The organism is Pseudomonas sp. AD21, from assembly GCF_002878485.1.
In the GTDB taxonomy this organism is placed as follows: Bacteria; Pseudomonadota; Gammaproteobacteria; order Pseudomonadales; family Pseudomonadaceae; genus Aquipseudomonas.
Window position 1 is genome coordinate 1 of record NZ_NQYG01000036.1, and the last position, 42737, is coordinate 42737.

Consider the following 42737-nt stretch of genomic DNA (forward strand, 5'->3'; position numbering starts at 1 on the left):
CCCCTTCGCGAGCAAGCCCGCTCCCACATTTTGAAATGCGTTCCCCTGTGGGAGCGGGCTTGCTCGCGAAGGCGCCAGTCGCAACCTCAAATCAGAGACCAGACTTCAACCGGCTGAACGCCCGAATCAAAGCCCGATTGAACGCCTTGCCATTGTCATTCTTGCTGTACAGCGAAGCCCGCACCGCCTCTGACGGGTACGTCCCCGGATCATTGCGGATCGACGCATCCACCAAGCCGTCAGCCGCCGTGATCGCGTTGGCGTAGTGGATGGTGTCGGTGATCGGCGCGATCACCTCCGGGGTCATCAGGTAATCCATCAACGCCAGCCCGGCCTGCGGATGCGGTGCATCCTTGGGAATGACCATGGCATCAAACCAGATCAGCGTGCCCTCTTTCGGGATGCGATAACTGAGCTTGAACGGCTTGTTCGCCGCCTGCGCCTGCCCTGCCGCAATCGCCACGTTGCCGTTCCACGACATCGCCACACAGGTGTTGCCATTGGCCAGGTCGCTGATGTTCAGGTCATTGTCGAAGTAGCGAATGTACGGGCGGATCTTCGCCAGTTGCTGCTCGGCGAGTTTCAGGTCGTCGAGGTTTTGCCGGTTGATGTCCAGGTCCATGTACTTCATGACCGCCGCAAAAACCTCGTTCGGATCATTGAGCAGGCTCACCCCGCAATCAGCGAATTTCGACACCACCGCCGGATCGAACAGCATCGCCCAGCTGTCCTTTGGCGCATCGGGCAAACGCTTTTTGACAGCCTCCTCCTGATAGCCCACGCCCGTGGTGCCCCAGGCATAGATCCCGGCGTAACGGTTGCCCGGATCGAACACCGCCATGTGCTGACGAAACTCCTCGCCAACCCCGGCAAAGTGCGGCACCCGTGCCTTGTCCAGTGGCTGGATCGCACCGCTTTCAATGGCCCGTGACAGATGCTGGCCGGCGGTCAGCACCAGGTCATAACCACTGCGCCCGGTGAGCAGTTTGGTCTCCACGGTTTCCAGCGAATCGAAGTGATCGGCAACCACGTGAATGCCGGTTTTCGCTTCGAAATTCTTCAGCGTATCCGGGGCCAGGTACTCGCCCCAGATGTACAGGTTGACCACCGGTTTGGCAGTGTCGGCGGCCTGCACACACAGGGGTGCAAGCACCAGCAATAACGCTTGAGTCAGTTTGTGCAGGCCCATCATCACACCCCCTTCTTGTATGGCGTGCCGGCGTACTGCGGCATGGTGATACACGCGACGTTGCCGCCACCAAGGAGGATTTCCCGGGAGTTATCAATGCCGACGATCTTGTGCTGCGGGAACAGCTCGGCGAGGGTCGCCAGTGCCACCTGATCGTTGCGATCACCGAACAGCGGCACCACGATCGAGCTGTTGCCGGCGTAGTAGTTGATGTACGACGCGCAGATTTTGGTGCCGGCCTGACGGGTGTGGGTGCTGTCCTGCTGATCGAGGCCTTCGGCTTCTTCGGCGGTCCACTCCAGCACGTCCGGTTGCGGCAGCTTGTGCACGATCAACTCGCGGCCGCGACTGTCACGGGTGCTGCGCAGAATGTCGTAGGCCTCCTGATAGATTTCCCACTGCGGGTCGTCGCGGTTGTCGGTCCATTGCAGCACCACTTCGCCGGGGCGCACGAAGCACGCGAGGTCATCGACGTGGCCGTCGGTTTCATCGAACTTGCAGCCCCGTGGCAGCCAGATCACCTGCTCGGCGCCGAGGTAATCGGTCAGGCGTCGGGTGACTTCGTCCTTGCCCAGATGCTGATTGCGATTGCGGTTGAGCAGGCATTGTTCGGTGGTGAGGATGCTGCCCTGGCCGTCGCTCTGGATGCCGCCCAGTTCGGCAATCAGCGGTGCACGGTAACGGTCGAAACGTTCGATTTCGAGGATCTTGCTGGCGATCTGATCGTCCTTGTCCCACGGGTAATACAAGCCACCGTCGAGACCACCGTAGGCGTTGAACTCGAAATCGACGCCGCGCACTTCGCCGCTTTCATCGTTGACCACAAAGCACGGGCCGCTGTCGCGGAACCAGGTGTCGTTGCAGGTCATCTCGACCACGCGCACTTGCGGCGGCAACTGGCGGCGGGCGGTGGCGAATTGCGCGGCGGAGGCGCAGACGGTGACCAGTTCGCTGTGGGAAATGGCGGTGACGATCTGCACCCAGACTTTCTGTGCCGGTTTCGCGCCGTTGCGCCACACGTCGGTGCGCTCCGGCCAGCCGAGCCAGCAGCCGGACTTGCGTTCGAATTCGCCGGGCAGACGGAAACCGTCGTGTTTGGGGGTGGAGTCGAGCAAACGTGCCATGATCAAACCTCGTCTTGGGGTTGGGAATGACCACAGGCTACGGTCGCGGACGGCTAGCCCGCCAACGATGATTATTGCGGAACCATTGAATTCAATTCATCAATCGGTCAGCTGATCGTTGAACCATTCGAGCATCTGCGCCACCGCCGGACGCTCCAGGCGCAGCCGTTCGCAAACCAGCGCGTACTGGCCGAGCGCGGTCATGCTGGAGGTGAACGGTCGCACCAGTCGCCCGCTCTGCAAGTCCTCCTGCGCGGTCAGGTTGTCGCCCATCGCCACACCCTGCCCTTGCGCCGCCGCCTCCAGCGCCAGCCCGGCGTGGGCGAAATACAACTGGCGCTGCGGGCGCAGATCGCCGGCGTGGCTGGTGAGCCATGCGGTCCAGGTCTTGCCGTCCTGGTCATCGTGCAGCAGGCAGTGGCGCGCGAGGTCCTTGGGGGCTTTCAGGTTGCCCTGGTTGAACAGCCCGGGGCTGCACACCGGGAAGAACTGCAGCGCCGGCAACGGCCGCACGAAGTAGGCGCTGCTGTCCACCGGGCCGGTGCCGTAGGTGATCGCCAGGTCGATGTCTTCACCCGGCGCGCTGGCGTCGATCGGCTGTTCGTAGAGATGCAGGGTGATGTGCGGATAACGCGCATAGAAATCGGTGAGGCGGTTCATCAGCCACTTTTGCGCCAGCTCTGCGGTGACCGCGAGGCGCAACACCGCCAGCGAGGATGGATCGCGCAGTTCATCGCAGGCCTCGCCGATCAGTTCGAAGGCCTGCTGCAGGCTCTGCATCAGCCGTCCGGCGGCGATGGTTGGACGGATCTGCCGGCCTTCGCGGATGAACAGCGAGACACCCAGTTGTTCTTCGAGCTGACGGATCTGGTGGCTGACCGCGCTGTCGGTGACGCACAGCTCGGCGGCGGCCCGGCCGAAATGCGCGTGGCGGGCGGCGCATTCGAAAGTTCGCAGGGCGGCCAGTGAGGGGAGTTTTCGCATGGGGTGGGTGCCTTTTTTGTGGGACATGCTGACCGGGCTGGCGGTGGGCGTCCAGTGGCTGCGCGTTATCGTTCATCGCGAGCAGGCTCACTCCTACAGGGGCATGCGTTCCCTTGTAGGAGCGAGCCTGCTCGCGAAGGCGTCAGCATGATCGCCACAAACCTTCTAGGCTGAACCGCACCACTTCAGCCCACCGGAGGCCCCTCATGCACCTCGAAGGCTCCTGCCACTGCGGCGCCGTCACCTTCAGCCTGACCAGCGCCCACCCCTACCCTTATCAACGCTGCTACTGCTCGATCTGCCGCAAGACCCAGGGCGGTGGTGGCTATGCGATCAACCTCGGCGGCGACTCGGCCAGCCTCAAGGTTCAGGGGCGCAAACACATCTCGATCTACCACGCGAAGATGAAGGACGAAGGCGACAAACGTGCACACCGCAGCACCGCCGAACGGCATTTCTGCTCACTGTGCGGCAGCGGTTTATGGCTGTTCAGCCCGCAATGGCCGGAGCTGATCCACCCCTTCGCCTCGGCCATCGACACGCCGTTGCCGGTGCCGCCGGAGCACACGCACTTGATGCTCGGTTCGAAGGCGCCGTGGGTTGAGGTGAACGCAAAGCCCGGAGACAAGCAGTTTGAGGTTTATCCCCAAGAGTCAATTGCGCGGTGGCATGAGCGGTTGGGGTTGGTTAAATGAGCAGGGGTTTGTGGTGTGATTGATGGCCTCTTCGCGAGCAGGCTCCCTCCCACATCTGGAATGCATTCAACCTGTGGGAACGAGCCTGCTCGCGAAGAAGCCGGGACTGGCAACGCAAATCAATCCAGATGCGCCCAAGTCATCCGAAACGACGCCCCACCCCAAACCGATTCCCCGACCTCAACCTGCCCGCCATGGGATTGCGACACTCGCCGCACCAGCGCCAGCCCCAAGCCAAAACCGCCCGTGCGCCGATCACGGCTGGCATCCAGCCGCGAGAACGGCTCGAAGATCTTCTCCCGACCGTCCACCGGCACACCCGGGCCGTCGTCGTTGACCCGCACCTCGTAATAATCGCCGCTGCGCACCAGCGTCACTTCAACGCGCTGTTCGGCATAACGAATGGCATTGCGCAGCAGATTGATCACCGCTCGTGCCATGAAACGCGGCTCGATGCGCACGGTGTCGATCCGACAATCACCGATCAGCAACTGCACCCCCGCCGCTTCCGCCTCCAGCGCGACGCTGCCGACCACGCTGTCGAGCCAGTTGGCAGCCTGGATGTTTTCGCGCTTGATCACCGTCGCGCCGCGTTCGAGGCTGGCGTAGGTCAGCAGTTCGGAGACCATTTCCTCCAGCTCGCCAAGGTCGGCGTACATGTCGGCGATCAGTTCGCGGTTCTGGCTGGCGTCCGGTTGCTGCTTGAGCTGATCGAGCTCGAACGACAGCCGCGCAATCGGCGTACGCAGTTCATGGGACACCGCGTTGGTCAGCTCACGCTGATTGGCGATCAGGCTCTCGATGCGCGCCGCCATCAGATTGAAGTGCTCGGCCAGGTCGCGGATGTTCGAGCGCTTGGACAGTTGAATGCGCACCGACAGGTCGTTATCGCCAAAACGCTCGGCGGCCAGGCGCAGTTTCTCCAGATCGCGCCAGTGTGGGCGCACCCAGAAAAACAGCACGATGCCGATCAGCACCGCGAGCATCGCGTAAGCCACCGCGATGTAGAACGGCATCAGGCTTGGTTCCGGCGGCAGCTTGATGCTGAGCAACTGCGAACCACCGTCGATGTTGCTGATGAACTCGGTGTAGTTGTCGCGAATCACCAGCAGATTCTGCGCCAGTTCGGACTTTTCCTCAGGGCTGAGGGCCAGTTGATCGGCTTCCGCCAGCTTCAGCGACAAGCCGTAGTGCGGGCGCAACGCCTCCAGTTGTTGCTCGCGCGCCGCACCTTGTTGATCGCGCATGTGCTCGACCAGCGACCACGCCTGCCCGCGCACCGCTTCACGGTTGTAGGCCTGCATCTGATTGTCGAGCAACGCGTTGAAGGTGTGCTCGACGGTTTGCAGGGCCAATACCAGCCCCACCGTCATCACCAGAAACAGCCCGAGGAATAACCGCAGCATCTACAGCTCCCACGCGAACGGATTGAACAGATAGCCCTTGCCCCACACGGTCTTGATGCAGACTGGCTCACGGGGGTTGTCCTTGAGTTTGTTGCGCAACTTGCTGATATACACGTCGACGCTGCGATTGAGCCCGTCGAAGGCGATGCCGCGCATGCGGTTGAGGATGTCATCGCGCGACAGGGTCTTGCCGGCGGCGCTGGCCAGCAGCCACAGCAGTTCGAACTCCATGGTGGTCATTTCGATGATTTCGCCGGCCAGGCGTACTTCGCGACAGCTGCGATCGATGCTCAACCGGCCGAACTCCAGCGAGCTGACCACCCCGCTTTCCGGTACCTGGCGCCGCTGCAACGCGCGCAGCCGCGCCAGCAGCACCGGCGGTTTGATCGGTTTGATCACGTAGTCATCGGCGCCGGATTCCAGGCCGAGAATGTGGTCGAGGTCGTCTTCCTTGGCGGTGAGGATGACAATCGGCGTGTCCGACACGCTGCGGATTTCCCGGCACACGTGCAGCCCGCTCTGCCCTGGCAGCATCAGGTCGAGCACCACCACTTTGGGCTGGAACTCGAGAAACGCGGCTATCGCCAGATCACCGCGATGCACCGCGCGCACCTCGTAGCCATGCTGTTCGAGAAAGTGCGCAATCAGCGTGGCCAGACGCTCATCGTCCTCGACCACCAGGACCTTGCCAAAACCCAGGTTATCCATAACGACCGTCTGCCAACCCATGTGTGAAGTGGTCGACATTATGGCGGCAATCGCCGGTGTGGCGTTGTTGCAGGCAGCAAAAACCGGCCACTGGGGCCGGTTTTCGGTGATATTTCATACTCTTAAGAGTTTTTAACAGTTTGTGTGTCAGGCAGCGACCGGCACACCGCTGTGGAAGCGAAACTCTTCATCCGGCGATTCGATCAGTTCCTGCTCGGCAGCGCGGACCTTTTCGATCACCTGGGCGATGTCCTTCGCGTCGCCGTACTGGTAAGCCAGCTTCAGGTAACCCTGGAAATGCCGCGCTTCGCTTTTCAGCAGGCCGAAATAGAACTTGCCGAGTTCTTCGTCCAGATGCGGCACCAGCGCCTCGAATCGCTCGCAACTGCGTGCTTCGATGAACGCGCCGACCACCAGGGTATCGACCAGTTTTACCGGTTCGTGACTGCGCACCACTTTGCGCAGGCCCGAGGCATAGCGGCCGGCATGCAGTTGGCGCAACTCGATCTTGCGGCGCTTCATGATGCGCATGACTTGCTCGTGGTGCACCAGCTCTTCCCGGGCCAGACGCGACATCATGTTGATCAGGTCGACGTGGGAATGGTACTTGGCAATCAGGCTCAGCGCGGTGCTGGCAGCCTTGAACTCGCAGTTCTTGTGATCGATCAGCAGGGTTTCCTGATCGGCCAGTGCAGCCTGGACCCAGGCGTCGGGCGTGCGGCAGCCAAGGAATTCGTGGATTTCGGGCAGGATCATGGGGCTCACGGTAAAGGTATTGGCGCGAAGGGCGCCGATTATACCGGCCTGCCCGCAGACCACCAGTCGCAGGCGTTGATATGCATCAAGTCGCAGGCCGATGAGCAGCAACTATAGTTGTGCAACGCCGTGCCTTTTCTTTGCTGGAGACTCCGCTCATGCAAGCCATTCGCAGCATTCTGGTGGTCATCGAACCCGAACATTCGGAAAGCCTGGCGCTCAAGCGCGCCAAGTTGATCGCCGGCGTGACCCAGGCTCATCTGCACCTGCTGGTGTGTGACCGCAAGCACGACCACGCTGGCATGCTCGGCGTGCTCAAAGCCGCGCTGATCGCCGACGGCTACAGCGTGACCACCGAACAGGCGTGGAACGAGAGCCTGCACGAAACCATCATCGATGTGCAGCAGGCCGAAGGCTGCGGGCTGGTGATCAAACAGCACTTTCCTGACAGCGCGCTGAAAAAAGCCTTGCTGACCCCGGCTGACTGGAAACTGCTGCGCCACTGCCCAACCCCGGTGCTGCTGGTGAAAACCGGCACGCCGTGGAAGGACCGGGTGATTCTGGCGGCAGTTGACGTGGGCAACGCCGATGGCGAACACCGGCATTTGCACACCACCATCATTGATCATGGCTATGACATCGCCAGTCTGGCCAAGGGGCATCTGCATGTGATCAGTGCGCATCCGTCGCCGATGCTCTCGGCAGCCGACCCGACCTTACAGCTCAGCGAAACCATCGAGGCGCGTTATCGCGAGCAGTGCAAGGCGTTTCAGACGGAATTCGATGTCGATGAAGCCCATCTGCACATCGAGGAAGGCCCGGCGGATGTGCTGATTCCGTTCATGGCGCACAAGCTGCAGGCGGCGGTGACCGTGATCGGCACCGTGGCGCGGACCGGGTTGTCAGGGGCGCTGATCGGCAATACCGCCGAAGTGGTGCTGGATGCGCTGGAAAGCGACGTACTGGTGCTCAAGCCGCAGGAGGTTGAGGATCATCTGGTGGAGCTGGCGGTGAAGCATTAGGAACTGCGGCGTTTGAAAGTCTGTCTTCGCGAGCAAGCCCGCTCCCACATTTGGAGTGCATTCCCCTGTGGGAGCGGGCTTGCTCGCGAAGCTTTTGATCTTCAGGCGCCGAAGGCGTCTTTCAGGAAGACCGGGGCGATGTAGCGCTGGTAATGCGCTTCCGACAGCAGGAAGAATTCCCGATCAATGGCATCGCGCAACTCCGGCAGGTTCCAGTCGCGGAACTCCGGCAGCAACACCATCCCGTAGGCTTCCAGATTAATGATCACCCGCGCCCCGCGCGCAATCAGCTGATAGGCCCAGCAATATTCCGACTGATGCGGTACGAAGCGGATCTTGCGCTGTTCCAGTTGCTGGCGCAGACGCGCCGAATCGAAGATCTCGACCTTGCCCGCCATCACTTGTGACAGCAATTGTTCCAGCCGCAACCACACCGCGCGTTTCTCTTCCTCGCCGTAACCATTCCAGTTGATCACTTCATGGTGGAAACGCTTGCAGCCGCGGCACACCAGATCTCCGTAAACAGTGGAGCAGAGGCCGACGCAGGGGGTCTTGATGGTCTGATTGGGCATAAATTGGCAAAACACTGAAACGCGGAACAGGCCGGCATGTTAGCCCTTTGTCGGGCATTGATCACCCCTCAAATGTCAGGGACAAGCGCTGGATCGCGGTTTGACCCGCCCGCGCACAACGCCACCAAAGTCCAATAGAGTCCGACTTACCTTTAAATTTTTTTTGCCGTAGAATCAGCCAGCCTTTTAAGGCGCCAATGTCCGTTAGAAGCTGTTTTCAAAGCGTCACGAGCACAGTCGTTCCTTCAGAGCGGTGTTGGCGAAGGGTTTTTCCAGCGGGGAAAAGCCCAACGCCAACCCTCATCAGCTCCCCGTTCTGCAGGCGTAAAACTTTGAAAGCAGCTTCTGTAAGGAATTGCCGGTAATTCTGGCCAGACGACCCACAACGTCGTGAGGTGCATGAGTACGGCAATTTCGGGATGAGCGTCCCGGACACCCATTTGGGACCACTGATGAGGGTAATAACTGTGCTTGAAGCCTACCGCAAACATATCGAAGAGCGTGCAGCCCTGGGTATCGTTCCCCAGCCGCTTAACGCCGAACAAACTGCAGGCCTGGTCGAGCTGCTGAAGAATCCTCCGGCTGGCGAAGAAGCTTTCCTCGTTGACCTGATCACCAATCGCGTACCACCTGGAGTGGACGAAGCCGCTTACGTCAAAGCCGGTTTCCTGTCGGCTCTGGCCAAAGGCGAAGTCTCCTCCCCTCTGCTGGACAAGAAGCGCGCTGTAGAACTGCTCGGCACCATGCAGGGCGGCTACAACATCGTGACCCTGGTTGAACTGCTGGACAACGCCGAGCTGGCGCCAGTGGCTGCCGAAGAACTCAAGCACACCCTGCTGATGTTCGATGCCTTCCACGACGTGGCTGAAAAAGCCAAGAACGGCAACGCTCACGCCAAGGCCGTGCTGCAATCCTGGGCTGACGGCGAGTGGTTCAAGAAGCGCCCGGTGCTGGCCGACAAGATCAGCCTGCGCGTGTTCAAGGTCACCGGCGAAACCAACACCGACGACCTGTCCCCGGCGCCAGACGCCTGGTCGCGTCCTGACATCCCGCTGCACGCCCTGGCCATGCTGAAAATGGCCCGCGACGGCATCGTTCCGGACGAGCAAGGCAAGACCGGCCCGATGAAGCAGATCGAAGAAATGCGCGGTCAAGGCTTCCCGATCGCCTACGTCGGTGACGTGGTCGGTACCGGCTCCTCGCGTAAATCCGCTACCAACTCGGTACTGTGGTTCTTCGGCGACGACATCCCTTACGTGCCGAACAAGCGCGCTGGCGGTTTCTGCTTCGGCAGCAAAATCGCTCCGATCTTCTACAACACCATGGAAGATGCCGGCGCACTGCCAATCGAGTTCGACGTTACCAACATGAACATGGGCGACGTGATCGACCTGTACCCACATGCTGGCAAAGTCTGCAAACACGGCACTGACGAAGTCCTGACCACCTTCGAAATGAAGACCCCGGTGCTGCTGGACGAAGTTCGTGCTGGCGGTCGTATCCCGCTGATCATCGGCCGTGGCCTGACCGAGAAGGCTCGCGCCGAACTGGGTCTGCCTGCGTTCGACCTGTTCAAGAAGCCTGATGCACCGATCGAAAGCACCAAGGGTTACACCCTGGCGCAGAAAATGGTCGGCAAGGCTTGTGGTCTGGCAGAAGGCAAAGGCATTCGTCCTGGCACCTATTGCGAACCGAAGATGACCACCGTAGGTTCTCAGGACACCACCGGTCCAATGACCCGTGACGAACTGAAAGACCTGGCGTGCCTGGGCTTCTCGGCTGACCTGGTGATGCAGTCCTTCTGCCACACCGCGGCGTATCCGAAGCCGATCGACGTAACCACCCACCACACCCTGCCTGACTTCATCATGACCCGCGGCGGCGTTTCCCTGCGTCCGGGCGACGGCATCATCCACTCGTGGCTGAACCGCATGCTGCTGCCAGACACCGTCGGTACCGGTGGTGACTCGCACACCCGTTTCCCGATGGGCATCTCGTTCCCGGCCGGTTCCGGTCTGGTTGCGTTCGCCGCTGCCACCGGCGTCATGCCGCTGGACATGCCGGAATCGATCCTGGTGCGCTTCAAAGGCAAGATGAAACCTGGCATCACCCTGCGTGACCTGGTTCATGCCATTCCTTACTTCGCCATCCAGAACGGTCTGCTGACCGTGGAGAAGAAAGGCAAGAAAAACGCCTTCTCCGGCCGCATCCTGGAAATCGAAGGCCTGGAAGGTCTGACCCTGGAACAGGCGTTCGAACTGTCCGACGCCTCGGCCGAACGTTCGGCTGCCGGTTGCACCATCAAGCTGTCGAAAGAGTCGATCACCGAGTACCTGAACTCCAACATCACCCTGCTGCGCTGGATGATCGGCGAAGGCTACGGCGATGCACGTACCCTGGAACGTCGTGCTCAAGCGATGGAAGCCTGGGTTGCCAACCCGGAACTGATGGAAGCCGATGCCGACGCCGAATACGCCGAAGTCATCGAAATCGATCTGGCCGACATCAGCGAGCCTGTACTGTGCGCGCCGAACGACCCGGACGACGCCCGTCTGCTGTCCAGCGTTGCTGGCGAGAAGATCGACGAAGTGTTCATCGGTTCGTGCATGACCAACATCGGTCACTTCCGCGCTGCCGGTAAACTGCTGGATCAGGTCAAGGGTCAGTTGCCAACCCGTCTGTGGCTGTCGCCACCGACCAAGATGGACGCTCACCAACTGACCGAAGAAGGCTACTACGGCATCTACGGCAAGGCTGGCGCGCGCATGGAAATGCCAGGCTGCTCGCTGTGCATGGGTAACCAGGCACGCGTTGAGCCGAACAGCACTGTGGTCTCGACTTCCACCCGTAACTTCCCGAACCGTCTGGGCGACGGCGCGAACGTCTACCTGGCTTCGGCTGAGCTGGCGTCCGTTGCTTCGATCCTGGGTCGCCTGCCGACCGTCGAGGAGTACATGGAATACGCTGGCAAGATCGACAGCATGGCGGCCGATGTCTACCGCTACCTGTCCTTCGACCAGATCGCCGAGTTCCGTGAAGCTGCTGCGAACGCCAAGATCCCGGTCGTTCAAGCCTAACGTTGCAACGCAATGAAAAATGCCGCCCATCGTGAGATGAGCGGCGTTTTTTTATGCCTTGAATACCGATCCCTTGTAGGAGTGAGCCTGCTCGCGATAGCGGTGTGTCAGCTACATTTTTATCGACTGACACAACGCTATCGCGAGCAGGCTCACTCCTACAGGGGATTATGGGTTGAGCTTGCGGGCCTGCTGCACCGCGCCATCCACGCTCAACCCACTGAGGATCACCCCGTTGGCCGTCACCTCCGGCAACGCCTCCAACACCGCCAGCGCTTCATGCTTGAGCCGCGCCAGAATCAGCCGCTTGCCTTCCTGATGCACCCGCAGAAAAAACTCCTGCATCGCCTCGATACTGGTGCCATCCAGATCCGGGGTTTCTTCAAGACTGAGGATCACCGTGTGCACCGGCGCGTCCGAATGCCGAATCAGACGCAATGCCGCGCCGAGAATCCGCTCCACATTGGCAAAGAACAACGCTTCACTGGGCCGCACAATCAACACCCCCGGCTCAGAGACAGCCGTCGGATGCCGCTGCAGATCGACAAAGTCATGCCCGCCGTCGATCCGCCCGAGTACCTGAATATCCGCCGCCGACATCTGCTTTAGCATCAGCAACACGCTGATGGCCACCGACACCAGCAACCCGTCGAGAATCCCCAGCACCAGCACCGCTCCCACCGCGCACAACACCAGCACCCGGTCCCGCCGCCAGACGAAGTAACGCCCCAGCGGTTGCAGACTCAAGCCACGGCCCAGCGCATGCATGACGATGGCGGCCAGAATCGGTTCCGGTGTCAGGGCAATCCACGGCAATACAGTCAACACGATCACCAGCACCACCAGCGCCGCCACGCCCCCGGCCCAGCGTGAAGTTGCCCCGGCCGCCTCGTTCGCCGACGTCGCCGAATACCCTGCCCCCGCCGGCATGCCATGAAACAGCCCGGACAACAGGTTCGATGCACCCAACGCCAGCAGGTCACGGTTGGAGGTCACACGATCACCGTGCTTGAGCGCGAACGAACTGATCGAGCCGTATGACTCGGCATACAGAATCATCACCAGCGCAAACCCTACTTCGCCCAGCCGTAGCCAATCGGCGAACGGCAGCACCGGCAGGTTCGGCACCTCCAGGCTCAGGTCGATCAAGCCGATCAGCGGCACACCATGTGCCGGCAGATTCAGCCATTGCCCGGCAACGATGCCGATTACCACCACCAGCAAACCACCGGGCACCCGTGGAAAGCGGGCAAACAACCCCAACAGTACCAACGCAACGGCTGCCACAGCGGCGGCCGGCCAGTTCCATTGCGGCAATTGTTCAAGCAGTTGCGGGGCGAAACGCACCAGATTGGCATCAGTCAGGTGCACGCCGACCACACTGGCGACCTGCTTGAGAATGATGGTCAGCGCCAGGCCGAAGGCGAATCCGCGCAACACCGGTTTGGCGATAAACGAGGTGACGCTGCCGAAACGAAAGATACCCGCCAGCAGGAACAGGCCGCCAGTGACCAGCACCAGCCCGACCGCCAGCGTCGCGCGCAACTGCGGGTCGCCATTGGCCATGGTCGCGGTGGCCGCCGCCAGCACCGCCGCCGATGAAGACGTGGCGGAAACAATGGCAAAGCGGCTGGTGCCAAATAGCCCGTAGCAGAGCAACCCGGCAAACAGGGCAATCACCCCGGCCTGGGGCGCCAGCGCGGCGATGGTCGAATACGCGACCGCTTCGGGCAACAGCAGACCGGCAATCGACAGGCCGGCGAGGATGTCCTGCCAGCGATTGGGTGGTTCTACAGGTTGGGGCGCGCTCGACAATCCACTGTCTCCAGACGAAAAAAAGCCGCTGTGCGCATCACGCACAGCGGCCACTGTAGCTGAGTCTCTAACGCTTTGGCTTACGCCGTCAGCGAATAAATCACCGCCGAAATAGCCACCAGACCTACTGCGGTGACAAACACGTTCGAGGCCTGACCGCGATAGCGCGCCATCGCTGGCACTTTACGAATCGCGTACATCGGCATCAGGAACAGGATCGCAGCGATCACTGGACCACCGACGGCCTCGATCATCCCGAGAATGCTCGGGTTCAGGGTCGCAACGATCCAGCACACGACCAGCATGAACGCCGCCACGATACGGTCCAGCGCCTTGGCGCCCGGACGCTTGCCGGTCTTGACGATCAGGCCCTTGAGGCCTTCGCTGGCCCCGATATAGTGGCCGAGGAACGACTTGGAGATCGCCACGAATGCAATCAACGGCGCCGCAAACGCGATGGCCGGGTTGCTGAAGTGGTTGGCCAGGTACGACAGGATCGACAGGTTCTGCGCCTTGGCTTCGGCCAGTTGTTCCGGCGACAGGGTCAGCACGCAGCTGAAGACGAAGAACAGCACCATCACCACCATCAACAGGTGGGCGCGGCAGAGGATCTGCGAACTGCGTTGTTCTGCGTTAGCACCGTAGCGACGCTTCTGATCCACCGCGAACGCCGAGATGATCGGCGAGTGGTTGAACGAGAACACCATCACCGGAATCGCCAGCCACATTGTGTGCAACAGCGCCGACGGCGCCGGTACTTGCGAAGCAGTAGTCAGGATGCCGCCGTTCCAGTGCGGAATCAGGTACACCGCCAGGAACAGTAGCGCGACGATGAACGGATACACCATCAGGCTCATCGCCTTGACGATCGCCTGTTCGCCACAACGCACCACCGCCAGCAGGCCGAGGATCAGCACGAACGACAGCAGCGCGCGCGGTGGCGGCGTGATGTGCAGTTGGTGCTCGAGGAAACTGGCGACCGTGTTGGTCAGGCCGACGCTGTAGATCAGCAGGATCGGGAAGATGGCGAAGAAGTACAGCAGAGTAATCAGTGCACCGGCCTTGATGCCGAAATGCTGCTCGACCACCTCGGTGATGTCAGCGCCTTCGCGACCGGAAAGCACGAAGCGGGTCAAACCGCGGTGAGCGAAGAATGTCATCGGGAAGGCCAGCAGCGCGAGGATCACCAGCGGCCAGAAGCCCCCCAGACCCGCGTTGATCGGCAAAAACAGGGTACCGGCGCCAATGGCCGTCCCGAACAGTCCCAACATCCACGTGGTGTCATGGCGATTCCAGCTCGACAGTTCAGCTGGTGCTGCCGCTACATAGCGTTCGTCGACGCTATTGGCCTGATCATTCATCCGGTCGGATCTCCGCATTCCGGTCACTTGCCACTCGGTCAGGACGCGTCGGAAAAAACCGACAGACATGCTCCGGCCGAAACAGGGGCGCGATTCTCCGCGATAAATGAGCAGAAGCAAAGACTTAGCTGAGGAATGGTTGTACGGAGCAGATCAGCGGGTTGTCGCTTTCGGGAAAATGGTTGTCGGCAACAGGTATGCGCCATGTCGCTTTCTGGCAAGCTTCAGTGCAATGTGCGATCGGGAAGACTTGGTCAGATCGATCGGGCCAGGAGGAATCCGAGTGACATGCAAAAAAGGCCGAAACCTAACAGTCCCAAGATTGGAACCATTTCGCCTTTGTGTTTGATGCGCATTTTTTCAACGCATTCATCGTACTCTCGATCCGCTCGCTCAATCATGGCCTGACGGTCAAATGTGTTCATAGTGATTTCCTTATTGGGGACATGGCTCTGAATAGTGAGAAACGCGAACACTCAAAACTTAAGTGAAAGGCCTACTACTGCCGCTGTCGCGGTTAACACCCCAGTGACTACCGCGAGTGGATAAAAATACGTCTCCCACCTCAGCTTTTTTTCTTCTGCCATGAGCTTTTTCCGTTCAGCCGCAAGCTTGCGTGTTTCGCTCAGTAGCCGTTCGAGTTCCAGATGTTCTCGATTGTTTTGAAGCATTCGCCTTCCTTGGCTGTTGGCAGTGACTGCCCGGGCTGCTCTGTGCCCACATGATTTCGTGTTCATCGCCGTTCCGATAGCAGATGCATCCGCCAACTTCGCAGGCAGAATCCGCAAGTTTCGTAGGTAGCCTCCGACGCTTTCGCAAGCTGGCTCATACCCACAGGTGATCACCTTCCAAAGGTGGGAGCGAGCCTGCTCGCGAATGCATCGGTTCACCCACCCGATACTTTCAATTTCGCCCAGATCATCTAGCGTGAATGAGTCCCCTGCCCCAAGGAGTCTCTGCCCATGCCCCTCGTCCGCGTCGAAATCAAAAAACACGCCGATCCCACGTTCGCCAAACGCATTGGCGAGCAGATCTACGCCGCCATGCGTCACACCATTAACGTGCCGGAACACGACAACTTCCAGATTCTCAACGAACATGATGCCGAGCATTTCATCTTCGACCCGCAGTACCTGGGCATCCAGCGCAGCGATCAGTTGGTGATCATCCAGATCACCCTCAACGAAGGCCGGACGCTGGAGCAGAAAAAGGCCCTGTACCAGACCATTGCGCAAAGCCTGAACACACAACTGGGCATTCGCCTGGAAGACGTGTTCATCAATCTGGTGGAAGTCAAAAAGGAGAATTGGTCGTTCGGCAACGGCATCGCTCAATACGCCAGTTGACAGCCCTTCGCCGCCGCCAGCATGATCGGCGCATGAACATTCGCCCGCTGCACCACACCCGTACCACCACGACCGCCACTGGCGGGTCGTGGTGTGGCTGCCTGAGGTGAATCCAGCGCAGTGAACCCAAGGCCCCGCCAGCAATGGACGGGGCCTTGTTGTTTCTCCCGTCCGTGCGGCACTTGCAGCCCTCAAGGAGAAACACCATGTCCGCAGCACTGTTGATCATCGATATGCAGGTCGGTCTGTTCCATGGCCCGGAAAAACCCCACGACGGCGAACGTGTGCTCGCCAACATCCAGCACCTGATCCACCAGGCACGCCAGCAACACGTGCCGATCTATGCCGTACGCCACACCGGCCCGGCGGGCTCGCCGATTGCTGCTGGCAGCGCCTTCTGGCAATTGCTGCCGGAACTCGAACTCAAGGCTGACGCCGACCACCTGTTTGATAAATCCCGGCCCAACGCTTTCCACGGCACGGATGTGGCGCCGCAGCTCAATGCTGCACAGATCGACGACCTGTACCTCGTCGGCATGAAGACTCAGTTCTGCATCGATGCCACCTGCCGCGCCGCTGCCGATCTGGGCTTCAAGGCGCTGCTGGTGGCCGACGCGCACACCTGCATGGACACCCCGGCGCTGCCTGCCCAAGCCATCATCGAGCACCACAACGCCACCCTCGGTGGCACGTTCGTGCGGCTGATCAACAGTGCCGACGTGACTTTCTGAATCGAATCTGAGCCGCCGCACCAAAGTGCGGCGGCGTCAATGCGCAATCTGCAACTGCATTTGTTTTCCTACAAGCCTGTTTAAGCCCTTACTGTTACCAATGATGTTTATCAACAGCAACAGCCGACTCATCGCGCAAAAAACAACGCTTTAACACCCAAACAAGCCCGACACCTCAGATTAATCCTACAACTTAAAACAACTCAAAAAACAGCAACAAAACATTACCCAGATCCAAACACAACCATTATATTACAAGCAACTACCTTGCCATTGTAAACCGCTGCCAGTCGGGCCTATATTTTTCACGGCTGGACGTTAGAACACTTGATCAGTCCATAAACTGAAAACTTTCATAAAGAGGATACCGTATGCAAAAAAGTGCTCTGACCTGCCTGTTGCTTGCAGGATTGCTGTTTCCTTTCGCCAGCGTGGCCCAGCAGGCCCCGGCGAGTATCGACGTTCGCGAACTAGCCTCCTCACCTCGATGGCTGACCACCCGGGTCTATATCGAAGGCGCTGCCGAAACCGACGTAAAAGACAATTATCCCGGCGTCGTTGGCATATCGACCTGGGATCCCGAACGCAATCGTTATGAGTTCTTTTACACCGACACTGGAAATTCAAAATACAACAATGGCGGCGGTGGTTATTTCTTTGTCACCGGCGATCACAACGAACATGTTCTTGTCCCGGATATCGGCACCACCAAAACGATTGTCCGACGTTTGGAAGCACTGAATAAAAATGAGTTCACTTACTCCCGGGAAGTGCCACGCGACATGGTGGAAAGCAACCCGCTTGTACGCATCTACGTCGTTCACGCGCCTTACACCGGAACAGTAGAAACGACATCAGCCTTCATACAATAAAAAAGGAAGTTCACCATGCAAAAAACACTTAAAACATTTCTGGTTTCGTCACTGTTGATCTCTTCACTCCACTACACGGCTGCCAATGCGCAAGCCACTACTCCACTGGCAAAAAATGCCGTCGCCACTCCGGACAACGCGATGATGCTCACCGTATTCCTGAAACACGACCAGTCGCGCCCCTTGAGTGAAATCAAAGCCCAGCTCACCCGGCAAGGTTTCTATAAAACCTTTCCGCCGGCCGGCGTTGAAGTGGTGAGCTGGAAAATCATGATGGGCATCGGCCAGGTGGTCACCGTGCGGTTTCCGGCTTCGCGTCTGGCGGAAGTCAACCTTGCCCTGGAAAATACCGCGTGGGGCAGTTACCGGACCGAGTTCTATCCGACCTATGATTTCAAACCGATTGCCCTGGCCGAGCAAACCAGAGCCCAGGCAGCCCCATGATCAGGTCGGCACACTGGATGGCCGGTGTGCCGGCGCCCTTGCTTCTTGAGCGAAGCCGTCCAGAATCAAATCAGCACCGCGCGAATGACAACGATTGCCAAGCCGCTCCGCAATCAGCACTCTGCAACAACTTTCGCGAAGCAACCCCGCCGACGATCACAGGAGCCGCGTAATGCCCGCCACCGTTCTGGTACTGGTTGAAACCATCAATGACTATCTGCCGATTCTCGAGCATCAGGGTTTTCATCTGATCCTCGCGCCAACCCCTGCCGAACGGGCGCAAGCCATCGCCACCCATGGCTCGCGAATCGACGCAGTGCTGACCCGAGGTCCGCTGGGCCTGACCGCCGATGAAATCGCCGCCCTGCCGATCCTGAAGATCATCACCGTGATCGGCGCCGGTTACGAGCATGTTGACCTGCAAGCCGCCAGCGATCGCGGGATCACCGTGACCAACGGCGCCGGAGTCAACGCCTCGTCGGTGGCCGACCATGCCATGGCGATGCTGCTGGCGCTGGTGCGTGACATTCCGCGTTGCAACGCCGCCGTGCGCCGGGGTGAATGGCCGAAAATCATGCGTCCGTCGCTGGCCAACAAACGCTTGGGGATTCTCGGGCTGGGCGCGGTGGGCATGGCGATTGCCAGGCGCGCCCACCTCGGTTTCGACATGCAGGTCAGTTACCACAACCGGCAGGTGCGCAGCGATGTGCCGTACGCGTTCTGCTCGACGCCGACCGAACTGGCGCGGGCCTCGGATTTTCTGATCGTTGCCACGCCGGGCGGAATCGGCACCCAGCATCTGGTGACCCGTCCGGTGTTCGATGCACTGGGCCCGAAGGGCTTCATCGTCAATATCGCCCGAGCGAGTGTCATCGCCACCGCCGACTTGATCATCGCCCTGGAGCAACGGCGGATTGCCGGTGCCGCGCTGGACGTGTTCGATCACGAACCGCAGGTGCCGGATGCGCTGAAAAGCCTGAGCAACGTGATTCTAACGCCGCACGTCGCCGGCCTGTCACCGGAAGCCACCCAAGGCACGGTAGAACTGGTGGGGAAAAACCTGGTGGCGTTCTTTTCCGGAGAACCGGTGCTGACCCCGATTGCGCTACCGCCGCGCCTGGGTAATCAGCGGGTGCACTAAAGCACCCCGAGCAAGGTCCACAAACGACGCGATTCGGCGTCCGCCGAGATCAACTCGCCGAGCAATTCACTCAACGGCTTGTTGCCCCACTCCACCCCGCGTCGTATCAGATACGGTACGGGGCTATGAGGCTCGGTGCGGGCCAGGTATTCGGCGATCAGCAACAATTGTCGGTACGCCTCTTCACGACTGGCCGGCTCACGGAACACCTGCGCGGCAGGCGCCTCTTCAACCGGTTGTGCCACGGCGACAGGGACCTCAACCACCGCAGGTGGCGGTGCCGGCTGTTGTGGGTGCATGGCAATGAACTCCTGAACCAGCGTCAGCAACGCTTGAATGGTTTCCTGCAACGGGTGAAACCCCGGCCCCTGCTCACCCAGATACCTTTCGCTCCAGGCGTCCAATCGCTGTAGATGCTGCAAGCTCAACAGCAGATTGCCCTGCATGCGCAGCCAGAACGCCATGGGCGTGACCCGGATCTGGTCGCCGAGTTTTTTTTGTTCGTTGCGCGCGGTGTCAGCCGAGGTCTTGGCGTTCTTGCTGTCGTTGGCCTTGACCTGCTGCACCTGCAAGCGGCGCCAGACGTCCAGGGTGTAGAACTCGAAATCACTGTGGTGCGGGCCGAACAGCGGCACCCGGGTCAGCAGGACTTCACTGTAGCGGCGCACCAGCCATTCCAGCGGAATCACCCGCCACGACTGGTCGCCGTCCTCGGCCTGCGGGTGCAATTGCTCGGGGTAGCGTTCGCAGAGGCTGGCGATCAGCGCGAGACTGCCGGGCAAACCATCCAGCGCTTGCAGATGCAGCCACGCCTCGCCCAGCCACGCAGCGAGCATCAGGTCTTTGCTGCGCTCCAGCAGCAGGCTCGTGGTGAGCGCTTCCACGTCCGGCCAGTTCGCCCGTTTGACTGCCGACTGCCAGACCCCGGTCGGCAGGCTGGTGTCGTCCTCGCGGCGCAGGTCACGCAACTGGTCGTACTCGCGCTCGTAGCGCAAATCCACCCCGCAGGGTTGCTCGGCGCTGATGGGCGCCAGCAACTGATCGATCAGGTCCGGCAAAGTCGTCGATGGCAGGCTCACAACCCCTCCTCTTTACGGGCGTCCAGAGCGGCGGTGGCGCCACTCAGTTGATAGGGCGAACGCGGTGCGCGGGTCGGCAGCGGCGGAATCGCCAGCGGCAGTTTCGAGCCCTGACTCATCAGCGACAGGCGCACGAACATCCGGGTAGATTCGCTGGTGATACTGTCGGTCGCCGCCGTCACTGGCAGGCGCAACGCCAGCGGAAAATCGGTGTAATCGAGGTTCGGCTGACGCTGCACGGAAAAGTGCGCGCGCATCAGGCGCAGCAACGACCACGGCCCGCCGTACTCCCAACCGGCCTCCATGTCGCGCACCACCAGGTTCGGTTGCAACGGATCGTTAACCGGGCGCTCCTTGCCGTTACGCGCCCAGCGCAAGGTCAGGCGAATCGGCTGACCGACCATCCAGCGCAGGTTCGGCTGTTCGGCACCGGGGTAGCTGATCTGCTGATTTCCCGCCAGCAGGCCCCAGGCAATCACCTGATCGGCACCCTTCTCTTCTTCGCGGTCGGTGCGCCAGCGCACGTCGAGCTCAACCCCGAGGATGCCACTCTTGTCGCGCACGAACAGCGGCGTCAGCCATACGCTGGCCTGCTTCAGGCGATTGAGAAAATCTTCGGCGGCCAGCCGCTCCGGGGTCTGACTCAGGACCAGTCCGGCCTGGGCCACCGCCAGACGCTTGTCGATGATTTCCAGAAAGTGCTGGACCCGCGCCGGGTCGGCATCTTGCGCCTGCACACCGTTGGCAAACGGAAAGCGATCGGCGAGGTATTGATTGAAATAGGTCGCCAGCTCGTTCCACGCCGCCGCAGCCTGCTGTTGTTGCAGGAACTGGCAGCGCTGCATGGCGCTCTGTTGCAACTCCACCGCGCGCATCGCCAGGGTGCCGCGACCGCCGGCGATGTTGGCCGTCTGCAACGTCTGCACGCAGGTGCCGGTGTCCATCTCGACAAAGTCGCGGCTGACCAGTTGTTCGATCTGCGCAGGAGAACTGGCCGGGTTGGCGTCCTTGTACTTGAGCAGTTCGTCGTTGAGTGCGCTGAACTGGGTCACCCGTTCGTAATCCAGCGCCGACAGATTGCCCTGCTGAGTCGTCAGCCACTGCAACGCCGAGGTACGCCGTTCGGTAATGCCGAGCATGGTGTTGAACTGCTGCTTGAGACTCAGCTTCAGGTCCTGCACATCGCTGGCGCCGTACAGTTGCAGACCGAGGTTTTTCGAGCCGTCCCACTGGCTGATTTCGGTACGGCCGCCGAACAACGGCTGTGCGGTGATTTCCTCCAGGCCGCTGACGATCTGCGCCAGTGCCCGCCGGTTCAACGCCCCTTGCAGACGCGACGCCAGATCGCTGCGGTGCACTTCGACGAAGGCTTTCTGCAGGGCCATGGCCTGTTCGGCCTTCACATTGAACACGGCATAAGGCTGAGTCTGGTCGTTGTGATCCTTGAGGCTGAGCCACATCGCCTGAGCGGCGGCGCTTTCGGCGGCTTGCAGCAAGGCTTCGCGATACGCCGGCGGGATGCGCGGCAACTCTTCGGCGACATAACTCTTGTAGCTGGCGAAGTAGCTGAGCGAGGTATTGAGGTCGTCGCCGTCGACGGTCTGGCCCTGCAGGTTGACGTTGTCCTGACTGGCGCGCATGGCAACCGACACGAAGTCACGCTTGAACAGCGCCTGCACCGCGTTGTTGAGCTTGACCACCTGTTCCTGCAGCGCCAGTTGCCCGCTGCCCTGCTGTACCAGCAGGTTGCCGCGCGAACCGACCTGGGCGATCCACTGATCGCGAAAGCTCTGTTGCAGCTTGCCCGCCTGCTGGTCCAGTTGCTGCTCGACAGCCGGCCCAAGCAATGAACTCTTGCGCACCTTGTCGAGGAAATCGCGATAGCCCGGCACCAGTTCCTGGCCCTTACCGCGACTCCACGTCGAGTTGGTCAGAGCGATGGCCGCTTGTAGATCGTCGATCAGCGCACGCAGATCCTCCAGCTCGCTCAGGCTGTTGCCGCTGCCCGCCTCCAATTGCTCCAGATGCAGCTTGAGGTAACCGGCCTTGCTGACGAAGTTGTCGGCGAGGAAATACTGATCGAGCCAGCGCTCCATCAGCCCGGTGAAGTTGCTGACGATCAGCGGCCGCTCCACGCTCAGGTCCAGCGCCTGCAAGTCGCCGCTGTCGCCCGCCGCCAGCAGCCGATTGTAGTAAGCGGCGTGGGGCAAGGTGGCGGCGTTGAGGTTCAGTGACAACGCGCTGTTGCTCAGTTGCACCAGATCATCCAGCGGCACCCGTTGGTTGTTCTGCACTTCACCGAACAGCTGATTCTGTTGTTCCAGACGCAATGCCCGATCCACCAGGTCCGTCGCCTTCTGATAGTTCTGCCACTGCGCCGGGTCTTCGCTTTCCACGCTGTTGCGCCGGTCGGTGCTGCGGATCGCCTTGATTTTCGCCAGTTCCGCGACCAGCAAATCGTGCAGCGGTACCAGCATGTGGCGCTGGGTGGAGCGAAACAGCTCCTGTTCGATCCGGGTATCGAAAGAAGAAAACCACGAGGTCGGAAATACCAGCGACACGTAATGCCAGTGTGGGGCTTTCTCCAGCACCCGCCAGAAGCTCTGCACATTGCGCCGGGTTGGCTCGATCCGGTGCGCCTCGTCGGTGACCGCGACATAACTCTTCTGTGCGCCTTGCATCAGCCGCGCCAGTTCGTGAGCATCGCGCACCGAGTCGCGCCAGATCCAGACCATCGCTACCGCCCACACCACCCCGACCACCAGCGCGACGCCGGCGGTGATCCGCTGCCAACGCTGGCGCAAACGCAGCAGACGTGGCACGCCTTGGGCCAGGCCGCGTTCACCCACCAGTCGTTCGCGCCACAACGGGCGCATGAACGCACTGCGCTGCAAGCTGCTGTCGTCAGCGGAAAAGCCGTCCAGCGCATCGTCCGACGGCTGATTGGCAGTCAGATACACGCCGCGAAAACACGGTGCCTCACCCTGGGCGTTGCCCTGAAACACCGGTTCGAGCACGCTCTGCAAGCCGCGACGCAATGTCTCCAGACGCTCCGGCAAGGCATACAGATCAGCACTCAAGTGCCCGGACAAGGTGCCGATTTCGATCACCGCTTCCGACACCGCGCGGTGCAGGCGATCCAGCGCCTGATCGCTCCACTGTCCCTGCCACACCGCGTCGCGGGCGTAGGGTGTCGACCAACCCAGGGTGCGCTCGCGCGCCTCGTCGGGCAGCGCGCTGATCAGTTCCTGAAACCCGGGCAATTCCTCAAGACCGGTGACGATCACGTACACCGGCACACTCAAGCCGAAGCGTTGCAGCAGATCAATGAAACGTCGGCGCGCCGCCAGACCGAGCTGGGTGGACTGCTCCAGACTCCCCAGGCGACTGGCCGGCACTGTCCAGACCACTCCGTCCAGCGGGCGTTTGCTGCGCAGACGCAAAATCAGTCCGAGCAGACGCCACCAGCCGCCACGCTGCAGGTGCATGCCGTCATCGGGCAGGAACAACGCCTGCGGCACCACCAGCACCGCCCCTTCGGGATCGGACCACCAGCGACCGAACCACGCCGGTTTGTCGGTCGGCTGCAAACGCCACTCGCTGACCAGTTGCGTGCCCTGGGCTTCATCACCGAGCAACAGCAGCCATGGCATCTGGTAGCGATCGTGACTGCCCTGCTCTTGCTCCATGTGCCGCACCGCAGCATAAAAACTGCGAATTGCCGCGCCGCTCTGGGTACGCAACCACCATACGGCCACGGCGATGATCACCAGCAGCAACAGCAGCGCGACCACCCAAGCGACAATCGTCAGGACGCTCATGAGTCTTGCTCCGACGTGATCGCCGGATCGCTGATTTGCAGCACTGGCTCAAGCTCCAACCGAATGTCACGCCAGAAAAACTGCCCGAGGCCGGTCAGCAGCAACACCATCGCGACAATGCCCAGCGCCAGCCGAAAACCGTCCGGCAATGCGCTGCGCACCGGCAGTTGCAACGGCGCGATCAGTGAGGGCTGCGCCAGCCGCTGACTGACATCCGCGTAACTGGCATCGTCCTGCCAGGCAAAGTTGAACAGCGCCAGGCGCCATTTCTCCAGTTGCGCCTGGCTGTGTTCGCCGCGCAGGCGACCGTTGAAGCCAAGGATCAGGCATTGCAGATAGACGTTGGCCAGGTCGCGGCTGATGGGTTGCTGTTCGTCGAGCAGAGTCTGAATCGCCGCCGGCAGTTGCTCACCGGCCTGCCGACTGGCGTACAGCCGCGACTCCAGCGGCTTGTCCTGCCACGCGGCCTGCCCGGGCCAGGGCGTAAACAGCAGCGTTTCATCGACCAGTGCGACAAACGCGTAAACCAGCGCCTTGACCTGTTCGGTGGCCGAATCGCCGACCCGCGAATACGCCGTGCGCCACAATCGTTGCGAAGCCTGCGTCGACAACTCGACCACAGTGTCGACCAGCGCCGCTTCGTCTTCGCTGTCCTTGGGCAACTGGCTCCAGTCCACCTGCCATTGCTGCCAGGTCTGGCGGAACGCGCTGCTCAGCGGTGCGTCCTGCAACCCCAGGCTTGCGGCACTTCCTTGCGACATACGGCGTTCCTTGTGTGATCAGGCACTTTCGCTGTTCTGGGCGACAAACAGCACCACTTGCCACGGACTGCTGGTCAGCTTCGCGGCGGGCGCGGCAATCATCAACGGCAGTTGCGCGTCGAACCACGCCCCTTGGGCAGTGACCACGAACAGCCGCGTGTCTTCACCGACGCTATACGCCACCTGCTCGCTGCGGCTCATCGCCTGGTGAGTCAGACCGCTCATGCGCTGGCGGCTGAGCAAGGCAATGTGCGGCGCTGAAGCGATGATCGCGCCGCGCAGCCAGTCACCAGCGGCCTGCTCGCTGGCACCGTTGGGCATGCGCAGGCCGATCACCAGTCGCTGGCTCGGCTGCTCATCCGGCAACTGAATGGAGAAGCTCTGCTCACCACGTTCGAACAGCAGGCTGCGATAACCGGCGCGGATCAGTTCCAGGGTGGTTTCCAGCCATTGCAGCACCGCGTCGTAACCGCGCTGCAACTCGAGAAAATCCAGCGGCGCGAACGCCGGCACCCCGGCCAGCGGATCGAGTGCCGACCACGCGCCAGCCAGACCCAGCAGTTGCACATACACACTCTGCGGATGGGCGATGCGGCTGTTGAGTGCACCTTCGACTTCCGGCAGGCGTGCCCACAACGCGGTCAATTGCCGGCGAATCTCCAGCGCATCGTCCTGATTGCCAGCCTGTTGCGCCTGACGCAGACGCCCGCCGAGGAACATGCATTTCTCCCGCGCCCGTGCGCACAATCCGGCGACACGCCGGCCCAACGGCGCGTCGGGCAACAGCACCGGAGTCGGCGGTGTATAGGCCAATGGCAGGAAACCGCCGCCTTCCTTGCGCACTTTCAACAGCGGCAGACAGATCGAATCGGCCTTGTTCGCCTGCGTACACAGGCGCGGATTGGGCCGCCACACGGTGATCGATTCAGGAAATTCGCCGCTGGTGAGATCCGGTAACGCCTCGCCGACCACCGACTGCAAACGCCCCTTGAGCGGCAGCAGTTGCCCGGCGCGCCACAACGGGCTGATCGCCAGGTAAACGGTGACGGTGGCATCGTCGGTGGCTCTGATTGCCGCGCTGACATCCAGCTCCAGTATCGGCCCGCTGCCGGCTTGCAGATTGACCGGCAAACCGTCGGGCATCGTCCCCTGCAACGACAGCAGTCGTACCACGCCAGCGCTGAGCGCCGAAGGGTCGAAGTCCATGTGGCTGACGCCCCAGAACCAGGGGTTGCATGCTTGCGCCAGGTGCGCGCCGAGGGCTTCGGCACGCAGGCCCTGCAACTGAAAATGCTGGGGCAGCAATTGCATGCCTTCGTGCCAGCAAACCGCGTCAGGTAGCAGACTCATACGACTCCCTTCGACTGCACCGCGAACCGGCGGCGGACGGTGTGTTTCAGTTTTCCTTGCTGACCAGGCTCATCTCGCGACTGTCGAACTTGAGCCACGCTTCGCTCTGATCATCCAGCCGCAAGCGGTGTGCTCCGGGTGTGTTATAGCTGGCGAAGACCAAAAGTCCAGCGGCCTTCTTGCCCCCCAACGGGAACGGTTGGCGGTCGATGAATTGCCCCGGTACCAGCTCCACTCCCCACACACTCATCAGTTGACGATAGTCGCGCTGGTACTGCTCGCGCTCGGCAAACCACTGGCTGGCACTGATTCCCGACAGTTGCTTGAGCAGGTCCGGGTCATTGACCGCGATGAAATCCACGGCAATCGGTGTGTCGTCATTGGCCTTCGGCGCGACGTCGAGGGTCAGGCTGTCGAGATCCACTTTCGGCCCGAACAATGAACACCCGGTCAGCAGCGCCAACAAAAACGCTACAAAAAATCGTCCGCACAAAATGAATTTTCCTTTTCCCGTGGCAGTCAAAAATCGTTTTTGCTTGCTTTTTTATAGACCTGTTCTAGCGTCTTGGATAGTTCGGTTCCTGCAGCCGAATGAGGAAGGTTTGTCAAAGGAACGACAGGTCATCTGCCACCCTTTCTAACCTACGGTCCAGTAAGGGAAAGCGATGAACGGGCCTCCCGATGCATTGCGCCCGCCTTCGCATCGGAGTCAGCCACCATGGCAGAAAGTACTCAGCACAAGCTCGACCGGGTTCGCCCGCCCCGAGTGCAAATCACCTACGACGTCGAAATCGGCGATGCCATCGAGAAAAAAGAATTGCCGTTGGTCGTCGGAATTCTCGCCGACCTCTCGGGCAAGCCGCTCGAACCATTGGCAAAACTGACTGAACGGCGTTTTACCGAAATCGACCGTGACAACTTCAACGAAGTGCTCGCTTCGATCGGTCCACGCGCCACCTTGCAGGTCAACAACACCCTCAGCGGTGACGACAGCAAGCTCAACATCGAACTCAACTTCAAACACATCGACGACTTCGACCCGGTCAAGGTGGTGGAGCAAGTCACCCCGTTGCGCCGCCTGTTCGAGGCACGCCAGCGCCTGCGCGACCTGCTGACCAAACTCGATGGCAACGATGACCTGGACAAGCTGCTGCGCGACGTCATCGCCAACACCGAAGGCCTGCAGGAAATCAAGTCGGCTCGCCCAGACACCGCTACCCCGGCCGCTGACGCCGAGGCCCCGGCCGAACCGCAAGCCTGATCGTCCACTTAACGAGGGGAGAATTCGCCATGCCCGCCGCCGCCCAGAATCAAGCCAGCGACAATGCTGCAGCCGAGACTTTATCCCTGCTTGACCGAATCATCGCCGAGGGCCGCATGGCCTACGATGACAGTCAGCAGGATTACGCCCGCGACATGCTCGCGGAGTTCGCCACCCAGGTGCTTGACGAAGGCATGGCCATCGACAAGGACACCGTGGCAATGATCAACGACCGCATCAGCCAGATCGACGAACTGATCAGCGCCCAGCTCAACGAGGTGCTGCACCACCCTGATCTGCAGAAACTCGAAGCGTCCTGGCGTGGCCTGCACATGCTGGTGCAGAACACCGAAACCAGTACCCGCCTGAAACTGCGCCTGCTCAACGTCACGCAGAAAGAACTGCAGAACGACCTGGAAAAAGCCGTCGAGTTCGACCAGAGCGCGCTGTTCAAGAAGATCTACGAAGAGGAATACGGCACCTTCGGCGGGCACCCGTTCAGCCTGCTGGTGGGTGATTACACCTTCGGCCGGCACCCGCAGGACATCGGTCTGCTGGAGAAACTCTCGAACGTCGCCGCCGCCGCGCACGCACCGTTCATTGCCGCCGCCAGCCCGCGCCTGTTCGACATGAACAGCTTCACCGAACTGGCGGTACCCCGTGACTTGTCGAAAGTCTTCGAGAGCCAGGAGCTGATCAAGTGGCGCTCGTTCCGCGAGAGCGAAGACTCACGCTACGTGTCGCTGGTGCTGCCGCATTTCCTGCTGCGCCTGCCATATGGCCCGGAAACCTCGCCGGTCGAAGGCATCAATTACGTTGAAGACGTCAACGGCACCGACCACAGCAAGTACCTGTGGGGCAACGCCGCGTGGGCGCTGTCGCAACGCATCACCGAAGCCTTCGCCAAGTACGGCTGGTGCGCGGCGATCCGTGGTGCTGAAGGCGGCGGTGCGGTTGAAGGCCTGCCGGCGCATACCTTCCGTACCAGTTCCGGCGACCTGTCGCTCAAGTGCCCGACCGAAGTGGCGATCACCGACCGCCGCGAAAAAGAGCTCAACGACCTCGGCTTCATCGCCCTGTGCCACAAGAAGAACAGCGACATCGCGGTGTTCTTCGGCGGCCAGACCACCAACAAATCCAAGGTCTACAACACCAACGAGGCCAACGCCAACGCGCGGATCTCGGCGATGTTGCCGTACGTGCTGGCGGCCTCGCGTTTCGCCCATTACCTGAAGGTAATCATGCGCGACAAGGTCGGCAGCTTCATGACCCGCGATAACGTGCAGAGCTACCTCAACAACTGGATCGCCGACTACGTACTGATCAACGACAACGCGCCGCAGGAAATCAAGGCGCAGTACCCGTTGCGTGAGGCGCGAGTTGACGTCACCGAAGTGGCCGGCAAACCGGGCGCCTATAAGGCGACGGTGTTTTTGCGGCCGCACTTCCAGCTTGAGGAACTGACGGCATCGATCCGCCTGGTGGCGACGTTGCCGCCACCGGTTGCTGCCTAAAGCTTAAAAGCAAACCTTTGTGGTGAGGGGATTTAGCGAAACGTCGCACCGCCCCGTTGGCGCGCGCAGCGGCCCTGTTTTGCTGGGGCCGCTACGCAGCCCATCGGGGATAAATCCCCTCGCCACAGGTTCAGTGCTCAGCTCATTTGCCAAATGTGAATTTTCTTCAGGAGTTTCAAGCGATGGATGCAATCATTCTCGACCTCGGCGGCGACATCAAAGGTGACAGCCTGCTCGAGGGTTACACGGACAAGATCGAAGTCATGTCCTACAGCCACAATGTGGCGATGCAGGTGACCAACGACGTCAGCAACTCGGAACGGACCTCCGGCAAACCTCACGTCGGCGAGTTCACCCTGACCAAGTTCGTTGACAGTTCCACGCCGTCGCTCAATGGCTACTGCTGCGCCGGCAAACCGATCCCCGAAGCCAAGATCACCATCGGCCGCAACGCCGCCGAGGGCAGCGGGCAACTGATGCCGTTCATCATCTACACCCTGACCAACGTGGTGCTGTCGAACGTCAGTGTCAGCGGTGGCACCGGCGGCAAACCGGTGGAAACCATTTCCCTGAACTTCACCAAGATCAAATGGGAACTTACCGCACAGAAAGACGACGGCACCAAGGAAGGTACGGCCGCCTCGACCTGGGACATGGCTGCCAACAAGTCAGCCTGACCGGACGCATAGGCCATGGCCGGCACTGGCATTCTCCCGCCGCTGTTCGAACGCCTCGCGTCCAGCGAGGCGCAGGGGGCGCGGGAATTCAATCGGCAGGATCTGCTCGACTCGGTGCACGCCGAGCTCGGGCGCCTGTTCAACACCCGCCGTGGCCCGCGCACGTTGACCGAACCACCCAGCGTGATCGACTACGGCATCGCTGACTGGAGCGCATTGCAACAGCAGCGCAGCGATGACCGTCGGCGGCTGGCGCGGGATATCCGCGAAGCCGTCACCCATTTCGAACCACGCCTGAAACTGGGCGAGGTCCAGGTCAATGCCCTTCCCGAGCATCCGCAACAACTGAGCATTCGCCTGGTCGGCGAACTGCGCAGCGGCCTGCAATACTGGCCCGTGGCGTTTGTCATCGAGCCTGGTGGTGAGGGGCTGGAGGTGCGCCATGAGCGACTCGATTGACCCGCAACTGCTCGACTATTACCAGCGCGAACTGACTTGGTTGCGCCACGCCGGCAGCCAGTTTGCCGAGCGCTACCCGAAGGTCGCGCGACGTCTGGAACTGTCACCCGGCGAGTGTCCGGATCCGCATGTCGAACGCTTGCTCGAAGGCTTTGCCCTGCTCGCCGCACGCCTGCAACGCCGACTCGACGACGACTACGCCGAATTCAGCGATGCCTTGCTCGAACAGCTTTATCCGCTGGCGGTGCGGCCGCTGCCGTCCTGCGCCATCGTCCAGTTCGAACCGGACCCGAGCAAAGGCAACCTCGACGGCGGCTATCCACTGCCCCGCGACACACCGCTGTTCGTCACCACCTGCAAAGGTGAGAGCATTCACTTTCGCACCTCGGCCGCTGTGCATTTGTGGCCGATCGAGGTGAGCGAAGCGTTGCTGCTTGGCAGCGATGAGGCGCAAGCGTTGACCGGTGTGGCGCAATCGCGTTCGGCATTGCGCCTGAGCCTGCGTTGCCTTGGTGAGAGCCAATGGTCAGCACTTGGCATCGAGCACCTGCGCATTCATCTGGCGGCATCGCCGGTGATCAACGCCGGCCTGTACGACCTGCTTGGAGCACATGCGGTGCAAGTGCTGGCCGGCTCGCCCGGGAGCATTCCGACGCCGGTGAAAGGCTTGCCGAAGATCGTCGGTTTCAGCGATGACGAAGTGCTGCTGCCCGACGAGGACGGCGTGCACCCGGGCATGCGCCTGCTGGCGGAATACTTTGCCTTCCCGGACAAGTTTCATTTCTTCGATCTGCCGTTGAGCGGCGTTTCCAGCGACAGCCGGACGCTGTACCTGTACATCGTTTTCGACCGCGCCCCGACCAGTCGTGTGCATTTGCAGGCCAGTGACATCGCACTCGGCTGCGCTCCGGCGATCAATCTGTTCCCGCGTACCTCCGAACCGCTGCGCCCGGATGGCACCCGCAGCGAGTACCGGCTGATCGCCGACAGCCACCGCGAAAACAGCGTCGAGATCCACAGCATTCGCGTCATGCGCGCCAGTTCCAGCGCCGGGGTGCAGCGGCTGCCGGCGTATTACGGCAGCCAGCACAGCGGCGGCGATCAACAGTGTTACTGGCACGCACGAAGGGTCAGCGGCATGACCCCGAACCGGCTCGGCAGTGACCTGTTGGTGAGTGTGGTCGACACCCGTTTCGAACCGCAGACCGACCTGCCCGACTACAGCCTCACCGCCGAACTGTTGTGCACCAATCGACATTTGGCGCAAAGCCTGCTGGCCGGCACGCCGCTGGGTTTCGAACGGCCCGGGCCGGTGGCCTGGGCGCGGCTGCGCAATCCACCGAGCCCACAGAGTCTGCCGCGCCTGGACGGTGACTCACGCTGGCGGCTGGTGTCGCAACTGACCCTCAATCACTTGTCGCTGGTCGAAGGCCCGCAGGCACTCGACGCATTGAAAGAGATTCTGCACCTGCACAACCTGCGCGACGAGGCCAGCGCCCTGCGGCAGATCGAGGGGCTGTTGAGCCTGCGTTGCGAACGGGTGATCGGCCATGTCGGCGCCGACGCCTGGCGCGGTTGGCGCAATGGCCTGGAGGTGCAGTTGCAGCTTGATCCACAGCACTTCGTCGGCAGCAGCGCGGTGTTGTTTTCTGCAGTGCTGGCACAGTTCTTTTCGGTGTACGCCACGGCCAATCGCTTTGTGCGCACGGTGTTGATGCAGGCCGACAAGGAGGTCAAGGCATGGCAACCCCAAGCCGGCATGCCCCTGTCGCTCTGAGCCTGAGCCAACGACTGCGCCGCGATCCGCAGGCGTTCGAATGGCTGCAGGCGTTGCTGCTGCTCGAGCGCGAGCAACCGCAGGCCGAATCCCTGGGCAGCGGCACCTCGCCCCAGGCCGAAGCGCTGAAATTGCGCGGACCGCTGACGCCGCTGTTCCCCACCAGTCAGATCGAAAACCTGCACGAAGAACCCGGCCAGCCGCTGACCCTCGACACACCGATGTTCGGCCTCGGCGGCCCGGACGGCCCGCTGCCCTACGCCTATCAGGAATGGCTGCAACAACGGGCACGCGCCAAGGATCACGCGCCGGCCGCGTTCCTCGATCTGTTCCAGCATCGACTGCTCAGCCTGCTCTACAAGGTCATGCGCAAACACCGCGTAGCCTTGGGTTTTGTCTCGCCGAGGGCTTCGCCGGTACAGGCGCAACTGCGTGCGTTGACCGGTTTGTTGCCCAAGGCCTTGCAGGAGCGCCAGGCGGTTCCCGACTGCGCGGTGCTGGCTTGCACCGCATTGTTCGCCGATGGCCGGCGCTCACTGGCCGGGTTCGCGGCGATTGTCCGTGAGCAGTTCGCCGTGCCGGTGGAACTGAGTGCCTATGAAGGCGCCTGGCGCGAAATTCCGCTGGCCAGTCGCAGCGTGATCAAGCCCGGCGGGCGCAACCTGCAACTGGGTCGCACAGCGGTGGCCGGCAGTCGGGTATGGGATGAACACGCCGGTATCCGCCTGACCCTCGGCCCGCTGCCCTCGGCGCAGGCCGCGAATTTTCTGCCGGACGGCGAGACCCACCCGGCATTGGCCAGCCTCGCGGCGTTGTACTTCGGCCCGGATCTGGACGTCACGCTGGTGCTGCTGATACGCGGCGCCGGGCCAATGAAACTCGGGCGTCAGACGCCGGCCCTGCTCAGTTGGAACGGCGGTTTGCAGCGTCAGGCCAGCCTCGCGGTGCAGCGCATCGAAACCCGTCTTCGTCAGCTGGAGATCACCTGAAATGGAACTGGCCAGCCTGATTGGACGCCTCAACCCGGACAACCGCCGCGCCCTCGAACGCGCCGCCCAGCGTTGTCTGCAACGCGGGCATCATTTTGTCGAGATCGAACACCTGTTGCTGGAACTGCTCGACATCGAGGGCGGGGACTTTGCTTTTCTGCTGCCGCGTTTCGGTCTGGAACGCGATGCGCTGACGGCGGAGATCAACAAGGCGCTGGACCTGTTCAAGGCTGGCAGCACGCGCACGCCGGCGTTGTCCTCGCACACGCTGGGGTTGCTGGAAGATGCGGTGGTGCAGGCCAGCGTGCTGGGGCTCGACAGTATTCGTTCCGGGCTTTTGCTGCTGGCGTTGATCGACCGCGATGAGCGCCGCAGTCTGTTGCTCAACAGTGCTTCGTCGTTGCTGCGGATTCCAAAAGAAGCACTACGGGCCAATCTGCTGGAGTGGACGGAAAACTCTCGCGAACATGTCGGCCCGCGTTCCGTGTCCTCTGGAAATCCCGTGCCACGGCAGGACTCGGTGCTGGATCAGTACACTCAGGATCTGACTGCCGACGCCCACGCCGGGCGCATTGATCCGATTGTTGGTCGTGATGGCGAAATCCGTCAGTGCATCGACATTCTTCTTCGGCGCCGGCAGAACAATCCGATTCTGGTCGGAGCTCCTGGCGTCGGTAAAACCGCCGTGGTCGAAGGCCTGGCCTTGCGCATCGCCGCCGGCGACGTGCCACCCTCGCTGCAGGAAGTCAGCCTGCGCGTGCTCGACCTGGGTTTGTTGCAGGCCGGCGCCGGGGTGAAAGGCGAATTCGAACAACGCTTGAAAGGCGTGATCGACGCGGTACGTAACGCCGATAAACCGATCATCCTGTTCATCGACGAAGCCCACACCCTGATCGGTGCCGGCGGCGCCGAGGGTGGCAGCGATGCAGCCAACCTGCTCAAACCGGCGCTTGCCCGTGGCGAGTTGCGCACATTGGCCGCCACCACGTGGATGGAATACAAAAAATATTTCGAGAAAGACCCGGCCCTCGCCCGCCGCTTTCAACTGGTGCAGGTTGAGGAACCGGACGAAATCACCGCCGTGGAAATGCTTCGGGGTGTCGCCGCCAAACTGGAACAGCACCATGGCGTGCAGGTGCTCGACGCCGCGATCCATGAGGCGGTAAAACTCTCGCACCGCTACATCTCCGGTCGCCAGTTGCCGGACAAAGCCATCAGCGTCCTCGATACCGCGTGCGCCCGGGTCGCCCTCGGCCAGCACGACGTTCCGCCACCACTGGAGAGCCTGCGTCACCGGCAAAACAGCCTCAAGGATGAAGTCGAGCGTTTGCGGCGTGAGCAAGCCACGGGGCTGGATCACCGTGAGCGCATTACCCTGCTGGAAACCGAATCTGGCGGCAACGTTCAAGCCATCCGCGAACTGGAAACCCGTTGGGGTGAAGAGCGTGTAGCCGTGCGCGAACTGCTCGACACTCGTCGAGAGTTGCTCGACTTGAGTGAGCGCGCCGACAGTGACAAACCCGATGAAGCGACTGACAGTCGCATCGATCATCTGGCCGCTGAGTTGCTGCGCCTTGAGGCGGGACTGGATGCGATCCGCCAAGACGATCCGCTGGTGCCCGAGCAAGTCGACACCAAAACCGTCGCCGCCGTCATTGCAGGCTGGACTGGCATCCCCGTCGGCAAAATGCTCGCTGACGAAGCCCACGCCGTGCGCACACTCGGCCAGCGCATGGGCCAACGGGTGATGGGCCAAAGCATCGCGCTGAACACCATCGCCCAGCGTTTGCAGGCTTATCGCGCCGGGCTCACCGATCCGCAAAAACCGGTCGGTGTGTTCCTGCTGGTCGGCCCCACCGGCGTCGGCAAAACCGAAACCGCGTATGCGCTAGCGGATGCTTTATATGGCGGCGAACGCAACCTGATCAGCATCAACCTCTCCGAATACCAGGAAGCGCACACCGTCAGCCAACTCAAAGGCGCGCCGCCCGGTTATGTCGGTTATGGCAGCGGCGGCGTGCTGACTGAAGCGGTCAGGCGCAAACCGTATTCGGTGGTGTTGCTGGATGAAATCGAAAAGGCGCACCCGGATGTGCTGGAAGCGTTTTACAACGTGTTCGACAAGGGCTTGATGGAGGACGGCACCGGGTTGGTGGTGGACTTCAAAAACACCGTGATGCTCGCCACCAGCAACGTCGGCGCTGAACTGTTGCTCGACACCCCCGTGGCGCAACTCGGCTCCGAAACCTTCAACGAAGCGCTGCACAAAGTCCTGCTGCAAGCCTTCCGCCCGGCGTTTCTGGCGCGCATGACCGTGGTTGCGTATCGGCCGCTGGATGAAGCGACGCTGGAAGGGATTGTGCTGGCGAAGCTGGAGAAATTGCGCGGGCGCTATAAGGCTGCAACCGGCAAGCAGTTCGAGTTTGATTCGGGCATCGTCAAGGCGGTGCTCGCCAAGTGCAGCGCGGCGGGGGCGCGGGATGTCGAGAATGTGTTGATGACGCAGGTGACGGGGAAGTTGGCGGAGTGGGTGTTGGAATAACGCATCAACTTTAATACAAGGAGTTTTCAAATGGCAGACGTAAACCTTATTTGGAAAAATGAAACCTACAAAGTCTATCCACCGCCAGCAGCCACTTGTTTCACCTATATTGCAAAAACGACTATTGACGGAAAAATAGAATGTGAAACGTGCAAAGTAAACCATACCGTAGCGGCACCTTCAGCGCTTGCTGAAGGCAGTTACCTGAGAGCGCCCGAAATAATAAAAACCGCCGAACTCACAACCGCAGCCAGCGCCTGTAAAGAAATCGTGTTTGCCGCCTGGAATAAAAAAGCGCTATTAAATACGAAGCACGCAACTACCACTGGCATCGCCGCACCACAATCGATAATTAACGAATACGCACTCGCTCTAGCAAATGAAAAGCAGACCAGAACAAACATTCTCAGCCTGTTTGACAAAGAAACATTTGATGACGTGTGCAACAAAGGCCTAAGCGACTCAACCATCCCACTGACTACTTTTTGCCCAGCTCCAAATGACCAAACACTTTACTTCGCCCGCGCATTCTTTCACCTCATCAAAGACATAGAGTTGCCATCAGGCTGCTTCGCAGTAGGAAAGCTAAAAGGCGAGAACACCATAAAAATCGCTTTCTCCGGAAAAAAAGAAAACGCCGAGAGCTCGATTGACCAAACTACAGCCGCGAAAAATACCCTGCAACTATTTAGCGGTGGCGAGATATCACTATTACCGGCCGCCAATGACTTATGGTCAACTTTCGTCAACGAATTCAAAACACCCTCAGGCAAACCAGCGAAGCTGACCGTTAAAAACTGCGCCGAATCAAAACTGTTCGCGGACCGGGCATTTCAATATGACAGCGTGGTTGTCGTATGGTTGGGTTCTGATCTCATGCCGGAACACTACGCACTCAATAACAAAAGAAGCAAAGGCGATTTAATGCTCCCTTGCGACTCATGCAGAGGTTTTCTTGCACATCACCTCACTGATCGGGGACTCCATCACTGAGCCATATACATTTGGCTGACGGACCATAAGCACAGTTGCTTTTAGCAGGAAAGGACCATGGACATAACGGATCTTCATCAAAGTTTGATCATTGCAATCCTTGATTATCTGTCTGACATGGATCTGGCCAGAATAGCCCAGACAAGCAAGCGTTTCTACGCACTACGCTCAATAACGCTACTGTCCAACATCCAGTATATTTCCGACGCCACGCCGGTCACTCCTCGCGGAAAAACAGTAACCCCCATTACCGCATTACAGCACTCCGTGGCAGCCCACCTTACGCTTGAGCAATGTTTCGGAATCAGAGTATCACCCAGAACTTTCCAGCAAATTTTTTTATACCGAAACTCGGACAAAGACAATCTAACTACAAAAGAGAAAAAATCCACCGTACCCTCAACAGCACAGGGCCGATCAAGATTCAATCTTGAACACAACCAGATCACCCCATTTTGGACCGTGGAAAAAACAGCAGCCTGGATACTGGGCGGCATTTACTCCAGACTGCCATTCTTTCTAGTATCGCTCCCTACGAAGCAATCAAATTTTATCGAAGGCAATGTGAACCATCGAGCCTTGATTACCAGACCCGCCATTTACGCAAGAGAAATACTGCAAATCCTTTCCGCTGGATATACCGTAGACTTAGCAGCCCCCGAAGAAACACCGCACAAATTAAGAAACGCTGAAAACCATCAACTGATTATATTAAGACCTCCAAGAGCCCCCTATACAAACATTAGAAGCCGACTCATCCCAGACCTGTGGAACAGAAACAACAACACACTCGACAGCTTACTAATCACGTACAACGGCCAAGCATTAACTGCCGAAAACCTGAATCTTGTAATGCAGGAGCAGATTGACATGATCATGGACACCATCGATGAAGCAGCCATGCTGCTTGGCTCATTGAAGTATGGGCGCTGGGACTGAATACGGTAGTCTTTAAGCATTCAATACCCCCCCTATTATTCAAAAGATGAATTAACGCAGTATCTCCACTCAAGGATCGATCCATGCCCCGTGCCACCGACAGCAGCACCACGCTTGCCCTCACCGCCACCTCGCTGTCGGCGCTGTTCCCTGAGTCGCTCTGCGGCGACGAAGCCCTTAACGTGCTCGCTTCGCAAACCCTCAACGGCCTCAACGACGGTACCTCGCTCACCCTCACCAGCGCCGTCGCCAGCCACGTCACGACAACTTTTCACAACGACTCTGTGATGCGTCCGCTCGATGCCTTGGTCGCCGAGATCCGCCAACTCCCCACCGACGCCACCGCCGAGCGCTATCAGTTGTTGCTAAGACCCTGGCTCTGGTGGCTGACCCTGGCCAGCAACAACCGCGTGTTCCAGAACCTCGCCACGTCGGACATCGTCACCACAATCTTCAAGGCCCACGGTTTCACCGATTTCAAACTCTCGCTGACCGGCAGCTACACGCCCCGCGAATACTGCGTGCAGTATGGCGAAACCGATTTTGCTTTTGTCTCGCGGCTGCTGGAAGAGGAAGGCATCTTCTGGTTTTTCACCCACGAGGACGGCAAGCACACGCTGGTGCTTGGTGACAGCAACGATGCTTTCGTACAGATCCCCAACGGGCCGAAGGTCAAATATCTGGGCCAGCAAATGGGCGAGCGTGAGTTGCATGGCATCCGCTCAGGCCAGGTGTGTGTGCAAGCCGTGGCCGGCGTGTACAAGGCGACGGATTACGAATTCACCACGCCGACCACCTCGCTCTATGGCCAGGCCGAAGCGGTGGCCGGGCCGCGTTCGATCTATGAGCATCCCGGCGGTTACAACGCCAAGGCTCGCGGCGATATGTTGACCAAGCAACGCGTCGACGGTTTGCGCAGTGAGGAAAAACGCTTTGTCGGCGAGAGCGACTGCCGCTGGCTGATTCCGGGCCATTGGTTCACCCTCGACGGCCACGAAGACGCAAGCCTGAACATCGATTGGGTCGTCACGCGGGTGACCCACGACGCCAGTCATGAAAGCTATCGCAACCGCTTCGAAGCAATCCCCAAAGCCACACCCTTTCGCCCGCAACGGCTCACGCCCAAACCGCGCATGCATCCACAGACCGCCATCGTCGTCGGCAAGTCCGGCGAAGAAATCTGGACCGACGAATACGGGCGGATCAAGTTGCAATTCCCCTGGGATCGCGATGGCAAGAACGATGAGAGCAGTTCCTGCTGGGTGCGCGTGGTGTTGCCCTGGAGCGGCAAGGGGTTTGGCATGCAGTTCGTGCCGCGCATCGGTCAGGAAGTCATCGTGACCTTTATCGACGGCGATCCGGATCGGCCACTGGTGACCGGTTGCGTGTACAACGGCGACAACGCCCTGCCCTACGCGCTGCCGGCCAATCAGACCCAATCGGGGATCAAGACTCAATCGTCCAAGGGTGGTGGCGGTTTCAACGAGCTGCGCTTCGAGGACAAGAAGGACGCTGAAGAGGTTTTTTTGCAGGCGCAGAAAGATCTGAAAATCAACGTACTCAACGACACCACTGCCACCGTCGGCCACGACGAAACACTCACCGTACAAAACGCCCGCACCCGCACGGTCAAGGACGGCGACGAGACCGTGACCCTGGAAAAGGGCAAACGCAGCGTGACGATTCAGACCGGCAGCGACAGCCTCGATGTGAAGGACAGCCGCACGGTAAAAGTCGGCGCCGACCAGAACCACAGCACTGGCGGCAACTACACCGACAAGGTCACCGGCGACTACAGCCTGACGGTAGACGGCAACCTGACGATCAAGGTCAGCGGCACCCTCACCCTGCAAAGCGGCGGCAGTTTCACCCTCAAGAGCGGTGCCGACCTGGCAACTTCGGCCAGCACCTCGATCACGCAAAAGGCCGGCACCGCGATGACCAATCAGGCCGGCACTTCGCTGGACAACAAGGCCGGAACGACGCTGACCAACGACGCTGGCATCAGCCTGACCAACAAGGGCGCGGCCTCACAGACCGTGGACGGCGGCGGCATGCTGACCATCAAGGGTGGGCTGGTGCAGGTCAACTGACCGGGAGCAGGCATGGCGATCACACCGCTGGATTTGCAGCAGGATGACAAGCAACTCAAGGGACGTCTGCAGGACGGCCAGCTCGATGGCGCGTTGCAGATCAAGGATGACGGGCGTCAGCAGGCCGATCTGAATTACCACCAGGGTGAGTTGCAGGGCATGTCGCTGCTCTATCACCCCAACGGCAAGGTCTCGGCGCAGATGCCGTTCGTGCACGACAAGCTGCAAGGGGTGGCGAGTTTCTATTCAGCCGAGGGCGGGTTGCAGCGCAAGGCCACGTATCGGCGCGGGTTGTTGCATGGCGAGGCGTTCAATTACTTTGCCGATGGACAGGTGGCCGAGGCTGAGTTTTATCGCGATGGCGTGCGTGAGGGGCGTTATCAGCGCTTCCATCCCAACGGCAAACCGGCAGCAGAAGCGCGGTATCTGAACGGCCAGTTGATGGAGCCTGAGCAAGGGTTTGCCGAGGATGGGCGGCCGCTGGGGGCGGATGGCAAGCCGATTTCCCGGGTGCGCTGGTGGTATCAGCGGTGGGCGGATCCGCAGCAGGCATGAAGCTTTCTGCAGGCTGGACCGACGCTATCGCGAGCAGGCTCACTCCTACAGGGTCAACATCGTACTTGTAGGAGTGAGCCTGCTCGCGATGAGGCCCGCACATTCAGTACAGTTCTCAGGGGATGAGCATCTGCATCTGCCCCGGCATCACGATCTTGATCACCCCCGCCCAGTTGCACATCAAGGTGCTGTTGGCATCGATCGCCGGCATGCCGCCCAATAACAGTGTCGGCGCGCCGCCGGGAATCCACGGCGTGGCGGTCGCCGGGATGCACGGCATCGGCGTCAGTACGCCCAGCGCCGCAGCCGTCGCTGCCGCCACCATCGGATTGGCCATGCTCATGCACACCCCGAACGGCAGGATATTGACCAGCGGTATGTGATCCATGATGTTCGCCGCCGGCATCCCGCCGGTCAGCGTGCGGTTGACCGGCAATACGTTGAGCACCGCCGGGGCGGCGCCGAAACTGCATTGCAGGGTGGCGCTGGCACAGACTTGCGGACAGCCCATTTCATAGCTCCTTGCTGGACACGGCATACCCGCTAAACCTTAGTCTGCCGTGGCCCGTCGCGCACATTCCCAAAGGTGATTATCCGGCAACACGCTAACCTATAAGACCGACCCGCGCTTGTGACCGTCCGAGCGCCCCATTAGATTAGCCAATGATGTCTGGCCTCCAAAATAAGCAGAAGGGATAAGCATGGCGCTTACTGACCAGTCCACCCGGATCCGCTCTGGCGAAGAACTCGATGCCAGCCTGATCGATCCGTACCTCAAGGCGCACATTCCGGGCCTGACCGGCTTGCCTGCGATCAGCCAGTTTCCCGGCGGTGCGTCGAACCTGACTTACCTTCTGGAATACCCGCAGCAGGAATTCGTTCTGCGCCGGCCGCCGTTCGGCCACAAGGCCAAGTCCGCCCACGACATGGGCCGCGAATTCCGCATCCTCAATCAGTTGCGCGACGGTTTCCCGTACTGCCCCAAAGCCTACGTGCACTGCACCGACGAGTCGGTGATCGGTGCCGAGTTCTACGTGATGGAACGCGTCAAGGGCATTATCCTGCGCTCCGACCTGCCGCCGGAACTGGGCCTCGATGCAGCGAAAACCGGAGCGCTGTGCAAGAGCTTCATCGAGCGTTTCGTCGAACTGCATCGAGTCGACTACAACGCCTGTGGCCTCGGCGATCTGGGCAAGCCGGAAGGCTACGTCGCCCGCCAGATCAAGGGCTGGAGCGAACGCTACGAAAAAGCCCTGACCCCGGATGCGCCGCATTGGGAAAAGGTCAAAGCCTGGCTCAACGACAAGATGCCGGCCGACCACCCGACCTCGAGCATCGTCCACAACGACTACCGCTTCGATAACGTGATCCTCGACCCGGACAACCCGATGCAGATCATCGGCGTGCTCGACTGGGAACTGACCACCCTCGGCGACCCGCTGATGGACCTGGGCAACACCCTCGCCTACTGGATCGAAGCCGGCGACCCGGCACCGGTGCAACTGATGCGCCGCCAGCCGAGCCACGCCCCGGGCATGCTGACCCGTCGCGAGTTCGTCGATTACTACGCCGAGCGTTCGGGCATCCAGATCGACAATTTCGACTTCTACTACACCTACGGCCTGTTCCGCCTGGCCGGCATCGTGCAGCAGATCTACTACCGCTTCTACCACGGCCAGACCCAGGACAAACGCTTCGCGCAGTTCATTCACATGAACAAACTGCTGGAGCACATGAGCCTGCAGGTCATTGCGAAATCGAGCCTCTGACGGCCCACACCAAGGAACCCCTATGTCCAAGACTCAGTTGTTCGACCTCGACGGCAAAATCGCTTTCGTCTCCGGCGCCAGCCGCGGCATCGGCGAAGCCATCGCCAAACTGCTGGCCCAGCAAGGTGCCCACGTGATCGTTTCGAGCCGCAAGCTCGAAGGCTGCCAGCACGTGGCCGACGCGATCATCGCGGCCGGCGGCAAAGCCACCGCCGTGGCCTGCCACATCGGTGAAATGGAACAGATCAGTCAGGTCTTCGCCGGGATCAAGGAACAGTTCGGACGTCTGGATATTCTGGTGAACAACGCGGCGACCAACCCGCAGTTCTGTAATGTGCTGGACACCGACCTCGGCGCGTTCCAGAAGACTGTCGATGTGAACATTCGTGGCTACTTCTTCATGTCGGTGGAAGCCGGCAAGCTGATGCGCGAAAACGGCGGCGGTAGCATCATCAACGTCGCGTCGATCAACGGTATTTCACCGGGCGTGTTCCAGGGCATCTACTCGGTGACCAAGGCAGCGGTGATCAACATGACCAAAGTGTTCGCCAAGGAGTGCGCGCAGTTCGGCATCCGCTGCAACGCCCTGTTGCCGGGCCTGACCGACACCAAGTTCGCTTCGGCACTGGTGAAAAATGACGCGATCCTCAAGCAGGCGCTGACGCAGATCCCGCTCAAGCGCGTGGCCGATCCGAGTGAAATGGCTGGTGCGGTGTTGTACCTGGCGAGCGACGCGTCGAGCTACACCACCGGGGTTTCGCTGAATGTCGACGGTGGGTTCCTGTCCTGATTCAGCTGACAATCAATAACCCTGTGGGAGCGCGAAGGCGTCGATTCAGTCAACATTGATGCGGGATGTGCCGGCCCCCTTCGTGAGCAAGCCCACTCCCACCCTTGATCTCGGCCGGGCCCTAA

General features: G+C 60.5%; 38 protein-coding genes. 21 read left to right on the forward strand and 17 right to left on the reverse strand.

The genetic code is table 11. The features are described from left to right. Positions 1–91: 91 nt before the first annotated feature. The 3 genes from PseAD21_RS19475 to PseAD21_RS19485 form a co-directional block, all read right to left on the reverse strand. The gene (locus tag PseAD21_RS19475) at positions 92–1189 is read right to left on the reverse strand and encodes an extracellular solute-binding protein (protein ID WP_102357219.1); all 1098 of its coding nucleotides are present in this window, start codon (positions 1187–1189) and stop codon (positions 92–94) included. Between the two features lie 2 nt (positions 1190–1191). Then, positions 1192–2313 carry an agmatine deiminase gene (gene aguA / locus PseAD21_RS19480; protein WP_102357153.1) on the reverse strand — a complete coding sequence of 374 codons (1122 nt, stop codon included), beginning with the start codon at positions 2311–2313 and terminating at the stop codon, positions 1192–1194. A gap of 99 nt (positions 2314–2412) precedes the next feature. Next, positions 2413–3297: a LysR substrate-binding domain-containing protein gene (locus PseAD21_RS19485; RefSeq protein ID WP_102357154.1), complete on the reverse strand. Its 885-nt coding sequence runs from the start codon at positions 3295–3297 to the stop codon at positions 2413–2415. Positions 3298–3503: 206 nt separating this feature from the next. On the opposite strand from PseAD21_RS19485, the gene PseAD21_RS19490 reads away from it, so the two are divergent. Further along, on the forward strand, positions 3504–3992 hold the full coding sequence (locus PseAD21_RS19490) for a GFA family protein (RefSeq protein WP_102357156.1): 489 nt from the start codon (positions 3504–3506) through the stop codon (positions 3990–3992). A gap of 119 nt (positions 3993–4111) precedes the next feature. On the opposite strand, the gene PseAD21_RS19495 is transcribed toward PseAD21_RS19490, so the two are convergent. From PseAD21_RS19495 to PseAD21_RS19505, 3 genes are all read right to left on the reverse strand, one after another. Beyond that, on the reverse strand, positions 4112–5398 hold the full coding sequence (locus tag PseAD21_RS19495; RefSeq protein WP_102357158.1) for an ATP-binding protein: 1287 nt from the start codon (positions 5396–5398) through the stop codon (positions 4112–4114). Next, positions 5399–6106 (reverse strand): response regulator, encoded by a 708-nt coding sequence (locus PseAD21_RS19500; RefSeq protein WP_102357160.1) that lies wholly within the window; start codon positions 6104–6106, stop codon positions 5399–5401. Positions 6107–6253: 147 nt separating this feature from the next. Continuing rightward, positions 6254–6862 (reverse strand): tRNA-(ms[2]io[6]A)-hydroxylase, encoded by a 609-nt coding sequence (locus PseAD21_RS19505; protein ID WP_095047457.1) that lies wholly within the window; start codon positions 6860–6862, stop codon positions 6254–6256. 158 nt (positions 6863–7020) lie between these two features. Here PseAD21_RS19505 and PseAD21_RS19515 point away from each other — a divergent pair, with 158 nt between their 5' ends. Next, positions 7021–7884, forward strand: a complete 864-nt coding sequence (locus PseAD21_RS19515) for a universal stress protein (RefSeq protein WP_102357163.1) — start codon at positions 7021–7023, stop codon at positions 7882–7884. A gap of 101 nt (positions 7885–7985) precedes the next feature. On the opposite strand, the gene PseAD21_RS19520 is transcribed toward PseAD21_RS19515, so the two are convergent. Then, the gene (locus tag PseAD21_RS19520) at positions 7986–8456 is read right to left on the reverse strand and encodes a DUF1289 domain-containing protein (protein ID WP_102357165.1); all 471 of its coding nucleotides are present in this window, start codon (positions 8454–8456) and stop codon (positions 7986–7988) included. Positions 8457–8923: 467 nt separating this feature from the next. On the opposite strand from PseAD21_RS19520, the gene acnB reads away from it, so the two are divergent. Next, on the forward strand, positions 8924–11533 hold the full coding sequence (gene acnB / locus PseAD21_RS19525) for a bifunctional aconitate hydratase 2/2-methylisocitrate dehydratase (protein WP_102357167.1): 2610 nt from the start codon (positions 8924–8926) through the stop codon (positions 11531–11533). 168 nt (positions 11534–11701) lie between these two features. Here the strand turns inward: acnB and PseAD21_RS19535 are convergent, their stop codons facing one another. From PseAD21_RS19535 to PseAD21_RS19545, 4 genes are all read right to left on the reverse strand, one after another. Further along, positions 11702–13348 carry a SulP family inorganic anion transporter gene (locus PseAD21_RS19535; RefSeq protein ID WP_102357168.1) on the reverse strand — a complete coding sequence of 549 codons (1647 nt, stop codon included), beginning with the start codon at positions 13346–13348 and terminating at the stop codon, positions 11702–11704. Positions 13349–13428: 80 nt separating this feature from the next. Next, positions 13429–14709: an HAAAP family serine/threonine permease gene (locus PseAD21_RS19540; RefSeq protein WP_102357170.1), complete on the reverse strand. Its 1281-nt coding sequence runs from the start codon at positions 14707–14709 to the stop codon at positions 13429–13431. 254 nt (positions 14710–14963) lie between these two features. Beyond that, positions 14964–15134 (reverse strand): hypothetical protein, encoded by a 171-nt coding sequence (locus PseAD21_RS29780; RefSeq protein ID WP_178082144.1) that lies wholly within the window; start codon positions 15132–15134, stop codon positions 14964–14966. A gap of 51 nt (positions 15135–15185) precedes the next feature. Continuing rightward, positions 15186–15380 (reverse strand): hypothetical protein, encoded by a 195-nt coding sequence (locus tag PseAD21_RS19545; RefSeq protein ID WP_102357172.1) that lies wholly within the window; start codon positions 15378–15380, stop codon positions 15186–15188. Positions 15381–15671: 291 nt separating this feature from the next. On the opposite strand from PseAD21_RS19545, the gene PseAD21_RS19550 reads away from it, so the two are divergent. The 5 genes from PseAD21_RS19550 to PseAD21_RS19570 all read left to right on the forward strand — a co-directional run bounded on the left by PseAD21_RS19550 (position 15672) and on the right by PseAD21_RS19570 (position 19243). Next, entirely contained in the window at positions 15672–16055 is a 384-nt protein-coding gene (locus PseAD21_RS19550) for a tautomerase family protein (RefSeq protein ID WP_102357173.1), read from the forward strand. Between the two features lie 206 nt (positions 16056–16261). After that, positions 16262–16786, forward strand: coding sequence for a cysteine hydrolase family protein (locus PseAD21_RS19555; protein WP_102357175.1), 525 nt, complete (start codon positions 16262–16264; stop codon positions 16784–16786). A 371-nt stretch (positions 16787–17157) separates the two neighbouring features. Further along, a complete protein-coding gene (locus PseAD21_RS19560) occupies positions 17158–17658 on the forward strand; it encodes a DUF4822 domain-containing protein (protein ID WP_102357176.1) in 501 nt (166 codons plus the stop codon). Positions 17659–17673: 15 nt separating this feature from the next. Further along, the gene (locus PseAD21_RS19565) at positions 17674–18102 is read left to right on the forward strand and encodes a hypothetical protein (RefSeq protein ID WP_102357178.1); all 429 of its coding nucleotides are present in this window, start codon (positions 17674–17676) and stop codon (positions 18100–18102) included. Between the two features lie 172 nt (positions 18103–18274). Beyond that, on the forward strand, positions 18275–19243 hold the full coding sequence (locus PseAD21_RS19570; RefSeq protein ID WP_102357179.1) for a 2-hydroxyacid dehydrogenase: 969 nt from the start codon (positions 18275–18277) through the stop codon (positions 19241–19243). Here the strand turns inward: PseAD21_RS19570 and tssA are convergent. The 5 genes from tssA to PseAD21_RS19595 are packed head-to-tail and all read right to left on the reverse strand — an operon-like array spanning position 19240 to position 26747. Then, complete coding sequence (gene tssA / locus PseAD21_RS19575) at positions 19240–20322, reverse strand: type VI secretion system protein TssA (RefSeq protein WP_102357180.1); 1083 nt, start codon at positions 20320–20322, stop codon at positions 19240–19242. The two genes, PseAD21_RS19570 and tssA, sit on opposite strands and share 4 nt — an antisense overlap. Further along, positions 20319–24143, reverse strand: a complete 3825-nt coding sequence (locus PseAD21_RS19580; protein WP_102357181.1) for a type VI secretion protein IcmF/TssM N-terminal domain-containing protein — start codon at positions 24141–24143, stop codon at positions 20319–20321. The genes tssA and PseAD21_RS19580 overlap by 4 nt, the downstream gene beginning before the upstream one ends. Continuing rightward, complete coding sequence (locus tag PseAD21_RS19585) at positions 24140–24904, reverse strand: DotU/TssL family secretion system protein (RefSeq protein ID WP_102357183.1); 765 nt, start codon at positions 24902–24904, stop codon at positions 24140–24142. Before PseAD21_RS19585 ends, PseAD21_RS19580 begins: the two co-directional genes overlap by 4 nt. A gap of 18 nt (positions 24905–24922) precedes the next feature. Further along, entirely contained in the window at positions 24923–26254 is a 1332-nt protein-coding gene (gene tssK / locus PseAD21_RS19590; protein ID WP_102357184.1) for a type VI secretion system baseplate subunit TssK, read from the reverse strand. 46 nt (positions 26255–26300) lie between these two features. After that, on the reverse strand, positions 26301–26747 hold the full coding sequence (locus PseAD21_RS19595; protein ID WP_025111456.1) for a hypothetical protein: 447 nt from the start codon (positions 26745–26747) through the stop codon (positions 26301–26303). Positions 26748–26972: 225 nt separating this feature from the next. Here PseAD21_RS19595 and tssB point away from each other — a divergent pair, with 225 nt between their 5' ends. The 11 genes from tssB (at position 26973) to PseAD21_RS19650 (ending at position 40053) form a co-directional block, all read left to right on the forward strand. Then, positions 26973–27515, forward strand: coding sequence for a type VI secretion system contractile sheath small subunit (gene tssB, locus PseAD21_RS19600; RefSeq protein ID WP_102357186.1), 543 nt, complete (start codon positions 26973–26975; stop codon positions 27513–27515). A 29-nt stretch (positions 27516–27544) separates the two neighbouring features. After that, the gene (gene tssC / locus PseAD21_RS19605) at positions 27545–29029 is read left to right on the forward strand and encodes a type VI secretion system contractile sheath large subunit (RefSeq protein WP_102357187.1); all 1485 of its coding nucleotides are present in this window, start codon (positions 27545–27547) and stop codon (positions 29027–29029) included. A gap of 182 nt (positions 29030–29211) precedes the next feature. Continuing rightward, a complete protein-coding gene (locus PseAD21_RS19610) occupies positions 29212–29706 on the forward strand; it encodes an Hcp family type VI secretion system effector (RefSeq protein ID WP_102357189.1) in 495 nt (164 codons plus the stop codon). A gap of 15 nt (positions 29707–29721) precedes the next feature. Continuing rightward, positions 29722–30165 carry a type VI secretion system baseplate subunit TssE gene (gene tssE / locus PseAD21_RS19615; protein WP_102357190.1) on the forward strand — a complete coding sequence of 148 codons (444 nt, stop codon included), beginning with the start codon at positions 29722–29724 and terminating at the stop codon, positions 30163–30165. Then, positions 30149–31942 (forward strand): type VI secretion system baseplate subunit TssF, encoded by a 1794-nt coding sequence (gene tssF / locus PseAD21_RS19620; protein ID WP_102357192.1) that lies wholly within the window; start codon positions 30149–30151, stop codon positions 31940–31942. Before tssE ends, tssF begins: the two co-directional genes overlap by 17 nt. Continuing rightward, positions 31906–32931 (forward strand): type VI secretion system baseplate subunit TssG, encoded by a 1026-nt coding sequence (gene tssG, locus PseAD21_RS19625; protein WP_102357194.1) that lies wholly within the window; start codon positions 31906–31908, stop codon positions 32929–32931. Before tssF ends, tssG begins: the two co-directional genes overlap by 37 nt. Before the next feature lies 1 nt (position 32932). Beyond that, positions 32933–35473, forward strand: a complete 2541-nt coding sequence (tssH, locus tag PseAD21_RS19630; protein WP_102357195.1) for a type VI secretion system ATPase TssH — start codon at positions 32933–32935, stop codon at positions 35471–35473. 30 nt (positions 35474–35503) lie between these two features. After that, positions 35504–36466, forward strand: coding sequence for a hypothetical protein (locus PseAD21_RS19635; protein WP_102357197.1), 963 nt, complete (start codon positions 35504–35506; stop codon positions 36464–36466). A gap of 57 nt (positions 36467–36523) precedes the next feature. Further along, complete coding sequence (locus PseAD21_RS19640) at positions 36524–37405, forward strand: F-box protein (protein WP_102357198.1); 882 nt, start codon at positions 36524–36526, stop codon at positions 37403–37405. Between the two features lie 83 nt (positions 37406–37488). Then, complete coding sequence (gene tssI / locus PseAD21_RS19645; RefSeq protein WP_102357200.1) at positions 37489–39498, forward strand: type VI secretion system tip protein VgrG; 2010 nt, start codon at positions 37489–37491, stop codon at positions 39496–39498. Between the two features lie 12 nt (positions 39499–39510). Continuing rightward, positions 39511–40053 (forward strand): toxin-antitoxin system YwqK family antitoxin, encoded by a 543-nt coding sequence (locus tag PseAD21_RS19650; RefSeq protein WP_102357201.1) that lies wholly within the window; start codon positions 39511–39513, stop codon positions 40051–40053. A gap of 115 nt (positions 40054–40168) precedes the next feature. Here PseAD21_RS19650 and PseAD21_RS19655 read toward each other — a convergent pair whose 3' ends face one another. Continuing rightward, a complete protein-coding gene (locus PseAD21_RS19655) occupies positions 40169–40564 on the reverse strand; it encodes a DUF4280 domain-containing protein (protein WP_025111444.1) in 396 nt (131 codons plus the stop codon). 190 nt (positions 40565–40754) lie between these two features. On the opposite strand from PseAD21_RS19655, the gene PseAD21_RS19660 reads away from it, so the two are divergent. Further along, a complete protein-coding gene (locus tag PseAD21_RS19660; protein ID WP_102357203.1) occupies positions 40755–41822 on the forward strand; it encodes a phosphotransferase family protein in 1068 nt (355 codons plus the stop codon). Positions 41823–41844: 22 nt separating this feature from the next. After that, the gene (locus PseAD21_RS19665) at positions 41845–42612 is read left to right on the forward strand and encodes an SDR family oxidoreductase (protein WP_007965755.1); all 768 of its coding nucleotides are present in this window, start codon (positions 41845–41847) and stop codon (positions 42610–42612) included. The last annotated feature ends 125 nt before the right edge of the window (positions 42613–42737 follow it).

What these genes read in the sequence shown, in the direction of transcription:
- PseAD21_RS19475 (WP_102357219.1), bottom strand. Translation starts at nt 1,189, where the DNA reads ATGGGCCTGCACAAACTGACTCAAGCGTTATTGCTGGTGCTTGCACCC.
- aguA (WP_102357153.1), bottom strand. Translation starts at nt 2,313, where the DNA reads ATGGCACGTTTGCTCGACTCCACCCCCAAACACGACGGTTTCCGTCTG.
- PseAD21_RS19485 (WP_102357154.1), bottom strand. Translation starts at nt 3,297, where the DNA reads ATGCGAAAACTCCCCTCACTGGCCGCCCTGCGAACTTTCGAATGCGCC.
- PseAD21_RS19490 (WP_102357156.1), top strand. Translation starts at nt 3,504, where the DNA reads ATGCACCTCGAAGGCTCCTGCCACTGCGGCGCCGTCACCTTCAGCCTG.
- PseAD21_RS19495 (WP_102357158.1), bottom strand. Translation starts at nt 5,398, where the DNA reads ATGCTGCGGTTATTCCTCGGGCTGTTTCTGGTGATGACGGTGGGGCTG.
- PseAD21_RS19500 (WP_102357160.1), bottom strand. Translation starts at nt 6,106, where the DNA reads ATGGATAACCTGGGTTTTGGCAAGGTCCTGGTGGTCGAGGACGATGAG.
- PseAD21_RS19505 (WP_095047457.1), bottom strand. Translation starts at nt 6,862, where the DNA reads ATGATCCTGCCCGAAATCCACGAATTCCTTGGCTGCCGCACGCCCGAC.
- PseAD21_RS19515 (WP_102357163.1), top strand. Translation starts at nt 7,021, where the DNA reads ATGCAAGCCATTCGCAGCATTCTGGTGGTCATCGAACCCGAACATTCG.
- PseAD21_RS19520 (WP_102357165.1), bottom strand. Translation starts at nt 8,456, where the DNA reads ATGCCCAATCAGACCATCAAGACCCCCTGCGTCGGCCTCTGCTCCACT.
- PseAD21_RS19540 (WP_102357170.1), bottom strand. Translation starts at nt 14,709, where the DNA reads ATGAATGATCAGGCCAATAGCGTCGACGAACGCTATGTAGCGGCAGCA.
- PseAD21_RS29780 (WP_178082144.1), bottom strand. Translation starts at nt 15,134, where the DNA reads ATGAACACATTTGACCGTCAGGCCATGATTGAGCGAGCGGATCGAGAG.
- PseAD21_RS19545 (WP_102357172.1), bottom strand. Translation starts at nt 15,380, where the DNA reads ATGCTTCAAAACAATCGAGAACATCTGGAACTCGAACGGCTACTGAGC.
- PseAD21_RS19550 (WP_102357173.1), top strand. Translation starts at nt 15,672, where the DNA reads ATGCCCCTCGTCCGCGTCGAAATCAAAAAACACGCCGATCCCACGTTC.
- PseAD21_RS19555 (WP_102357175.1), top strand. Translation starts at nt 16,262, where the DNA reads ATGTCCGCAGCACTGTTGATCATCGATATGCAGGTCGGTCTGTTCCAT.
- PseAD21_RS19560 (WP_102357176.1), top strand. Translation starts at nt 17,158, where the DNA reads ATGCAAAAAAGTGCTCTGACCTGCCTGTTGCTTGCAGGATTGCTGTTT.
- PseAD21_RS19565 (WP_102357178.1), top strand. Translation starts at nt 17,674, where the DNA reads ATGCAAAAAACACTTAAAACATTTCTGGTTTCGTCACTGTTGATCTCT.
- PseAD21_RS19570 (WP_102357179.1), top strand. Translation starts at nt 18,275, where the DNA reads ATGCCCGCCACCGTTCTGGTACTGGTTGAAACCATCAATGACTATCTG.
- PseAD21_RS19580 (WP_102357181.1), bottom strand. Translation starts at nt 24,143, where the DNA reads ATGAGCGTCCTGACGATTGTCGCTTGGGTGGTCGCGCTGCTGTTGCTG.
- PseAD21_RS19585 (WP_102357183.1), bottom strand. Translation starts at nt 24,904, where the DNA reads ATGTCGCAAGGAAGTGCCGCAAGCCTGGGGTTGCAGGACGCACCGCTG.
- tssK (WP_102357184.1), bottom strand. Translation starts at nt 26,254, where the DNA reads ATGAGTCTGCTACCTGACGCGGTTTGCTGGCACGAAGGCATGCAATTG.
- tssB (WP_102357186.1), top strand. Translation starts at nt 26,973, where the DNA reads ATGGCAGAAAGTACTCAGCACAAGCTCGACCGGGTTCGCCCGCCCCGA.
- tssC (WP_102357187.1), top strand. Translation starts at nt 27,545, where the DNA reads ATGCCCGCCGCCGCCCAGAATCAAGCCAGCGACAATGCTGCAGCCGAG.
- PseAD21_RS19610 (WP_102357189.1), top strand. Translation starts at nt 29,212, where the DNA reads ATGGATGCAATCATTCTCGACCTCGGCGGCGACATCAAAGGTGACAGC.
- tssE (WP_102357190.1), top strand. Translation starts at nt 29,722, where the DNA reads ATGGCCGGCACTGGCATTCTCCCGCCGCTGTTCGAACGCCTCGCGTCC.
- tssF (WP_102357192.1), top strand. Translation starts at nt 30,149, where the DNA reads ATGAGCGACTCGATTGACCCGCAACTGCTCGACTATTACCAGCGCGAA.
- tssG (WP_102357194.1), top strand. Translation starts at nt 31,906, where the DNA reads ATGGCAACCCCAAGCCGGCATGCCCCTGTCGCTCTGAGCCTGAGCCAA.
- tssH (WP_102357195.1), top strand. Translation starts at nt 32,933, where the DNA reads ATGGAACTGGCCAGCCTGATTGGACGCCTCAACCCGGACAACCGCCGC.
- PseAD21_RS19635 (WP_102357197.1), top strand. Translation starts at nt 35,504, where the DNA reads ATGGCAGACGTAAACCTTATTTGGAAAAATGAAACCTACAAAGTCTAT.
- PseAD21_RS19640 (WP_102357198.1), top strand. Translation starts at nt 36,524, where the DNA reads ATGGACATAACGGATCTTCATCAAAGTTTGATCATTGCAATCCTTGAT.
- tssI (WP_102357200.1), top strand. Translation starts at nt 37,489, where the DNA reads ATGCCCCGTGCCACCGACAGCAGCACCACGCTTGCCCTCACCGCCACC.
- PseAD21_RS19650 (WP_102357201.1), top strand. Translation starts at nt 39,511, where the DNA reads ATGGCGATCACACCGCTGGATTTGCAGCAGGATGACAAGCAACTCAAG.
- PseAD21_RS19655 (WP_025111444.1), bottom strand. Translation starts at nt 40,564, where the DNA reads ATGGGCTGTCCGCAAGTCTGTGCCAGCGCCACCCTGCAATGCAGTTTC.
- PseAD21_RS19660 (WP_102357203.1), top strand. Translation starts at nt 40,755, where the DNA reads ATGGCGCTTACTGACCAGTCCACCCGGATCCGCTCTGGCGAAGAACTC.
- PseAD21_RS19665 (WP_007965755.1), top strand. Translation starts at nt 41,845, where the DNA reads ATGTCCAAGACTCAGTTGTTCGACCTCGACGGCAAAATCGCTTTCGTC.